Annotated in this window: 60 protein-coding genes (2 of these 60 only partly in view); 31 read left to right on the forward strand and 29 right to left on the reverse strand. The window is 35.4% G+C overall.

The features are described 5' to 3' along the window. The 16 genes from VUJ46_RS13330 to VUJ46_RS13405 form a co-directional block, all read left to right on the forward strand. A protein-coding gene (locus VUJ46_RS13330; RefSeq protein ID WP_326981240.1) for an ABC transporter permease crosses the window boundary here: on the forward strand, positions 1-708 show its 3' portion. 561 nt of this gene lie to the left of the window's left edge; only the last 708 of its 1,269 coding nucleotides appear in the window; its start codon lies beyond the left edge, outside the window; the stop codon is at positions 706-708. Then, positions 698-1,120, forward strand: coding sequence for an acyl-CoA thioesterase (locus VUJ46_RS13335; RefSeq protein WP_326981241.1), 423 nt, complete (start codon positions 698-700; stop codon positions 1,118-1,120). Before VUJ46_RS13330 ends, VUJ46_RS13335 begins: the two co-directional genes overlap by 11 nt. Further along, on the forward strand, positions 1,117-2,265 hold the full coding sequence (locus VUJ46_RS13340; protein ID WP_326981242.1) for a beta-ketoacyl synthase N-terminal-like domain-containing protein: 1,149 nt from the start codon (positions 1,117-1,119) through the stop codon (positions 2,263-2,265). The genes VUJ46_RS13335 and VUJ46_RS13340 overlap by 4 nt, the downstream gene beginning before the upstream one ends. 39 nt (positions 2,266-2,304) lie before the next feature. Next, a complete protein-coding gene (locus VUJ46_RS13345; RefSeq protein ID WP_312399576.1) occupies positions 2,305-2,547 on the forward strand; it encodes an addiction module family protein in 243 nt (80 codons plus the stop codon). Then, positions 2,537-2,824, forward strand: a complete 288-nt coding sequence (locus tag VUJ46_RS13350) for a type II toxin-antitoxin system RelE/ParE family toxin (protein WP_326981244.1) — start codon at positions 2,537-2,539, stop codon at positions 2,822-2,824. Before VUJ46_RS13345 ends, VUJ46_RS13350 begins: the two co-directional genes overlap by 11 nt. A 9-nt stretch (positions 2,825-2,833) precedes the next feature. Continuing rightward, a complete protein-coding gene (locus VUJ46_RS13355; protein ID WP_326981245.1) occupies positions 2,834-3,373 on the forward strand; it encodes a 3-oxoacyl-ACP synthase in 540 nt (179 codons plus the stop codon). Between the two features lie 98 nt (positions 3,374-3,471). Beyond that, a complete protein-coding gene (locus VUJ46_RS13360; protein ID WP_326981246.1) occupies positions 3,472-3,729 on the forward strand; it encodes a phosphopantetheine-binding protein in 258 nt (85 codons plus the stop codon). A gap of 97 nt (positions 3,730-3,826) precedes the next feature. After that, positions 3,827-5,026 carry a beta-ketoacyl-[acyl-carrier-protein] synthase family protein gene (locus tag VUJ46_RS13365; protein ID WP_326981247.1) on the forward strand — a complete coding sequence of 400 codons (1,200 nt, stop codon included), beginning with the start codon at positions 3,827-3,829 and terminating at the stop codon, positions 5,024-5,026. Then, positions 5,023-6,084, forward strand: coding sequence for a beta-ketoacyl synthase N-terminal-like domain-containing protein (locus VUJ46_RS13370; protein ID WP_326981248.1), 1,062 nt, complete (start codon positions 5,023-5,025; stop codon positions 6,082-6,084). Before VUJ46_RS13365 ends, VUJ46_RS13370 begins: the two co-directional genes overlap by 4 nt. 261 nt (positions 6,085-6,345) lie before the next feature. Further along, a complete protein-coding gene (locus VUJ46_RS13375) occupies positions 6,346-6,999 on the forward strand; it encodes a polysaccharide deacetylase family protein (protein WP_326981249.1) in 654 nt (217 codons plus the stop codon). 171 nt (positions 7,000-7,170) lie between these two features. Then, the gene (locus VUJ46_RS13380; RefSeq protein WP_326981250.1) at positions 7,171-7,797 is read left to right on the forward strand and encodes a LolA family protein; all 627 of its coding nucleotides are present in this window, start codon (positions 7,171-7,173) and stop codon (positions 7,795-7,797) included. A gap of 76 nt (positions 7,798-7,873) precedes the next feature. Further along, positions 7,874-8,398, forward strand: coding sequence for a hypothetical protein (locus VUJ46_RS13385; protein WP_326981251.1), 525 nt, complete (start codon positions 7,874-7,876; stop codon positions 8,396-8,398). 7 nt (positions 8,399-8,405) lie between these two features. Then, positions 8,406-9,008 carry an outer membrane beta-barrel protein gene (locus tag VUJ46_RS13390; RefSeq protein WP_326981252.1) on the forward strand — a complete coding sequence of 201 codons (603 nt, stop codon included), beginning with the start codon at positions 8,406-8,408 and terminating at the stop codon, positions 9,006-9,008. Between the two features lie 5 nt (positions 9,009-9,013). Continuing rightward, positions 9,014-9,394: a 3-hydroxyacyl-ACP dehydratase gene (locus tag VUJ46_RS13395; protein ID WP_326981253.1), complete on the forward strand. Its 381-nt coding sequence runs from the start codon at positions 9,014-9,016 to the stop codon at positions 9,392-9,394. Beyond that, positions 9,391-9,867, forward strand: a complete 477-nt coding sequence (locus VUJ46_RS13400) for a hypothetical protein (protein WP_326981254.1) — start codon at positions 9,391-9,393, stop codon at positions 9,865-9,867. The genes VUJ46_RS13395 and VUJ46_RS13400 overlap by 4 nt, the downstream gene beginning before the upstream one ends. Positions 9,868-9,871: 4 nt before the next feature. After that, positions 9,872-11,044, forward strand: a complete 1,173-nt coding sequence (locus tag VUJ46_RS13405) for a DUF2062 domain-containing protein (protein ID WP_326981255.1) — start codon at positions 9,872-9,874, stop codon at positions 11,042-11,044. 1 nt (position 11,045) lies between these two features. Here VUJ46_RS13405 and VUJ46_RS13410 read toward each other — a convergent pair whose 3' ends face one another. From VUJ46_RS13410 to VUJ46_RS13440, 7 genes are all read right to left on the reverse strand, one after another. Beyond that, on the reverse strand, positions 11,046-12,755 hold the full coding sequence (locus VUJ46_RS13410) for a C45 family peptidase (RefSeq protein ID WP_326985100.1): 1,710 nt from the start codon (positions 12,753-12,755) through the stop codon (positions 11,046-11,048). A gap of 28 nt (positions 12,756-12,783) precedes the next feature. Continuing rightward, complete coding sequence (locus VUJ46_RS13415) at positions 12,784-14,325, reverse strand: phytoene desaturase family protein (RefSeq protein WP_326981256.1); 1,542 nt, start codon at positions 14,323-14,325, stop codon at positions 12,784-12,786. Between the two features lie 204 nt (positions 14,326-14,529). Further along, positions 14,530-15,414 (reverse strand): LpxL/LpxP family acyltransferase, encoded by an 885-nt coding sequence (locus VUJ46_RS13420; protein ID WP_326981257.1) that lies wholly within the window; start codon positions 15,412-15,414, stop codon positions 14,530-14,532. Between the two features lie 153 nt (positions 15,415-15,567). Continuing rightward, a complete protein-coding gene (locus tag VUJ46_RS13425) occupies positions 15,568-15,822 on the reverse strand; it encodes an acyl carrier protein (RefSeq protein WP_326981258.1) in 255 nt (84 codons plus the stop codon). Between the two features lie 4 nt (positions 15,823-15,826). Further along, a complete protein-coding gene (locus VUJ46_RS13430) occupies positions 15,827-17,047 on the reverse strand; it encodes a beta-ketoacyl-[acyl-carrier-protein] synthase family protein (RefSeq protein ID WP_326981259.1) in 1,221 nt (406 codons plus the stop codon). 94 nt (positions 17,048-17,141) lie between these two features. Beyond that, on the reverse strand, positions 17,142-17,873 hold the full coding sequence (gene fabG / locus VUJ46_RS13435; protein WP_326981260.1) for a 3-oxoacyl-ACP reductase FabG: 732 nt from the start codon (positions 17,871-17,873) through the stop codon (positions 17,142-17,144). Between the two features lie 77 nt (positions 17,874-17,950). Continuing rightward, the gene (locus tag VUJ46_RS13440) at positions 17,951-19,471 is read right to left on the reverse strand and encodes an HAL/PAL/TAL family ammonia-lyase (protein ID WP_326981261.1); all 1,521 of its coding nucleotides are present in this window, start codon (positions 19,469-19,471) and stop codon (positions 17,951-17,953) included. A 97-nt stretch (positions 19,472-19,568) separates the two neighbouring features. Here VUJ46_RS13440 and VUJ46_RS13445 point away from each other — a divergent pair, with 97 nt between their 5' ends. Then, positions 19,569-20,822, forward strand: a complete 1,254-nt coding sequence (locus tag VUJ46_RS13445; protein ID WP_326981262.1) for an NAD(P)/FAD-dependent oxidoreductase — start codon at positions 19,569-19,571, stop codon at positions 20,820-20,822. Between the two features lie 36 nt (positions 20,823-20,858). Here VUJ46_RS13445 and VUJ46_RS13450 read toward each other — a convergent pair whose 3' ends face one another. The 4 genes from VUJ46_RS13450 to VUJ46_RS13465 all read right to left on the reverse strand — a co-directional run bounded on the left by VUJ46_RS13450 (position 20,859) and on the right by VUJ46_RS13465 (position 25,374). Further along, positions 20,859-21,455 (reverse strand): hypothetical protein, encoded by a 597-nt coding sequence (locus VUJ46_RS13450; protein WP_326981263.1) that lies wholly within the window; start codon positions 21,453-21,455, stop codon positions 20,859-20,861. Between the two features lie 30 nt (positions 21,456-21,485). Further along, on the reverse strand, positions 21,486-22,085 hold the full coding sequence (locus VUJ46_RS13455; RefSeq protein WP_326981264.1) for a hypothetical protein: 600 nt from the start codon (positions 22,083-22,085) through the stop codon (positions 21,486-21,488). Between the two features lie 15 nt (positions 22,086-22,100). Beyond that, positions 22,101-23,393, reverse strand: a complete 1,293-nt coding sequence (locus VUJ46_RS13460) for a phenylacetate--CoA ligase family protein (RefSeq protein WP_326981265.1) — start codon at positions 23,391-23,393, stop codon at positions 22,101-22,103. A 304-nt stretch (positions 23,394-23,697) separates the two neighbouring features. Continuing rightward, positions 23,698-25,374, reverse strand: a complete 1,677-nt coding sequence (locus tag VUJ46_RS13465; protein ID WP_326981266.1) for a M23 family metallopeptidase — start codon at positions 25,372-25,374, stop codon at positions 23,698-23,700. 432 nt (positions 25,375-25,806) lie between these two features. On the opposite strand from VUJ46_RS13465, the gene ileS reads away from it, so the two are divergent. The 7 genes from ileS (at position 25,807) to trpS (ending at position 32,645) form a co-directional block, all read left to right on the forward strand. Beyond that, on the forward strand, positions 25,807-29,262 hold the full coding sequence (gene ileS, locus VUJ46_RS13470) for an isoleucine--tRNA ligase (protein WP_326981267.1): 3,456 nt from the start codon (positions 25,807-25,809) through the stop codon (positions 29,260-29,262). Between the two features lie 59 nt (positions 29,263-29,321). Next, on the forward strand, positions 29,322-29,702 hold the full coding sequence (locus VUJ46_RS13475) for a TraR/DksA family transcriptional regulator (RefSeq protein WP_267404524.1): 381 nt from the start codon (positions 29,322-29,324) through the stop codon (positions 29,700-29,702). A gap of 81 nt (positions 29,703-29,783) precedes the next feature. After that, on the forward strand, positions 29,784-30,029 hold the full coding sequence (locus VUJ46_RS13480; RefSeq protein WP_326981268.1) for a DUF6576 domain-containing protein: 246 nt from the start codon (positions 29,784-29,786) through the stop codon (positions 30,027-30,029). 18 nt (positions 30,030-30,047) lie between these two features. Further along, positions 30,048-30,242, forward strand: coding sequence for a DUF2683 family protein (locus VUJ46_RS13485; RefSeq protein ID WP_326981269.1), 195 nt, complete (start codon positions 30,048-30,050; stop codon positions 30,240-30,242). Beyond that, positions 30,242-30,880: a lipoprotein signal peptidase gene (locus VUJ46_RS13490; protein ID WP_326981270.1), complete on the forward strand. Its 639-nt coding sequence runs from the start codon at positions 30,242-30,244 to the stop codon at positions 30,878-30,880. Before VUJ46_RS13485 ends, VUJ46_RS13490 begins: the two co-directional genes overlap by 1 nt. A 16-nt stretch (positions 30,881-30,896) precedes the next feature. Then, the gene (locus VUJ46_RS13495; protein ID WP_326981271.1) at positions 30,897-31,541 is read left to right on the forward strand and encodes a SanA/YdcF family protein; all 645 of its coding nucleotides are present in this window, start codon (positions 30,897-30,899) and stop codon (positions 31,539-31,541) included. A 135-nt stretch (positions 31,542-31,676) separates the two neighbouring features. Next, positions 31,677-32,645, forward strand: coding sequence for a tryptophan--tRNA ligase (gene trpS / locus VUJ46_RS13500; protein WP_326981272.1), 969 nt, complete (start codon positions 31,677-31,679; stop codon positions 32,643-32,645). An 81-nt stretch (positions 32,646-32,726) separates the two neighbouring features. Here the strand turns inward: trpS and porY are convergent, their stop codons facing one another. The 9 genes from porY to VUJ46_RS13545 all read right to left on the reverse strand — a co-directional run bounded on the left by porY (position 32,727) and on the right by VUJ46_RS13545 (position 40,497). Further along, entirely contained in the window at positions 32,727-34,016 is a 1,290-nt protein-coding gene (gene porY, locus VUJ46_RS13505; RefSeq protein ID WP_326981273.1) for a sensor histidine kinase, read from the reverse strand. Further along, the gene (locus VUJ46_RS13510) at positions 34,016-34,687 is read right to left on the reverse strand and encodes a response regulator transcription factor (protein ID WP_326981274.1); all 672 of its coding nucleotides are present in this window, start codon (positions 34,685-34,687) and stop codon (positions 34,016-34,018) included. Before VUJ46_RS13510 ends, porY begins: the two co-directional genes overlap by 1 nt. Positions 34,688-34,762: 75 nt before the next feature. Then, the gene (locus tag VUJ46_RS13515; protein ID WP_326981275.1) at positions 34,763-34,999 is read right to left on the reverse strand and encodes a PepSY-like domain-containing protein; all 237 of its coding nucleotides are present in this window, start codon (positions 34,997-34,999) and stop codon (positions 34,763-34,765) included. A gap of 18 nt (positions 35,000-35,017) precedes the next feature. After that, the gene (locus VUJ46_RS13520) at positions 35,018-35,467 is read right to left on the reverse strand and encodes a PepSY-like domain-containing protein (RefSeq protein WP_326981276.1); all 450 of its coding nucleotides are present in this window, start codon (positions 35,465-35,467) and stop codon (positions 35,018-35,020) included. Positions 35,468-35,764: 297 nt separating this feature from the next. After that, complete coding sequence (locus tag VUJ46_RS13525; protein WP_326981277.1) at positions 35,765-36,460, reverse strand: YjjG family noncanonical pyrimidine nucleotidase; 696 nt, start codon at positions 36,458-36,460, stop codon at positions 35,765-35,767. Positions 36,461-36,662: 202 nt separating this feature from the next. Continuing rightward, positions 36,663-37,253, reverse strand: coding sequence for an RNA polymerase sigma factor (locus VUJ46_RS13530; protein WP_326981278.1), 591 nt, complete (start codon positions 37,251-37,253; stop codon positions 36,663-36,665). Positions 37,254-37,450: 197 nt separating this feature from the next. Then, positions 37,451-37,942, reverse strand: a complete 492-nt coding sequence (locus tag VUJ46_RS13535) for a hypothetical protein (protein ID WP_326981279.1) — start codon at positions 37,940-37,942, stop codon at positions 37,451-37,453. Between the two features lie 82 nt (positions 37,943-38,024). After that, on the reverse strand, positions 38,025-39,305 hold the full coding sequence (gene metK, locus VUJ46_RS13540; protein ID WP_326981280.1) for a methionine adenosyltransferase: 1,281 nt from the start codon (positions 39,303-39,305) through the stop codon (positions 38,025-38,027). A gap of 241 nt (positions 39,306-39,546) precedes the next feature. After that, positions 39,547-40,497: a LysR substrate-binding domain-containing protein gene (locus VUJ46_RS13545; RefSeq protein ID WP_326981281.1), complete on the reverse strand. Its 951-nt coding sequence runs from the start codon at positions 40,495-40,497 to the stop codon at positions 39,547-39,549. 132 nt (positions 40,498-40,629) lie between these two features. Between VUJ46_RS13545 and VUJ46_RS13550 the strand changes: the two genes are divergently transcribed. From VUJ46_RS13550 to VUJ46_RS13570, 5 genes are all read left to right on the forward strand, one after another. Further along, positions 40,630-42,117, forward strand: coding sequence for a catalase (locus tag VUJ46_RS13550; RefSeq protein ID WP_326981282.1), 1,488 nt, complete (start codon positions 40,630-40,632; stop codon positions 42,115-42,117). A gap of 106 nt (positions 42,118-42,223) precedes the next feature. Continuing rightward, positions 42,224-42,991, forward strand: a complete 768-nt coding sequence (locus tag VUJ46_RS13555; RefSeq protein ID WP_326981283.1) for an enoyl-CoA hydratase-related protein — start codon at positions 42,224-42,226, stop codon at positions 42,989-42,991. Between the two features lie 51 nt (positions 42,992-43,042). Then, positions 43,043-43,465, forward strand: a complete 423-nt coding sequence (locus tag VUJ46_RS13560) for a deoxycytidylate deaminase (RefSeq protein ID WP_326981284.1) — start codon at positions 43,043-43,045, stop codon at positions 43,463-43,465. Positions 43,466-43,472: 7 nt separating this feature from the next. Next, a complete protein-coding gene (gene xerD, locus VUJ46_RS13565; protein WP_326981285.1) occupies positions 43,473-44,384 on the forward strand; it encodes a site-specific tyrosine recombinase XerD in 912 nt (303 codons plus the stop codon). Continuing rightward, positions 44,384-44,899, forward strand: a complete 516-nt coding sequence (locus VUJ46_RS13570; RefSeq protein ID WP_326981286.1) for an NUDIX hydrolase — start codon at positions 44,384-44,386, stop codon at positions 44,897-44,899. The genes xerD and VUJ46_RS13570 overlap by 1 nt, the downstream gene beginning before the upstream one ends. Before the next feature lie 62 nt (positions 44,900-44,961). On the opposite strand, the gene VUJ46_RS13575 is transcribed toward VUJ46_RS13570, so the two are convergent. The 9 genes from VUJ46_RS13575 to VUJ46_RS13615 all read right to left on the reverse strand — a co-directional run bounded on the left by VUJ46_RS13575 (position 44,962) and on the right by VUJ46_RS13615 (position 54,983). Beyond that, positions 44,962-45,420, reverse strand: coding sequence for a heme-binding domain-containing protein (locus tag VUJ46_RS13575; protein WP_326981287.1), 459 nt, complete (start codon positions 45,418-45,420; stop codon positions 44,962-44,964). Between the two features lie 15 nt (positions 45,421-45,435). Further along, complete coding sequence (locus tag VUJ46_RS13580; protein ID WP_326981288.1) at positions 45,436-47,217, reverse strand: Ig-like domain-containing protein; 1,782 nt, start codon at positions 47,215-47,217, stop codon at positions 45,436-45,438. Positions 47,218-47,242: 25 nt separating this feature from the next. Continuing rightward, on the reverse strand, positions 47,243-48,508 hold the full coding sequence (locus VUJ46_RS13585; RefSeq protein WP_326981289.1) for a serine hydrolase domain-containing protein: 1,266 nt from the start codon (positions 48,506-48,508) through the stop codon (positions 47,243-47,245). A gap of 135 nt (positions 48,509-48,643) precedes the next feature. Then, the gene (locus VUJ46_RS13590) at positions 48,644-49,573 is read right to left on the reverse strand and encodes a 2-hydroxyacid dehydrogenase (RefSeq protein WP_326981290.1); all 930 of its coding nucleotides are present in this window, start codon (positions 49,571-49,573) and stop codon (positions 48,644-48,646) included. Positions 49,574-49,622: 49 nt separating this feature from the next. Beyond that, positions 49,623-49,904, reverse strand: a complete 282-nt coding sequence (locus VUJ46_RS13595) for a GxxExxY protein (RefSeq protein ID WP_326981291.1) — start codon at positions 49,902-49,904, stop codon at positions 49,623-49,625. 206 nt (positions 49,905-50,110) lie between these two features. Beyond that, positions 50,111-50,635, reverse strand: a complete 525-nt coding sequence (locus VUJ46_RS13600; RefSeq protein WP_326981292.1) for an acyl-CoA thioesterase — start codon at positions 50,633-50,635, stop codon at positions 50,111-50,113. 3 nt (positions 50,636-50,638) lie between these two features. After that, complete coding sequence (locus VUJ46_RS13605) at positions 50,639-51,409, reverse strand: hypothetical protein (RefSeq protein WP_326981293.1); 771 nt, start codon at positions 51,407-51,409, stop codon at positions 50,639-50,641. A gap of 457 nt (positions 51,410-51,866) precedes the next feature. Further along, positions 51,867-53,981, reverse strand: coding sequence for a TonB-dependent receptor (locus tag VUJ46_RS13610; RefSeq protein ID WP_326981294.1), 2,115 nt, complete (start codon positions 53,979-53,981; stop codon positions 51,867-51,869). Between the two features lie 234 nt (positions 53,982-54,215). Next, positions 54,216-54,983 (reverse strand): WG repeat-containing protein, encoded by a 768-nt coding sequence (locus VUJ46_RS13615; RefSeq protein ID WP_326981295.1) that lies wholly within the window; start codon positions 54,981-54,983, stop codon positions 54,216-54,218. 156 nt (positions 54,984-55,139) lie between these two features. Here VUJ46_RS13615 and VUJ46_RS13620 point away from each other — a divergent pair, with 156 nt between their 5' ends. Beyond that, positions 55,140-55,385: a hypothetical protein gene (locus tag VUJ46_RS13620; RefSeq protein WP_326981296.1), complete on the forward strand. Its 246-nt coding sequence runs from the start codon at positions 55,140-55,142 to the stop codon at positions 55,383-55,385. Positions 55,386-55,414: 29 nt separating this feature from the next. Then, positions 55,415-57,671: the 5' portion of a bifunctional aconitate hydratase 2/2-methylisocitrate dehydratase gene (locus tag VUJ46_RS13625; RefSeq protein WP_326981297.1), read on the forward strand. 524 nt of this gene lie beyond the right edge of the window; only the first 2,257 of its 2,781 coding nucleotides appear in the window; it begins with the start codon at positions 55,415-55,417; its stop codon lies off the right edge, out of view.

The raw sequence follows: 57,671 nt of genomic DNA on the forward strand, positions 1-57,671 counted from the left end.
TTGGGAACCACGGAAAATCTTGAGGAAAGTAAAAATTTAATCAGTTTTAAAGAAATTACCCCTAAAAAAGGGAAGATTGAAGCCATTCCGAATTCCGTTCAGCACAACGTTCCTGCCTGGGCATTGTTTGCCATTTTCTTTATTGTGGTGCCTTTGTCCATCAATTTAGTCAAAGAAAAAAGCCAGGGAACCAGCGTGAGGGCAAGAATCAGTCCGACACCGTATTTTATCCATATTTTAGGAAAAACATTTACGTATTTAATCATCTGTATCATTCAGTTTTTGCTAATGGTTGCAGTGGGCATCTACCTTTTCCCTTATATGGATTTACCGCAGTTTGATGTTACAGGAAAGATGTTTCCGCTTATTGTGGTGACCCTATTTTCAGGATTAGCCGCGATTGGATTCGGTGTTTTATTGGGAACCATTGCCGATACTCAGGAACAGTCTGCACCTTTTGGAGCAACTTCCGTCGTGGTTTTGGCCGCCATTGGCGGAATCTGGGTTCCGGTATTTTTAATGCCTGAATTTATGCAGAATATTGCAAAATTCTCTCCAATGAATTGGGGATTAAACGCTTATTACGACATTATTTTAAGAAACAGCGGAATCGGCGGAATTGCTAAAGAATTGACTTTCTTATTTTTATTTTATCTTGCCATGGTCGGCATCTCATTGATTTACGAAAAAAAACAGCATGCAGTCTAAAGATTTAACTTGTACAGAAGAAGTCCGCGTAAGATTCAACGAAACAGATCCCTTGGGAATTGTTTGGCATGGACATTACATCGTGTATTTTGAGGACGGCAGAGAAGCTTTCGGCAGACAGCACGGTTTGACCTATCTTGACATTCAAAAAGCGGGTTATGTTACGCCAATTGTAAAAAGCACTTGCGAACATTTTCTTCCCTTAAAATATGGTGAAACCTTCAAAATTGTAACGACTTTTGTGAATTCCACTTCAGCGAAATTAATTTACAAATACGAGCTTTTTAACGAAGAAAATAAATTAGTCTGTTCAGGAGAAACCATTCAGGTTTTCTTGGATTCCGACAATAATTTATGTTTGTATAATCCTGAGTTTTTTCAGGCATGGAAAGATAAAATGGGATTATCATGAGGAAGGAAATTTATATCACTGATTACAACTGCGTCACGCCTTTAGGTTTTGATGTTTCTTCAAACTGGAAGGCTCTTTTGGAAGGAAAATCCGGCGTCGCTTTACATAAAATCATCGAAAATCAGGAGCCTTTTTATGCTTCGAGGATTGATTCTGAAAAACTGAATGAAGAATTTAATAAATTCTTCAACTCCGTTCAGAAAGACAATCAGGATTTCACAAGGCTTGAAAAAATGTTTTTATTAAGCTTAAAACCTTTAATTGAAAAACATCCCATTTCAGATGAAACAGCCTTTATTTTATCGACAACAAAAGGAAATATCAGCTTATTAAAAAATCAAAATGCTTTACCGGAAGGTGTTTTTCTTTCCAATTTAGCCCAGAAAATAGCTGATTTTTTCGGATTTAAAACAAAACCGATTGTTGTTTCCAATGCCTGCGTTTCGGGAGTTATGGCAATTGCTGTGGCGAAAAATATAATTCAGGCTGGAAAATATAAAGACGCATTTGTCATTGCCGGAGACGAAATTTCCGAGTTTGTGATTTCAGGTTTCAATTCTTTTCAAGCGATTGGAACAGAAATTTGCAAACCTTATGACAAAAACCGTGACGGAATCAATATTGGTGAAGCAACTGCAGCGGTTTATATAACCTCTGAATCAAATAAAAACGAAAAATTTAGTTTTAAAATTTTAGGAGACTCAGCCATCAACGATGCTAATCATATTTCCGGTCCATCAAGAACAGGTGACGGATTATTTGCCAGCATCAAAAATGCAATGATAGAAGCCAAAGTTCCTGTAGAAAAAATAGATTTTATTTCTGCACACGGAACAGCTACGATATATAATGACGAAATGGAAGCCATCGCTTTCAACAGAATGGAATTGCAAAATGTTCCTCTGAACAGTATGAAGGGCTATTATGGTCACTGCTTGGGAGCTTCGGGATTGTTGGAAAGTATTATTTCAATGGAATCTGCTCTAAATAATATATTAATTCCATCAAAAAATTTCGAAGAAACGGGAACTTCGCAATCTTTGAATATCATTAAAGAAAATCAACCTGCAGAAATAAAATATATTTTGAAAACAGCATCAGGTTTTGGAGGGTGTAATGCAGCAATTGTTTTGGAAAAATGCTGAAAATAATTTTGTAATTTTATAGAATTAAAGTTTTAGGAAATGGAATCTACTGTAGACATCAGAAAAAGAATTCACGAGTTCATTGATATTGCCGATGAAAGGATTTTGCGAATCATCAACGGAATCATCGATGTTGAGGAGCAGGAAGATAATTATCCTGCTGTTCCGGATTGGTACTACGAAAAGCTCGAACTTGAAAGAGAGAAACACTTAAAAGGCGAAACTCCCTCATATACTTGGGAAGAAGTGAAGCAAAGATTGATGAAGGATTATGACTTATAAATTAATTTTAAAGTCAAGAGCTCACATTGATTTAGCAGAAGCAATTGAATATTACCAAAGTAAAAGAAAAGGTTTAGGTAATAAATTTCTGAAATGTATTCACAAGTTTTTTGACAGAATTGCCAAAAATCCTCTCCATTATTCTTTAAAAAGCAATAATTTTCGTGAGGCATATATCCAAAAATTCCCTTACGTCATTATCTATGAAGTTATAGAGAATGAAATTGTTGTGTTTTCTGTTTTCAACACGCACCAAAATCCAACGAAAAAGCCTTAAACTTTATTAATGAAGAAAACAGACATTTGCACCATAGAAAATTCAAAAATCGTTCTCAATAATGAGGTTATTTTTGAAACTCAAACCGAAAATTTTTCAGATTTTGCGAAAGAAGCCTATAAAAGTTTAGAACTGAATTATCCAAAATTTCATAAAATGGATCATCTTAGCAAACTCGCTTTCCTCGCTTCTGAAATGATTTTAAAAGATGAAGATCACAGCAGAACCGCTTTGGTTTTTGCCAATAAATCATCCAGTTTAGATACTGATTTTAAATATCAGGAAAGCATCAATTCTCAGGAAAATTATTTCCCGAGTCCTGCCGTTTTCGTCTATACTTTGCCTAATATTTGTGTGGGTGAAATCAGCATCAGACACAAAATGCAGACAGAGAATGCTTTTTTTGTTTTAGACGAATTTGATGAAAATTTTTTAAAAAGCTACTCAGAACAGATTTTACAGTCGGGAAAGGCTGATAAAGTGGTATGTGGCTGGGTAGAACTATATCAGGAAAGTTATAATGCTTTCGTATATTTGCTGACTACGTAATATAACAATATAAAAATGTACTAGTTTACCAATTTTTAAATAACACTAATAACTATTGTTACATTGGTACATTGGTACATTATAAATGAAATTTATTTATGGAAAACTTAAAAGAAGAATTAAAACACAAAATCGTTGAAGTCCTTAATCTTGAAGACGTTGCAGTAGAAGAAATCAAAGATACAGATCCTTTATTCGGAGGTGGTCTTGGTTTGGATTCTATCGACGCTTTAGAATTGATCGTTCTTTTGGATAAAGAATACGGAATAAAATTAGCCGATCCGAAGAAAGGAAAAGAAATTTTCTCTTCTATCGACACGATGGCGAAATTCATTGAAGAAAACAGAACAAAATAAATTAATCTAACAATGTATCAATTGAACAGTGTAACAATATTGGTACATTGCTAAATTGATACATTGATACATTGGTACATTGGTACATTATTAAGAAATGGGTCAAAAAATTGCCATCACAGGAATGGGCATCATTTCCGCCATTGGAAACAATGTTGGGGAAAATTTAATTTCGTTAAAATCCAGAAAACACGGAATTTCAGACATTAGCTTGTTTGAAACCCGCCATGCCGGAAACATCAAAACGGGCGAAATAAAATTATCTAATGGAGATCTTGTTGAAAAACTTCAGTTAAGTGAAGGTAACAACGCGACAAGAACCTCTTTATTAGGGATGGTTGCCGCAAAAGAAGCTGTAGAAAGCGCCGGAATTTTCGATATTAATGAATATAAAACCGGACTAATTTCCTCAACCAGCGTTGGCGGAATGGATATTACTGAAAAATATTTCTACACTTACGAAGACTTTCCTGAAAAGCAAAAATATATTGACGCTCATGATGCCGGAAATTCATCACTGCTGATTGCAGATTATTTGGGTCTACAAGGTATGGTTTCCACGATCAGTACAGCCTGTTCGTCTGCGGCAAATGCCATTATGATGGGCGCAAAACTCATTAAAAATGGAATTTTAGACCGTGTTATTGTTGGCGGAACAGATTCCCTTTCAAAATTTACTCTGAATGGTTTCAATACGTTGATGATTTTAACAGATTCATACAACACCCCTTTCGATAATGACAGAAAAGGGCTGAATTTAGGTGAAGCAGCCGCTTTCATCGTTTTGGAATCCGATGAAATCGTAAAAAAAGAAAACAAAAAAGTTCTGGGTTACCTTTCGGGCTATGGAAATGCTAACGATGCGCATCACCAAACCGCTTCTTCGGAAAACGGACAAGGTGCTTATTTAGCGATGGAAAAAGCTTTGAAAGTTTCAGGATTAGATAAAGAAAACATCGATTACATCAACGTTCATGGAACGGCAACGCCGAATAATGATTTGTCTGAAGGCATTGCCATGATTCGAATTTTCGGAGAAAACAATGTTCCTGAATTCAGTTCTACAAAAGCTTTTACAGGTCATACTTTAGCAGCTGCTGCGGGAATTGAAGCCGTGTATTCGTTATTGGCGATTCAAAACAATCTTATTTTCCCCAATCTGAATTTTAAAACTAAAATGGAAGAATTTGAATTGATTCCTGTGACTGAACTTAAAGAGAAAAATATCAACCACGTTCTTTCGAATTCCTTTGGTTTTGGAGGAAATTGTTCCACTTTAATTTTCTCAAAATCATGAGTCCAGTTTACATCAACAGTGCAACCTGCATCTCAGTTCAGGACACTTTAAATGAAAATTTCATCCAAAATTTGAAGCCTGAACATTCAACTCAGGTTTTAAAAGCTATTGAACCCAATTACAAAGAATTCATTCCACCCGCGGCAAGCAGAAGAATGTCTAAAACTGTAAAAATGAGCTCTGTAGCTTCAAAACATGCTTTACAAGAAGCAGGAATCGAAAATCCTGATGCGATTATCGTCGGAACAGGAATGGGCTGTTCCCAGGATTCTGAAAAATTTCTTAAAAATGTACTGGATAATGATGAAGAGTTTCTGACTCCGACGTTTTTTATTCAATCCACACACAATACGGTGGCAGGGCAAATTGCTTTAGGTCTGCAATGTCACGCGTACAATTTCACGTATGTAAACACTTCTTCCTCTCTTGAATTTGCATTTTTAGATGCCAAATTGCAGATCAACGACGGTGAAGCAGAAAACGTGTTGGTAGGTTCAGCAGACGAGCAAACCGACCGAACAATGCAATTGTATAAATTAAACAAAACCATTAAAAAAGAAGAAAATCTCCCCGTTGATTATCTGAACTCAACAACAGATGGTGTTATGTGGGGCGAAGGAGCAAGCTTTTTTGTTTTAGGAAAAGATAAAGCAGAAAATCATTATGCTCAATTACATGATATTCAAATTAGTAATAAATTAGATTTAGACAAAACTCAGCAATTTATTGAAGGTTTTTTAGCTAAAAATAATTTAACAGCGAATGATATTGATGCTGTGATTTTAGGTTTCAGCGGAGATTCAAAATCGGATGTTTATTATACAAAAGCAATGAATGTATTTGAAGATTCAGCATTATTGTATTACAAACATTTGAGTGGAGAATTTAATACGGCGAGTGGTTTTTCAACATTTATAGCTTGTCATATTCTGAAAAATCAGGAGATTCCTGAGGTGATGATGATTAATGATTTGAAAAAAGAAGAAGTTAAAAATATTTTGCTTTATAATCATTTGGGAGGAAATGACCATAGTTTGGTTTTGTTGGGGAAAGCTTAATTTGCTGAATTATTTTTAACACAAAATAATTAAGTCTCTGTGTCATTCAGAACGAAACGCAGTGGAGCGTGGAATCTAAGCAACGTTAAAGTTCTCGCTGGGATTCCTACGGAATGACAAACGCACCACACGGAATATTTTAAACCAAAAATTCAAAAACAATAAAAGATGAAACATTACTCATTTATCCTGTTTTATATTTTGTGCAACGTTTTTATTTGTGCGTTTCACGGGACTTTTTGGGTATACATATTTTGTTTTTTGCTGTTTTCAGCAGTCGTAATTTGGGGTTCCTTCGATATTACTTTAGGATATTTTGTCAATAGCATTACTCACAAAAGAACGAAAATCAAGGAGGTAGCTTTGACTTTTGATGACGGTCCGACTGAATTTACTCCGAAATTTTTAGATCTATTAAAAGAAAATAAGGTGAAAGCCACCTTTTTCTGTATCGGAAAACAGATTGAAAAATATCCGGAAACTTTTCAAAGGATTATAGCAGAAGGTCATACCATTGGAAACCATACCCTTTCTCATTCGAATACAACCGGATTTTTATCGACTTCAAAAATGGTTGAGGAAATTGAAAGATGCGATGAAGTGATGTTGAAAACCGGAGGTATAAAAACCAATTTATACCGTCCGCCTTTCGGAGTTACCAATCCGAATATAGCAAAAACCATCAAAAAAACTCAAAAACAAAGCATCGGCTGGAATGTTCGTTCACTCGACACCATAACAGAAGATCAGAAAAAAATTTACCAAAAAGTCACAAAAGGATTAAAGAAAGGAAGCATCATTCTTCTTCACGACACATCAGAAAAAACGTATAATGTTTTGGCAGATTTATTAGTATTTTTGAAGGATAAAAAATACTCAACTTTTACAATTGATAATATTTTAATAAAAAGATAATTTTAACACTTTAGTTAATTAAAGTTAGAGACATACCCTATAAAAAGATCATTTCAATTTTTTCCTGAAAATCTTTGATTTTTTATCTTTTGTTCGCTTTTGATTTCTAATTTGAATTAAAAAAAAATTAATCTTTTGTGACTTTTGTCGTTAAATTGAAAACGTTCAACAATGATTAAAAATACTGCTCTTGGAGCATTTCTATTGATTTCAAGCTTCTTTTTTGCACAAAATACGGCAATGTCGGGAGCGGAAGCAAAAGCATTTGTCTCCCAAGTTTCATCGGAGGCTAAAGAAATAAAAACTTTACAGGCGGATTTTACCCAAACCAAGAAAATGGATTTTTTGGATAAAAGCATCATCACTTCAGGGCGAATGTCATTAAAAACGCCGAATACTCTGAGTTGGAAATACACAAAACCTTATCAATACGGCATTGTTTTTAAGGATAATAAAATTTTCATCAATGATCAGGGGAAAAAGTCCTCTGTGGACGCCAAAAGTAAAACGTTTGAAAAAATTAATAAACTGATTGTGGGAAGTTCAAACGGTCAGATGTTTAACGACCCTGAGTTTTCTGTTAGTTATTTTAAAAACGCAACTTCCAATATTGCAAAATTTACTCCGAAAACAGCACAATTACTGAAATATATTAAGCAAATCGAGCTTCATTTTCCTAAGAATCAAGCAACAGTTTCGCAGGTAAATATGACGGAAGCTTCAGGAGATACAACCAATATTATTTTCAAAAATACAAAGATCAATGCGCCGATTGCTGCTTCAGAATTCAGTTTATAGTTTGATTTTTTTATTGTTTGTTTCCTGCAAAACATACCAGTTAACAGACGTACAATCTCTTCCTAATTCTGAAAAGATGGTTGAAAATTTATACTTTTCTTCCAATGAAGATTATGTTTATAAATGTCAGATGGATATTTATAAAAATCATGTAAGCGGAATTTTGATTATTAAGAAAATCAACGAAACGACGCACCGTGTTGCCATGACTTCTGATTTCGGAAACAAATTAATTGATTTTGAGATTTCAGAAAATAATTTTAAGCTCAACTATGTTCTTCCTGATCTGGATAAAAAAATTGTGATTAATTTTTTAAAGAATGATTTTCAACAGCTTTTAAAAAGACAATATCCTGTCACTGAAAGTTTTGAAAATAAAAATTCAAAAATCTATCTTTCAAAAATTGATAAAAATGTCTACTACTTGTTTTTTAACAAGGAAAATGGGGTTCTAAACCAGATCATTTACACAAAAAGTAATAAGGAAAAAATCGATTTTACTTTTGATGCAAAAAAACATATCTTCGCGGATAGTTTGAATCTTCAGCATAAAGACTTTAAGATCAACATCAAGCTATTTCAGATCAACGAAATTGAATAACTAAACCATGAAAAAACTATCATTATTACTTGTATTACTAATTTCAGGCGTATCTTTTGCGCAGGTAACCTTTAATCCGGGAATCAGAGCAGGCGCCAATTTTTCACATTTTACAAATGATGAAAACTACAGCTATTATTGGGGAAATAATTACTATGACACCCATACGGTAAACATGAATTTCAAAACGAAAACCGACTTTTATATAGGTTTGTTTGGTAATATCCGTTTTGCTAAATTTTATGCGTTACAGCCGGAGATCAACTATTCAAGACAGGGAACTAAAATGGATACCAACATCAACGACTGGAACGGACAGACTCTTACAGCGACCTATGTGGGCGTACAGATTGTCAACAAGTTCTATTTCAATAAGTTCAATATTCATTTCGGTCCGACATTGGATTTTTTGGTTGAAAATAAAAATTTTGATGCTGAAAATGAAATAGATCTTGGTCTTACAGCCGGTTTAGGATTTGATATTACAAAAAACTTTGGCGTGGAAGCAAGAGTGAAAAAGGGATTTATTCCGGTATATTACTTTAATAATAATCATTCTAATGTCACTTTTCAGGCCGGAGTTTATTATACCTTTAACATGAAAAAATAATTTTAATGCAGACTATTCTTACAGACTTTTACACTTTAGAATCATATGAACAGGCAGAAAACGGAAGTTTTACTGCCAAGATCACTTTAAATAAAGATCATGATATTTTCAAAGGTCATTTTCCGGGAAACCCCGTGACACCAGGCGTATGCATGATGCAAATCGTAAAAGAACTGACAGAAGAATTTACTGGGTTAAAATTATTCTTAAAAACCGCCTCAAATGTGAAATTTATGGCGATTATCAACCCGTTTGAAACACCGGATTTAAAATTGCAACTCGATATTACACAGAGTGACGATGATGTCAAAGTAAAAAATATCACTTCTTTTGGCGAGACTATTGCATTAAAAATGTCAGTAAACTATAAAAAATTGACATCATGAAACTAATTTTTTCATTTTTAACTGCTTTTTTTCTTTTTTTTCAATCGGATCTTGAGTCTTTAAGAGACAGCTATGCCAAAGCAAATGCCTCTGATGTGAACACAGAAGCATTTATCAATATTGCTGATAAACAGCCAGGTTCTGATGCGGTGACGAAGGGTTATAAAGCCGCGGCAAAGATCATGGAAGCAAAAATTGCAAAATCCAACAGAAAAGCTTTGGTAAAGGAAGGAGCCACTCATCTTGAAGCCGTTATTAAAAGTAACCCGAATAATGCTGAATTGAGATTAATCCGAATGAGCGTACAGGAAAACATTCCTAAAATCGTAGGTTACAGAGGAAGTTTAAAAGATGATAAAGCTTATCTTTTAAGTAATTATACAAAGCAGAATCCCGCTCTAAAAAATTATATTAAAAGATTTGCCGCTCAGTCCAAAACGATGACCGATGCTGAAAAAGCAACCTTAAAATAAACCCATGACCCTGCCTGAAATACAACATGCGATTTCTGAAAAGAAAATCTGTGTTTTAATACCCACCTATAATAACGAAAAAACTCTAAGAAGAGTGATCGACGGCGTTCTCGATTACACCGAAAGTACTATGGTGGTTAATGACGGCTCTACTGATTCAACTAAGGAAATTTTAAACCAATATTCTCAAATTAGCGTAATTAATTTACCTGAGAATAAAGGAAAAGGCAATGCCCTGAAAATAGGCTTCAGAAAGGCAAAAGAACAGGGTTATCATTATGCGATAACCATTGACTCTGACGGGCAGCATTACCCCGATGATCTGCCTGTTTTCGTGGAAGCCCTTCTGAATGAAAAGGATGACGCTCTACTTATTGGAAACAGAAATATGGCTCAGGACGGGATTCCAAAAAAAAGCAGTTTTGGAAACCGTTTCTCTAATTTTTGGTTCTGGTTTGAAACAGGAATAAAACTAGAAGATACACAATCGGGTTATCGATTATATCCTCTACATAAAATTCCGAAAAAATATTTTACACCAAAATTTGAGTTTGAGATTGAAATTATTGTAAGAACAGCCTGGCGACACGTTCCCGTGAAGAATGTTCCGGTAAAAGTTCTCTATGATCCGGCAGAAAGGGTTTCCCACTTCAGGCCATTCAAAGACTTTACGAGAATCAGCATTCTGAATACCATTTTAGTGACGATTACCCTTCTTTATATTATTCCGCGAAACTTCGTGAATAATTTCAAAAAAAAAAGCTTTAAAAGATTTATTCAGGAAGATGTTTTAGAAAGTGACGGAACCAACCGCACCAAAGCTTTTTCTATTGCCTTAGGAGTATTTGTAGGACTTTCTCCTTTTTGGGGTTTTCACACCTTGCTGGTGATTTCTCTGGCTGTACTTTTCAAACTCAACAAAGTACTGGCTTTTGTGGCTTCCAATGTAAGCTTACCACCGTTTATTCCTTTTATCATTGCTGCTTCTCTGTTTTTAGGAGCACCGTTTGTATCTGGCAACAGCAATATTTTAAGTCAGGATCTTAATTTTGAACTGGTGAAGAATAATTTACTTCAATACGTGATCGGAAGCTCTATTTTGGCAAGCACACTATCTGCCATTGCCGGAATTACCACCTTTTTATTCTTGAATAAGGTCAGTCCGGAGAATAATTAATTTATTTCAGCTTTTTAAGCGTTTTATTTAAATATTTTTCAACATCCTGTTGATCAGGAACTGTTGTAATTTCCTTAGTTAAAGCCTTTTCAAATTGAACTTTTGCTATAGAATATTCTTTTTGGCTAAAATAGTATTTTCCGGAAAGGTGATAAACCAGCCAAAACTCAGGATTCAAAGACTGATAATGACTGATAAAATCTTCTGAAAGAATTTTCTTTTTATAAATTGCATCTTCAATTTGAGAAGTCATTTTTTTATACTCTTCGTAATTTTTAAACTCCTCAGAATCTGCGAAAGGATCTCTCGTGATATTTACATCTGATTTTGCCAACTCACCGCTTTTTAATCTTCTATCGGAAAAAATTTCATTTAAATCATAACATACAAATTCCCCCAACTGATACGGATTGGACGATACCCAAACCAGTTTTTTCTGAGGCGAAAAAATGACCGCGTGATGTGCCAGTAATTGGTTAATCGCCTTTTCATTCCCATACCCTATCTTTTCTCCTTTCAACCCGGATTTATCTCTTAAAATAGCCACCATTTTCTCAGGATTCAGCTTTTTATTTTCCTGTAAAAGTTCCTGAAGCTTTTCATAACGGTATTCAGAATGGCTTTCTGCAATTTGTTTTTGATTTCTTTTGTCATCTTTGTAAGCATCCGACTGAAAATGGTTGGTACAGAAAACACGGCTCGTATTCTCCACTTTGTACACTCCGAAATTATCCGGCGAAACTTCAATAATTACCGCATTTTTATCATTCGCGCTTCCCACTAAAATAGATTCTGAAACAAAAACTTTTCGCTTTTTAGCAATTTCAATCGCCTCCTCAATGTTTTTGGCATATTGTAAAATTTCCCGTGTTACCAAAGAAATCGGAGTTTTTGCCGTCAGCGGAATTTTAGATTTTCCGGCGTTGATCGTTACCGTAATTCCCTCCTTATTCATTCCCGAAACAACACCAATCATTCCCGGCCAGCTCACCGACAGATAAGGAATTCCGTCTTCAGGCTCTACAAATTCCACCATTTTATTTTTAGAGAAATCATCTCCCACATAGAAGTCGAAGTTTCTTCCGATCAGCAAATCTTCATCCTCTGTATTTTCATTCCACACCGCCAGAGAGGTGCAGCCGACCACCATCAGATCCCGCATTGCGTGACCAATATCATGAGCTCCGTGCAGATATAAACTTCTCATAAATTTCGGTGCGATAAAGTCATATTTATCTGATGAATACTGGGATAATCCATATAATTCCGCCTGAAAATCTTCACGAATATTGAGATACATTTTACGATTATACCATTTCAGAAAACCGCGCAATAAGTTTTGCTTAAACTTCGACGGAACAAAGCCTTCCACTTTAGAAAAGAAAATTTCTTCCTGTTTCTGCATCAGATTCTGCGTTAAAGCTCCATTGTTATATCCCAACTGCAAAGGATTTCCTTTAATATATAATTCCCAAAGCTGTTGCTTATTTTTCGTTAAATAATTTTCATTAAAACTAAAAGTTGAATCGTTAATTTTACTGACTTTTGGAATTTCAAGCGAATATTGCTTGACATCAGGAATGTGTTTGATAGATTTTCTGATTCCGCAAGATGAGAGAATAAAGCTAAGGTTTAGGCTTAGAAAAATTAAGGTTAAAAGACGAAACCGGAAATCTATCTTTGTACGTTTAGATTCGCCAATACGCTTCATTCCATTCCGAATGGCGGCATCAACCAAATTATTTCCTTTCACCATTATATTTATTAATCACTTGTGTTAATCTTTCATCAATCAATTCTTTTCCCAGAATTTCGGAACAGGTATTAAAAGCACCGATGATACAGCCTAAAATCCCGTGCATGTTAACAGACTGGCCCGTCAGAAAAAGATTATTGATCTTTGTGCGTGGAGAAACCATTGTTTTCAGAGGGTTTTCAGAACTTTTACTGTATCCGTACATATTGCCCTCAAAACTCCCAATATAATCGCGGTAAGACAATGGCGAAGAGGTATAGATATTTTTAACAGATGTCCTTAAATTTGGGATTTTCTTTTCCAGAGCATCTATCATTTTTTCAGCTTTTTCCTGTTTGAACTGCTCATATAACACTCCCCTTTCATGCTCATCTGCCACTGTATTGACTGTTTCTTCCCATTCTTTGACTTCATTGAAATTCATATAAGAAATGGCCGTCAGACTTTCTGCAAATTCAGGATAATTCTTAGATTGGGTTGAGGAAAGCATATAGGTTTCCGGCCATGAATTCTGTTCATATCGAAAGGCATTCCAGACCAATTCTTTGTTCGAATAATGGTAAATATTATAATTAAAATTCGGGATTGTATGAAGTTTCAAAACAATATAAACACTGAAGCACGATGGAGCAGGCTCCCAGCTCATTACTCTGTTTACAAAGGATTTTTTCAGCCGTTCTTCCCCAATCAATTTTATGGTTGAACGAATTTCTATATTTGAAATAAACTGTTTCGCAGAATACTCTTTTCCCGATTTAGTTCTGACTGAACTTACTTTTTGATTTTCATTAAATATAAATTCAGAAACCTCCGAATGTTTATGAATCTCAGCACCGTGTTCTCTCAGTTTCTTTATTAGTAATTTCGAAATCTGGCTTCCTCCTTTCACGCATTTATAAGCACTTTGAATATAAGAATTCACCGTCAAAGCATGAACATAAAACGGAACATTCTCAGAATCTCCTGCATATAGAAAATTAGAACCCAACAGAATGGACTGTAATTTTTTATCCGAAATTAACGATTCGATGAATCTTTTGGTATTAAGATGGAGAATTTCTTCATTATAATTTTCTTTTCCCACCAAATTATATCTCGGAAACTGACTGCAAACCCGCTGAATTTCTTCGCAGTAGTCCTCAAGATTTTCTCTTTCTTCAGGAAAATATTTTGACAATTGTTCAACAAAATTATCATAACCCTGCGCATGAGGATATTCAATTTCGTCATCTCCAAACGTGATTTTGTCATATCCATTTTCATCCATTTTCTGAAGTTCCAGATCCTTTATAATCTCCAGATACGAAAAATACTGATGAAGATTCTGGCCTTCTGAAAGTCCGCCCAGATAGTGAACGCCTGTATCGAAAATCAGTTTGTCCCGTGAAAACGTCTGTAGATTTCCACCGTATTGGTTATTTTTCTCCAGGACACACACCTTTAAGCCTTCCTTCGCCAAAACAAGTGCTGAAACAAGACCTCCCAATCCGCTGCCGATTACAAGTATGTCAAATTCTTTTTTCAAAGGAGAAAAGCTGTGTTTTTAATAATATTGAATTTTAAAACGCAAAGTCCAAAAAGATTTTTTTAACTACTAAATGTTTTTAAGTTCGCAAAGGCGTTAACACTTAGCAAAGACAAAAAGTGGATATATTACTTCATTTTAAATTCCTCAATTATTAATTTTTGAGTTTTAAATATTAGTTTTTCAGGAGTAAAAGTAGGAAATTTAATCAATATCATCCCAAAAATCGAAGTAATTGAACCATTGAAGAGGATATTTTTTAATCATCGATTCAAGATTTTGAGTATAGGAATTTAAAAGTCCCTGTGCATCGCGCTTTTTAACGTTCTGAGCAACTCTAGCGTATAAATGATAATGTAGTTTTTTTTCTTTCATTACATACACATACACCACAGGAACGCCCAATCTGGAAGCAATCATGAATGGTCCGGCAGGAAATTTCGCCGATTTACCAAGAAGATCTCCTTCTAGGAACTTTGAACCTTCGAAATATCGGTCACCTGTAAAGCAGATCAGCTCATTTTTTGACAAGGCTTCATTGATATCAAAAATATGCGACATATCATCTTTTACATAAATGAACTTGATATTACTTTGCTTAACAGAAACACTTTCAAGATATTCTTTAATTACGGTAACTTCCTGATCTGCTGTCACTAAATTAATCTGACAGTCAAAATCAATATCTGCAAAAAAATGTTCGGCAATTTCGAAATTACCGATGTGGGCACTTATTAAAACTCCTCCTTTTTTTTCTGCTAAAAGATTTCTGAGGTTTTCAATTCCGTCGAATTCGTAAGTATATTTTTCTCTTAATCCGGCAGAAATTGCCGTTTTATCGATTAAAACAGTTCCGAAAGTGAAATAACTTTTAAATAATGAAATTTTTGTTTTCCAATATCCGTAATTCAGTCTTTTCTGGAAATAATATCTGTAATATTTGTTGCTGTTTTTTTCGAATAAAAAGTAATACAGCGCAACAAAATAAAGAACAAAATATGAACTTCGGATTCCGATATTTCTAATACACCAGACGAAAATTCTGTAGCCCAGAATCGTGCCTTTAGACTTACCTTTCCATTTGTTCATAGTATTAATTTATCAATGTAGCAATATAGCAATGTAGAAATGTAGCAATGTAACAATATAACAATGTAGAAATGTAACAATACTTCAAACATCGGTAAACTGTTAAATTGATAAATTGTTACATTTAAATTAGAGTAGATTTTTAATCGATAATTATGCGTTTTTTTCAGTGATTTTGTTCTCGATTGTCGAATAAAAGTCATCGAATGTGACCATTTTCTTGAAGTCTGCTTCACCCAATTTCACTCCGAAATTAGATTCTATCACCACAACCATATCAATATAATCCAGACTGTCTAAGCCCAGCGTTTTTTTTAAGTTAGCCTCATTGCTGATTTCATCGCCATCTACTTCAAATTCATTCACTAGAAAGTCGTTGACAATCGCAACAATTTTTTCCCTGTCCATGTTTTTAATCAAATTTTTTAACAATTAATGCTGAATTTGTTCCCCCAAATCCAAAAGAATTCGACAAAAATACATCAATTTTTTGACTTTTTGTTTCTGCTACCAAATTTATCTTTTTAGCCTCATCATCAGGGTTTTCCAGATTAATATTCGGAGCAATAAAATTGTTCTGCATCATTAAAATAGAATAAATCACCTCACTTGCACCCGCCATCCAGCATTCGTGCCCCGTCATTGATTTTGTAGAACTTACAGGAGTTTCGCTTCCAAAAATTTCATAGATTGCTCTTGCTTCATTCGTATCACCAAGCGGTGTGGAAGTTGCGTGAGCATTGATATAATCGATATCTTTTGCCGTTAAACCAGATTGTTTCAAAGCCCGATCCATTGCCAAAGCAGGTCCGTCAACGTTTGGAGTGGAAATATGTCCGCCGTTTGAAGAAAATCCGTACCCAACGATCTCAGCGATGATATTGGCGCCTCTTTTCTGAGCAGATTCTAAGCTTTCAACAATTAAACTTGCCGCTCCACCACTTGGAATTAAGCCATCTCTTCCTGCGTCGAAAGGTCTTGATGCCTTCGTAGGTTCGTCTTCTCTCACAGAAAAAACACCCAACCCGTCAAAGCTCGCCATTGAATATTTATTCGTTTCCTGAGCTCCTCCGCAAACGATCATATCCTGAAAACCATTTTTGATCATCATATAAGCCAGTCCCAAAGAATGAGAACCGCTCGCGCAGGCTGCACTGATGGTTAGATTGATTCCTCTTAGCTTAAAAATCGTAGAGAGATTCATAGTGACCGTAGAGTTCATCGATTTGAAAATCGCTCCCGAACCCATTAAAGTCGTATCTTTTTTTTCTCTTGCAATGTCGATAGATTCCACAACTGCCTGAGAAACACTGTCGTTTCCGTATAAAATTCCGACCTCGTTATTGTCTAAAAAGTCTTGGTCGATATTTGCCTGTTTTAAAGCATCCATTGTTGCGATATACGCATATTCGCTTTCTTCGCCCATGCTTACGCGCTGTCTGCGGTTTAAAAGATTCTTCAAATCCGGTTTTGGAACAACGCCTGTTAATCCCGATCTGAAACCGAATTCTTTTCTTTCGTCTACCAAAACAATACCGGACTTCCCTTGAAAAAGTGATTCTTTCACCTCATCCAAAGAAGTTCCAATGCAGGAATAAATTCCCATTCCGGTAATGACTACTCTATTTTCCATTCTAATAATGTAACAATTTACCAATTTAACAGTGTAACAATTTAATGCCAAAAAACATTGGTATATTGTTAGACTGTTACATTGCTAGACTAATTTATGAATAAATTCCGCCGTTAATATTAATCACTTCACCTGTAATGTACGATGACTTTTTAGAAGCTAAAAACGCAACTAAATCTGCCACTTCTTCCGCTTCACCGAATCGGTTGGCAGGAATCATTGCTTTTAATTCATCTTCATTGAATTCCTGAGTCATGTCTGTTTTGATGAATCCCGGTGCGACTGCATTTACAGTGATATTTCTTTTCGCAACTTCCTGTGCCAAAGCTTTTGTAGCTCCCACCAAAGCGCCTTTTGCCGCAGAATAATTTGTTTGTCCTGCCATTCCTTTCACTCCGGAAACGGAAACCATGTTGATAATTCTGCCGTATTTGTTGCGCAACAATTTTTGAATAAAGAAATTCGTCACGTTGAAAAAACCATTTAAACTCGTGTTAATCACCGAGTTCCAATCTTCACTTGGCATCCACATGAACAATCCGTCTCTTGTGATTCCGGCATTATTGACGATAACCTCAACTATAGATTTTGGATTATTTTCCTGCCATTCCGTTAAAACTTTTTGAGTTTCTTCAGCATTTCCTACATCAAATTTCAGGATCTCACCTGTAGAACCCAATTCTTCAACTTTGGCTAAAGTTTCCTTTGCTGCAGTTTCGTTTGAAGTATAGTTGATTAAAATATGATAATTTTTCTCTTCTGCCAGTTTGATACAGATTGCTCTTCCAATTCCTCTTGAGCCGCCTGTGATGATTGCACATTTCATGTGTTACTTATGTTAGTTTTAGTTTTTTCAAGTATATTTTTCCTCCTTAGTTGTAAACAATTAATCACCGATAGTAATTACATTGCTTTTAAATATTTCTTTACTTCCTCAAGATACGGATACATCACCATATCATTTGAGAACGCAGGAATGATCTTTCTTATTTCATCATACAACTCTTTTGTTGAAGATGAAACCTGATCCTGAAAACCTAGATATTCAATCGCCTGAACAATCGTGATGGATTCAATCGTCAATACTTCGAAAGCATTTTCAATTACTTTTCTGCAGATTACCGCAGCATTGGTTCCCATACTCACAATATCCTGATTATCATTATTATTCGGAATACTGTGAACATACATCGGATTCGACAACATTTGGCTTTCCGCCGTTGTAGAAGTCGCCGTAAACTGCACGCCCTGCATCCCGAAATTAAACCCTAATTTACCTAAATTTACAAAAGGAGGCAAAATTTCGTTGATTTTAGCATTCAAAAGATAGTTTAATTGTCTTTCTGCCAACATCGTCAGTTTCGTAACAACTATTTTCAACTTGTCCATTTCCAAAGAAATATAATCTCCGTGGAAGTTTCCTCCGTGGTAAACGTGTTGATCTTCAACGTTGATGATTGGATTGTCATTTGCTGAATTAATTTCGTTTTCAAGAACTTTTTCAGTGTATTCCAAAGTATCCAAAACAGGTCCTAAAATCTGCGGAACACATCGTAATGAATAATATTCCTGAACTTTTTCTTTGAATACTTTTTCCTGCTCTTCAAAGTGGGTATATAAATGATCTGCTCTTTTTCTGATTAATTTACTGTCTGACAAATGTTCACGCATTCTTGCCGCTACTTTCTGCTGACCTTCGTGAAGTTTTGTTCCGTTCAATGCTTCAGATAAATGATCGTCATAAGCCTGAACAATTTCGTTGATTGCACAAGATAGTTTAATGGAGATATCTGTCAGTTGATTCGCTTTATGCGCATTCACAACACCAATTCCGGACATTACAGAAGTTCCGTTCATTAATGCTAACCCTTCACGAATTTCCACCTGAATAGGCTCTAAACCTTCAATTTCAAAAACTTCTTTTGTTGATTTTCTTTCTCCTTGATAAAAAACTTCACCTTCTCCGATTAAAACCAAAGCTAAATGAGCCAACTGAACCAAATCACCACTTGCACCCACTCCACCATGCTCAAAAATCAATGGTGTAATATCTCTGTTGATTAATTCCTGAAGTAAATAAATAACCGATTGATGAACTCCTGAATTGCCAAGAGATAATGTGTTCAGCCTTGCCAGCATACAAGCTTTTACCTCATCTGCAGGAAGCGGATTTCCGATTCCCGAAGAGTGACTCCTGATTAGGTTATATTGAAGCTGGTGTGTATCTTCATCGCTGATTTTAAACTGCGCCATCGGCCCGAAGCCCGTATTCACACCATATATTACTTTATTCTTTGAAAATTCCTTTAGAAACTGAAAACTTTTATCCACTCTGTCAATAAGTGTTTCATCCAGTTCTATCTTTTCATTCTCTATGATGATTTTTTTGAAGTCGTTCAGTTCTAAAAAGTTATTTATTTTCATTAATTAAAAGTAATAGTATATAATATTTTAAATATTAATTAATTGTCATTAATTTTGCGGCAAAGATAGAAGTTATTATTAAAATAAAAAATCAAAGATGAGCAAAGAATTTGTTGACGTGCTTGTAATCGGTGCAGGACCTTCAGGTTGCGTATCTTCTTCATACTTAAAGAAGAACAACGTCAGCGTAAAAGTTGTTGAAAAAACAAAATTTCCAAGATTGGTTGTAGGCGAAAGTTTAATACCAAGAGTTATGGATCATTTTTATGAAGCCGGATTGTTTCCTGCTTTAGATAAAATGGGCTTTGAGAAAAAATTGGGAGCGCGTTTCCTTCGTGGTGACGAGGTTTGTATTTTTGATTTTAGTAATAAATTCGGAGAAGGCTGGGACTGGACTTGGCAGGTTCCGAGAGCTGATTTTGACAACGTTTTGGCTCAGGAAGTCATCAATAAAGGAATTGATCTTGAATTTGAAACTGAAGTAATCGGGATTGAATTCAACGGAACAGATTCTATCACCACCGTGAAAAATAAAGATGGTGAAACAAAGGAAATCCATGCTAAATTCGTGATCGATTCCAGTGGTTACGGAAGAGTTTTACCGAGACTTTTAGATTTAGAAAAACCTTCGAAACTATCTCCGCATTCTGCGATTTTCTCTCATGTTGAAGACATCAACAGAGAAGAAGGTGTAGAAGGAACTTTGATCTCTTTTGATATTATTGAAACTGAAGTCTGGCTTTGGGTAATCCCTTTCTCAAACGGAAATACCAGTTTGGGAATTGTAGGGCCTACGGATTATATTGAAAAATTAATTGAAAACGGCGATACTGCAGCAGCTTTAAGAAAAGCAATTTCTCTATCTGATTATTATGTGAAACGTTTCGGAGATGTAGAATTTCTTTTTGAACCGAAACATTTGAAAGATTATTCTTGCTCGGTAAAACAATTGTACGGCGATGGATATGCATTAACAGGAAATGCTTCAGAATTCCTGGATCCTGTTTTTTCATCAGGAATGGCTTTCGCTACTGAAGGTGGAATGACTGCCGCAAAACTGGCTTTAAGACAATTAAACGGAGAAAAAGTTGACTGGCAAAAAGAATTTACAGAGTATATTTTATATGGTGTTGATGTTTTCACCACTTATGTAAAAGAATGGTACACGGGAAATCTTCAGGAATTATTCTTCCACCAACCCGAAAATCCGGATGTAAAAAGAAAAATTTGTGCTGTTTTAGCAGGATACGTTTGGGATAAGAAAAATACGTTTGTGAGGATACATGATACGGCGATAAAAAACCTTGCCGAGTTTATTAAACTGGAAAAAGAACAACAAAAGCAATTATAAAAAAACGGTCTGAGAATGTTCAGACCGTTTTTTGTTTTATTTAATCGCTTTTTTAATTTCCTTGCTAATTTCTTTGCCTGTCTTTTCGTAGGCTGCCGCAATTCTTCCGTATTCCATCCCGTAATCTACTTTACTTCCGACACCTTCTATTTTGTCGCCTTTTATGGTCACTAAAACATTGGTGGGATTTGCCGTTTCTACAATGGTAATTTCTGAAGATAATTTCCCTGGTTGCATTACAAAGCCACTCCAACCAGCATACATCCATTTCGGATGAATAATTAAAGTATATTTAGCTTCAACATTTTGGCTGAATTTAATTTTCTTTGATTTGTTTAAACCTTCGATAAACTTTTCTGTCCAAACCATTTCCACATTCTTTTCCCAGGTTTCAATCCAGATTTTCCAGGCTGCCTCGCCTTTTTTATCTATCGTTTCTTTTTGTCTTCTATTTAAATATTCTGTTTCAGTAAAATTATCAGCCTGAAAAAGTGGAGATCCATAATTACGTTCCACATTCACTTCTGTTTGTCCTTTTAGAAAATTCAGGTTTCCCGATTCTATCGTCAGCTTATTTTGAGCAAAAATGGTCGTGCTTATTGCCACAAATAGCCCTAGAAACAATTTTTTCATAATTTATAATTTTAATTAATTTAAAGATTTTTATTTTTTAATATAATGATCTACTTTTAAAGCAAGCATTTTCGACGTTTTTGCATAGCATTCTGCAATTCGGTCGTTATTATTTGGAATTCCAATCACATTATCGCCTGTAGCCTTAATCCCTTCAACAACCATTAAAACATTGCTTGGATTATCTGTTTCCACAAAGCTCATTTTGGTATTTAATTGTGCAGGATCATTCATTATTCCTCCGAACCAGCCTTGATAAATCCAGGTCGGCTCAACAATTAAAGTATATTTTGTTTTTTCGAAATTGGTTGATGCTTCTATTTTAGTATTCTTATTCCATGAAGCTAAAAATTTATCCTGAAAAGTTTTAGATTTTGAATACTCCCAGTCGTTTTTCCATTTTTCTGCTTCTTCTTTTCCGCTCGATTTTTCAATATCCCCCATTCTTTCGGCGATATATTGATCTTCGCTAATTTTTTTCTTGGCAAAAGTTACCCCTTCAAATTTGAAAACAACTTTAATGAATTTTTGATCTTTCAGAAAATTATAGTCTCCCGAAATCACCTTCACTCGTTGAGCCATCATCAACGCTGAAACGGCTAGAAATAATAGAAATAATGTTTTTTTCATGGTTTGTTTTTAGTTTTATCTTAAATCGGTGAATGTAATCGGTTTTCTGCTGTTAGGATTAAAAACGAATTTAGACAAAACATCAAAATCAATGATTTCAATTTTTGGGCTCACCCTTAATTTTGCTCTGAAATGATCTCTCACCTCATTCACAAAGTTTTCGGAATCACTGTCTGTGCTTATTTTAATGATAATTTCATCTAACCCGATTTCATTCGACTGAATTACGATTTGATAGCACAAAATATTATTGAAATCATTCAAAATATCGTTCATCGCCGGCGGATACAAAGTCGTTCCCTTGTATTTAATCATCTGTTGTTTTCTCCCGATCACGGGTCCTAACCTCATCGTATTTCTTCCGCATTTGCAAGGTTCGTAATGCGCTTTCACAATATCTCCCGTTTTGAATCTTAATAAAGGAAGTGCTTCAACGCCTAAAGTTGTAATCGTTAGTTCTCCACTTTCGCCTTCTTTAACGAGATTTCCTTCGTCGTCAAGAATTTCGGTGATAATTAATTCAGGATGTTGGTGACCTCCTATTTGTTCTTCGCATTCCGTGAAAGCCGTGCTCATTTCTGTGGAAGCATAGGTTGAAAACAACTTAATATTCCACTTTTCCTTAATCTTTTGAGATAAAATATTATCTGTAAAATCCTGATTTTTTATGCTTTCTCCGATGCAAACCGCACCATAAACGCTGGAATTTTTATAATCGATTCCATGTTTTTCGGCATAATCGATCATTTTTAATAAAAACGACGGAACGGTAATCAAATATTTTGGTTTATATCTAAAAATAGAATCCCATTGAAGTTCCGGAATCCCAGGCCCCATTCTGACCACGCTCGCTCCCATTTTTCTTAACCCTAAAAAATAGGCAAGCCCAGCCATAAATCTTTTATCAATGGTCGTAATCATTTGCACCACATCACCTTTCTGGACTCCTGCGCAAGCAAAAGAAATCGCTTCATTATAAGCCAATCTTTCAAGATCATTGTCTGACAGTCCAAAAGTTACCGGATCTCCCAATGTTCCTGAAGTTGTGCTGTAATCCACAATTTTATCAGGTGTGATACAGAAGAAATCGTCGTTATTCTGCTGAATATCGTTCTTTGTCGTCGTCGGGATCTTCTGTAAATCCTCCAACGTCTGAATATCCGAAATATTGATTTTATTTTCTTTGAAAAGTCTTTGATAAAAAGGGGAATAAGTTTCAAGATAAGTCAACAGTTCCTGAAGTTTTTGCTCCTGAAACTTTTTTATTTCCTGACGGTCTGATTTTTCGATTGATGGATAGAATTCCAATGGTTTTTATTTTTAAAGGACAAATTTATTTAATTAAAATTAAAACATTGCTTCCTCTGAAATTTTAAGCACAGATTGACACAAACTTTCACAGATGATTGTGCTTTATCTAGTTTTGAAATTTTATTTAAACGCAAAGATTTAATTATTCGAACTTTTGAATTTAGAAAAGTAAAGGCAAATAAATTTGCTTCGCGAAGCTTGAAAATACAGCTTCATCAAATCAACTTGTTGATTCACCTTTGCTCCTTCAAATTAATCATCAACAAAATAAAACTTTGCGTTTAAATAAAAAAACAAAATATTATCTCTGAAAAGTAAAAGTCTGCGTGTTTGAATTTCCTGCTGTATTGATCGTAGTTACTTTTAAAGTATGAGAACCTGAACCTTTCGGACATTTTTCATCAAAAACATAGACAAAATCATCTTTTATTCTGGCAAAACTAAGCCATTTTCCATCTAATTCTGCACGAAAAGATTCTATATCTCCGATTTTTGTGCTTCCTTTTAAACGCAATGAACTTGTAGTTACAACAGATCCTTCTTTCCAGCTTGGAGAAACGGATGGCAAACCATTATCCAATAATAATCTCGCGGTTCCGAGCCTGTTGAATTGTCCTTCTGCCCAATCGCCACTCCATTTTGGCTTGATGATATTTTTATCGCTTCCATAATTGAGTTCTATGACTGTTTTATTTTTTTCTTCATTGGATAACTTTCTATTGGGTTTTATTTTTAACGAATAATTATCATGAACCGGAATGTATGGACTGTTTAAAATAATGGCATTTGAAACCGCTTCTGCATCCGATTTTTCAGACATATTAAAATTAACAGCATCGTAAACTGCATTTTTGCTTAAATTGATTTCTGCATTTTCAGTTTTAATGGTTTTTGATTCGTTTGGAAAAACGGTTTTACTATTTGAAGAAACTTTTTCTGACGAATTGTTCATCTGAACTTTCGTCGTTAATCTGCTCGTATTTCCATTAACATCTTTCAAAATAATTTCAATGTTATGAATTTCGTTGTCTGAAAGATTTATCATTCCATTCGAACCGGAACTGTAATTCGGTAATTTCATTCCCGGCAAATTCGATAAATGCTGAATGCTCATTTTATCGCGAACAAATTTTATATAATCTACACAACCGTTGATATAACGCGTATCATTGTAATGAATCCTGTCAATTTTAAAACTGTAAACCAATTTACCATCCATCAATAATTCTGCATCATAAATTCCCAGATTAAAACCTTGATTGGCTTTATCCACCGCTTTTATTGCAAAACTTATCTGTGGAGAATTTACCTGAATAATATTTGAAGTATAAACACTTCCCGCTTTTTTCACCACAATTCCATTCGCACCGGGCTCATACGTGCTAAAACGACGATCATACCAATACAATCCACTGATAATCGGAGCAATTCCATCGGGAATATTGAAACCAAAAAGCAAAGGATTGATACATTCTTCCGTTTTGGTATCCCGAATCTCAAAATGTAAATGTGGCCCTGCTGAACCTCCTGTATTTCCGCTCAAAGCAATCAATTGTCCTTTCGTTACAGGAAACTGATTGGGTGAAAAGCTGATATCCTGTTCCCATTTTTCGTCTTTGTACTGTTGATTTTTTACGTATTCATCGAGTTTGTCGAAATATTTATTCAAATGAGCATAAACCGTAGTGTAACCATTTGGATGAGTGATATAAACTGCATTTCCGAAACCGTAACGTTCTACTTTTATTCGGCTTACATAACCATCTGCAGCGGCAACGACGGATAAGTTTTCCTGACTATTGGTTCGAATATCTAATCCCATGTGAAAATGGTTGGAACGGACTGCACCGAAATTCGCAGCGAGATTAATGGGAATGTTTAAAGGATTTCTGAAATAGCCTTGTGGATAATTTTGGGCAAATGCTGTCATGCTACTCATTAAACAAACAACAACGATTAGTCGGAGAAAGATTTTCATGCAAATGGTTTTAAGTGTTATTTTAAAATTACGAAAATTTCTTTTTATGTCCCACGGATTTCTCAGATTTTCACAGATGATCGCTTTAAAAATCTGAGTAATCTGCTCAAATCTGCGAGAGAATATTTTAAGTTTGGGTTAAAACCAAATTCAAACCCATTATTTTGAAAGCGGACTAAAGTCCGCTCCTATTGATCCGCCACTTGGCAAAAATATGTGGTATTTGTGAAAACATTAGTGCTATTTGTGTTTAAAATTCAATTCAAAAAACCGATTTTTCACGATACATAATTCACAAAAAAATAATCTCAACATTTATATTTCTGAAACAGAACTTTTTAATAGGAAATATCAAAATAAAACATATATTATAAACCGACAAATTTTAGTAAATTTGCCAACTTAATTAATCAACGATATTGAGATATTACAATGAGCCAATTTAAAGAATACAAAAACCTCAACCTTATTGACGTAGCAGAGAATGTAGCGGAATTTTGGAAACAAAATAAAACTTTCAATAAAAGTGTTGAGATTCGTGAGGGGCAACCTGAGTTTGTTTTTTATGAAGGTCCGCCTTCAGCAAACGGTATGCCCGGAATTCACCACGTAATGGCCAGAGCGTTGAAGGATATTTTCTGTCGTTATCAGACCCAGAACGGAAAACAGGTTTTCCGTAAAGCGGGTTGGGATACACACGGACTTCCGGTAGAGCTTGGCGTGGAAAAGGAATTAGGAATCACTAAAGAAGATATTGGCAAAAAGATTTCAATTGAAGATTACAACAAAGCTTGTCGTGAAGCGGTAATGCGTTATACAGACGTTTGGAACAACCTTACCGAGAAAATCGGGTATTGGGTTGATCTTGAAGATCCGTATATCACGTACAAATCAAAATACATGGAGACGGTTTGGTGGTTGTTGAAGCAATTGTATGATAAAGGATTATTGTACAAAGGATATACTATCCAGCCTTATTCTCCAAAAGCAGGAACTGGACTTTCTTCACATGAAGTAAACCAGCCGGGCGCTTACCGTGATGTTTCTGATACAACAGTGGTTGCTCAGTTTAAAACATTACCGGAAACATTACCTTCATTTTTACAAGGTTTTGGAGAGGTACATTTCTTGGCTTGGACGACAACTCCCTGGACGTTGCCTTCTAACACCGCTTTGACAGTAGGTCCGAAAATCGATTATGTTTTAGTTAAAACTTTCAATCAATATACTTTTGAACCAATCAATGTTGTTTTGGCTAAAGCTTTGGTTGGAAAACAGTTTGCTAAAAAATATGCTGAAGGAACAGAGGAAGATTTTGCAAATTACACACCTGAAATAAAGGTTATTCCTTACCAAATTTTAGCAGAATTCAAAGGAGCTGATGTGGTTGGAATTAAATATGAGCAGTTATTACAATACGCTCTTCCTTATCAAAATCCTGAAAATGCGTTCAGAGTAATTTCCGGAGATTTTGTGACGACGGAAGACGGAACAGGTATCGTTCACACCGCGCCGACTTTTGGTGCTGATGATGCTAAAGTAGCAAAAGAAGCTCAGCCTGAAGTTCCGCCAATGTTGGTTTTAGATGAAAATAAAAACCCAATCCCGTTAGTAGATTTACAGGGAAGATTTTTATCTATCGTAAGCGACGAAATCTACGGTTTTGCCAATGAATATGTAAAAGGAGAATACCTTAGCGAAGAAGAAAAAAATACTGAATTAAATATTCAGAAAGAAAATTTAAAGTCAATCATTGCAGATTTGAAAGCTTATCTTTCTGTAGATGAAAGAATTGCTTTAAAATTAAGAAAAGAAAATAAAGCTTTTAAAGTAGAAAAATACGTTCACAGTTATCCACACAGCTGGAGAACAGATGAGCCTTTATTATATTATCCGCTGGATTCTTGGTTTGTGAAAATGACTTCATTGAGAAGCCGTTTAGTAGAACTGAATGAAACAATTAACTGGAAGCCGAAATCAACCGGAGAAGGACGTTTCGCGAACTGGTTAGAAAACGTAAACGACTGGAACCTTTCCCGTTCAAGATATTGGGGAATTCCTTTACCGATCTGGAGAACAGAAGATTTGAAGGAAGAAAAAATCATCGGTTCTGTTGAAGAAATATACAACGAAATTGAAAAATCGATTGCAGCAGGATTCATGACAGAAAATCCATTCAAAGATTTTGAAATCGGAAATATGTCTGAGGAAAATTATGCTTTGGTTGATCTTCACAAAAATATTGTTGATCAAGTAATTTTAGTTTCAGATTCAGGAAGAGCAATGAAGCGTGAAAGCGATCTGATCGACGTTTGGTTCGATTCAGGTTCAATGCCTTATGCGCAGTTGCACTATCCTTTTGAGAATAAAGAATTAATAGACAATAATAAAGCTTTCCCGGCAGATTTCATTGCAGAAGGAGTTGATCAGACTCGTGGTTGGTTCTACACGCTTCACGCAATCGGAACGGCAGTTTTTGATTCAGTTGCTTATAAAAATGTAATGAGTAACGGACTTGTTTTAGATAAAAACGGCGTGAAAATGTCAAAATCCAAAGGAAATGGAATTGATCCTTTTGAAACATTAGCCGTTTACGGACCGGATGCTACGCGTTGGTACATGGTTTCGAATGCGAATCCGTGGGAAAACCTGAAATTCGACATTGAAGGAATTGATGAAACGAGAAGAAAATTCTTCGGAACGTTATATAATACGTATTCATTCTTTGCTTTGTATGCAAACGTTGACGGATTCAATTATTCTGAAAAAGAAGTTGAAAACAGACCAGAAATCGACCGATGGATTTTGTCTGAATTAAACTTATTAATTAAAGAAGTTAAGGCATTCTACGAAGATTACGAACCGACAAGAGTGGCAAGAGCGATCAACACTTTTGTGAACGATAATTTATCCAACTGGTACGTAAGATTGTGCAGAAGACGTTTCTGGAAAGGAGATTATTCTGAAGATAAGATCTCGGCTTACCAGACTTTATACACTTGTCTTGAAACTGTTGCCAAATTATCGGCGCCAATCGCTCCGTTCTTTATGGATCAGTTGTATCAGGATTTAAATAAAGTAACAGGAAAAGACACTGCGGAATCTATTCACTTAACAGATTTCCCGGTTGCAGATGAAAGTTTAATTGATACCGATTTGGTTGAAAAAACGCATTTAGCACAGAACATTACAAGTATGGTTTTCTCTTTGAGAAAGAAAGAAAACGTAAAAGTTCGTCAACCGTTGCAAAAGGTGTTAATTCCCGTTTTGGATAAGAAAACAGAAGAGCAGATTTCTGCGGTTTCAGAATTGATCAAACAGGAAGTAAATGTTAAAGAAATTCAGTTAATCAATGCTGAAGAAGCGGCAGATTTAATTGTAAAACAGATCAAACCGAATTTCAAAGCGCTTGGTCCTAAATTAGGAAAAGACATGAAAACGGTTGGAGGTGAAATTGCCAACTTTAAAGCAGAACAGATTTCCACCTTAGAAAAAGAAGGAAAAATTGACGTTCAGGGATACGAAATTACACTAAACGATGTGGAAATTTCAACAAAAGATATTCCGGGATGGACCGTAACTTCTGACGGGAAAACAACTGTGGCATTAGATTTGAAGCTAACAGATGAATTAAAATCTGAAGGGATTGCAAGAGAATTTATCAACAGAGTTCAAAACCTGAGAAAAGACAAAGATTTTGAATTAACTGACAGAATAAACATCACATTGGAAGAAAGCTCTCCATTCCTGAATGACATCAGGAAAAATGAGGAATATATTTCGTCCGAAGTCTTGTCAAGTAAAATAGAAATTGTATCTTCACTTTCAAATTTTAACGAAATCGAAATAGATGAGGTTAATTTTAAGATAAATGTTGAAAAAAATTAACATATAGTTATTGTTTTTCAAATTCCATTTCATAATTTTATTAAAAAACAGAAACGAACATGTCAGACGAAAGAGTAAGATATAGTGATGCTGATTTACAAGAGTTTAAAGCAGTCATCAAAGAAAAAATAGAGAAAGCAGAGAACGATTTAAAACTGATCAGAGAAAGTTTTATCAACGACCAGAATAATGGAACAGATGATACTTCTCCCACATTTAAAGCGTTTGAAGAAGGTGCTGAAACTTTAAGTAAAGAGCAGAACTCTATTTTAGCGGGAAGGCAGGAGAAATTCGTACGTGATTTGAAGAATGCTTTGATAAGAATTGAAAACAAAACGTATGGTGTTTGCAGAGTAACAGGTAAGCTGATTCCTAAAGAAAGGCTATTGGCTGTTCCACACGCTACCTTAAGCATTGAAGCGAAAAATATGCAGAAATAACCGCAAGGTTAGTTAAAATAATCTTTGGTTTATATCGTATTTCATGAAATACTTTATAAACCAAATTTTTAATATATACCCATGAGCGAATTATTAGTTTTAATCATTATCATTATTGTAATTTTGGGATTTTTCAACAGAGAACGGATCAAAAACAGATTCTTTCCCAATGAAAAAAGAAATTATACCATAGATGATCAGTTTAATTCTGATAAACGCGAAAGGGAGAAAGAAATAGACGGGCTTTTAAGCAAAATGGGCAAGAACGGAGTGAATGATTTGTCCGCAAAAGACAGGAAGAGACTCGATGAATTGTCCAAAAAGTAAAAAATTAATTATATAAAGATGGAGGCATTAATTGTACACCCAAAGAACCAAATGGAGCTGAATGCACTGAAAAGTGTGATGAAAGACATGGGAATTCGTTACGAAAAATTTCATACACGAGGAGCAAAAACCCAAAATTTCGAGCCAAGGACTCCCACTAAAAAAGAAAATACTCGGAAAAACTTCAAAGACAAACCAAAGACGAACCTGTAATGAAAAAGATATTATTTGTAACGTTTCTTATTTTATTAATCGATCAGGCTTCAAAAATATATGTAAAAACGCATTTTAATCTGGACGACAGCGTTTCTGTTTTACCCGGATTTAAACTGACTTTTGTAGAAAACCCGGGAATGGCTTACGGACTTCATTTTGGTGGAGTTATCGGTAAATATTTTCTGGTGATTGTACGGGTTGTGCTGATCGGTGGAATGATTTACTTATTCAAAAAATGGTTACAAAGAGGAGAATCCAATTATCTTCTGATTCCTATGGCCATGATTTTTGCCGGAGCCATCGGAAATTTAATTGACGGAATGTTCTACGGTTTGATTTTCGACAGCGGAACCGTGTATGATCAAAGTATAGACCGCTGGATCGGCTATGGCGGAATTTCCAAAGTCGTAGGTTTCGGAAACGGATATTCTACTTTTATGAGAGGTTGTGTGGTAGATATGCTTCACTTTCCGCTGGTAGACTGGAATGTTCCTGAGAGCTGGCCATTAATTGGAGGCAAACATATTGAATTTTTTAAATATATTTTCAATGTAGCAGATTCTGCGATTACGGTAGGTGCTGTTTTATTATTAATTTTCAGAAAAAAAGCTTTCCCGAACGGATTGGAATTTTAAAAAGACATAACACAAAATGAAAAAAATCACTAAAAACATTTTTAAATTTTTCCTGCTTCTTTTAGTTGCAGGAATTATTTTTATAGTATGGGCGAATTACAGCATCAGGAAAAACAGCGATGCTTATATCTCTTACCATATTGCCGATATCCCCGAAACAAAAACCGCGCTCCTGTTGGGAACAAGCAAAAACCTGAACAGCGGTCTTCCGAATGCCTATTTTTATAACCGAATTGAGGCCGCGGTAGATCTTTATAAGAGCCGAAAGATAAAATACATTATCGTAAGTGGAGACAATAGCACCAAAGATTATAACGAGCCCGAGGATATGCTATTAACTTTAGTGAAATACGGCATCCCCGAAGATAAAATTTTTCTGGATCATGCTGGATTCCGAACGCTGGATTCTGTAGTAAGAGCGAAGGAAATCTTCGGTCAGACAAAATTGGTGATTATTTCCCAGAAATTTCACAATGAAAGAGCGGTATTTTTAGCCAAAGAAAACGGAATCGATGCTTTCGGATATAACGCAAAAGATGTGAATAAATATGCAGGTTTTAAAACCAATTTGAGAGAATATCTGGCAAAAGCAAAGGCGTATTATGATTTACTTTTGGGCGTTGAACCTAAATTTGGAGGAGAAAAGATTTTGATTCCTTGATTTTCTCTTTCTCGCAGATTTTTCTGATTAAGCAGATTTAAAATCATATTAAAAAGATCTGCGTTATCTGCTAAATCCGCGAGAGAATTAATTAAATTTGCAATTCATTAATTTTTAAATATAAATTTTAAACAAATGTCAAGAATTCTTACCGGCATTCAAGCCACCGGAACACCACACCTTGGGAACTTGTTGGGTGCTATTATTCCTGCGATTGAACTATCAAAACAGGCAGGAAACGAATCTTTTTTATTTATCGCAAATCTGCATTCTTTAACTCAGATAAAAGACGCGAAAGAATTGAAACAAAATACCTACGAGATTGCTGCGGCTTGGCTTGCTTGTGGATTAGATACCGAAAAAACATTTTTTTACAGACAGAGTGACATCCCTGAAACCTGTGAACTATCTTGGCATTTATCATGTTTTTTTCCTTATCAGAGATTAACGCTGGCGCATTCATTTAAAGATAAAGCAGACCGTTTGCAGGATGTAAACGCAGGTTTGTTTACCTATCCGATTTTGATGGCTGCCGATATTTTATTGTATGATGCTGAAATCGTTCCTGTTGGAAAAGACCAGCTTCAGCATTTGGAAATTGCGCGTGATGTAGCTTCCAGATTCAATAATCAGATGGGCGAAGTTTTTGTTTTGCCTCAATCTGAACTTCAGGAAGACACCAAATACGTTCCAGGAGTTGACGGACATAAAATGTCTAAATCCAGAGGAAATATCATCAATATTTTCTTACCTGAAAAAGAACTAAAAAAACAGGTGATGAGTATTGAATCCGATTCAAAATCATTGGAAGAACCTAAAGATCCTGAGACAGATAAAACATTTGCCATCTATCAACTGATTGCAACACCTGAGCAGACGGAAGAATTGAGAGCAAAATATGTAGCCGGAAACTTTGGTTACGGTCATGCGAAAAAAGAACTTTTGGATTTGATCCTGGTAAGATTTGAAAGAGAAAGAGAATTATTCTCTTATTACATGAACAATCTTGATGAGTTGGAAGCAAAACTTCAGGAAGGAGCAACAAAAACGAGAGTGATTGCTACTGAAACTATTAAAAGAGTGAGAGAAAGTTTAGGAATTTAATTCTGCTTTTTTTAAGAAATACAAAGTTTCGGCGGCACCTTCGGTGCCGCCGAAACTTTTTAAAATAGAGAAGCCTTTCAATTAGAAAGGCTTTTGTTTTTTAGTAATAATAAAATAATGCATTCCACCTTCAAATTCATAGGAAATTCTCCAAATGGGGTACTGTTTAATGATAGACATGATAATGGACAACCCCAATCCGGTAGACGTATGATCTGAGCTCTGTTTATAAAAACGATTGAAAATTTTCGTTTTATCTAATGATTTTTGGGAGCCGCTATTTTGGAAAATAATCTGATCTTTATCGATGATGATATTAATATTTCCCTTTTCATGATTATATTTTACTGCATTTTTAAGCAAATTGGATAAGAGAATATTTGCAAGATCCGGATTAAAATCACTTATAAATTCTTCTTTTTTCAAAACATTCACGCCAATACGTTTAAACTCAATAAAGTCTTCATATTCTTTCAATAGATCATCGATCATTTCATTAAAATTAACGATCTCAACTTTATTAAACTGACTGTTTTCAATCTTGGAAAGCATCAGCAGTGACTTATTAATAGCCACCATTCTTCGCAGATCATTTTTAACATCAACGAAAGAATTCAGGCTTTTTTCTTCCAGATCTTCATTTTGAATCAATAAATCAATTTTATTGATCACAATGGCTAAAGGGGTCTGCAATTCGTGTGATGCATTTTCTATAAACTGTTTCTGTTGATGAAAAGCAAGCTCGTTTCGCTCAATCATTTCATCAATTTCTAAATTTAATTCTTCAAATTCAGAAATTTTATACGTTTCTACAATCGGTGAAGAAGCCACTCCAAACTGATACTTTTTAAGCTTGTCTAAAATTTTATAAAACGGACGCATCGCTTTATTCAGCAAAAATCCGTTGATGAATAGAATACTTACGACCAAAAAGAAATACAATACGACCAAAGCAATACTAAGATCATAAATCAGCTCGTCCTCTTCTACCGTTGATGTTCGGATGGTTAACTTACGATAGCCGCCAAACTGGTCTTTAAAACCCGTCTCCAATACTCTATAAGGTTCATCGTCGTCATCGTATTCCATATAATACGTTCGGTTATAAAGCTTATTCCGGTTATTATATTCAGCTTCGGAAACCGGAACGATCTTAAATTCATTAAAAGCAAAATCCGTATTTTCCAGCAATTTTTCATCCTGATAAACCGCTTTAATCAGCTGGATCTTTCGATTTTTCAGTCCGTCATCCACATTATCATACACTTCATCAAGAATAAAGGCGTAAAACAATGCTGCCCAAACCGCAATAATAAGCAGCAGGACAACAATGAGGTATTTTATTGTATAATATTTTAATGAACTCTTCATCAGATCAATTTGTAACCAATTCCGTAAACTGCCTGAAAGTCCGCTTCAGATTCTGCATTTTTCAATTTTTTCCTAAGATTTTTAATTTGAGAATAAATAAAATCTAGACTATCCGCCTGATCGATATAATCTCCCCAAATCGCTTCCGCCAACGTTGTTTTCTGCAACGTCTTCTGTGGTTGAATCATAAAATAATACAACAAATCATACTCTTTACGATTCAGAATCAATTCTTCTCCGTTGATTAAAACTTTTCTGCTTTCAGGATGAATAATGATATTTTTGTACGAAATAATATTCTCGCCGTCCTGCTTTTTTCTTCTGATCACCGATTTTATTCTAGCCAGTAATTCAGCTAAATGAAAAGGTTTTGCTAAATAATCGTCCGCACCAATTTCCAATCCTGCCACTTTATCATCAACAGAATCTTTTGCAGACAAAATAATCACGGGATCTTTTTTGTGCATCGCTTTTATTTCCTTCAGCAAATCGATACCGTTTCCATCGGGAAGCATGATGTCTAAAAGAATACAATCATATTCGTAAGAAATGATTTTTTCCAGTCCGGAACTGTAATCTTCGGCATATTCAATGATAAATTGTTCCGCTTCCAAAAAGTTTTGAACGATATTTTTCAGTTCAGGTTCATCTTCTATAATTAAAATTTTCATGCTTTTAAATATTGAAGTTCTATCAAAGGTATACAATTAAAACCTCCCGCTTTGAGAAGGTTATTGTTTATTAAGTTAGGCATTTGTTTTTACATATCGACCGTCTGCATCAAAAATCAGACTCAGGCCACTCATCAGATTGATTCTGTAGGCATTGTATTTCCTTTCAATGGAAGCCACCAGACCACCCTGATGATTTTTCGTCATGTACATTAAAATATTTTTTCTGATCGTCTTCGAAGAAAATCTTCTTCCATTTCCGTTTATTATATTCCAATTAACCATTTTGTTGAGATTTTTAGTGTTAAACATTTTGTTATTTTTTGGTGATTAATCATCGATTTTTGTGAAGTTTCCATTTCTGTCAAATTCAACTTCGATTCCATTTGAAAGTTCGGCTTCGTATGACCATCTCTCTTTTTTTACCTGGGTGATCGATGTATGAGGAAAGCTTTTCGCTACATAATTTGTGATGCTTTTAGGAATAAAACCGTAAGGAATCTTCTGATGCTTTCCGTCCACTTCCTTCCAGTTGCCTCGGCTGTCAAATTCAATTTTCATTCCATTGGCAAGGTAAACCTTGTATTCATCGACTCCGTAAATTTCCCGGTCTTCAATGGCTGAACCGATTTTGGTTCCCTTAAAGTTTGTAAAAAGAAAATTCTTAGCCGTTTTGGGCAGCTGATTAGGATTTATTGCTCTGTCTTGTCCGTAAACGCATCCTGTAATTAAAATAAGGACTACGGCTAGTATAATGGTGATTTTGCTTCTTGCTTCCATAATTTTCACTTGTTTTGTTAATTATTATGGAACAAAGGTCTATATCAAATTGGGAAAGAATTAGGAAAAATCTGGAATATGATTGGAAGAATAGAAATATGAGGAATTTTAACGCAAAGATTTATAACTAATTTTTTATAGTTTTAAAGAGCAAAGAATGACGATAAATTGCCGATGAAACTTTATAGATACTAGGTTCGCTTCATGAAATCAACCTTGTTGATTACTACTTTGCTCACTAAAGATATTCTCAAAAGAAAATAAATCTTTGCGTTAAAAAATATTTAGTCTAAAAATTTACAAGAAATCTTTAATCTGCAATAAATGTTTAATTGATTTTAATCCTTCCTGTTGAGGATTTTCATTGAAGACATCAAAGAAAATAACATCCATTCCGAAGTTTTGTGCACCGGTAACATCAGCAACCCAATCATCACCGATCAAAATACTGTTTTCTTTTATGGCATCAGAAAGGTTTAGTGAATATTCAAAAATTTCAGGTCGCGGTTTCCTTACGCCAACTGTATCGGCACTGGTAATAGTTTGAAAATATTTATCAATTCCGGATAAAATACATTTTCTTTCCGTTACTTCTTTAAATCCGTTGGAAATAATGTGCAAGACGTAATTTTTAGCTTTAAGATATTCTAAAATATATTCCGCACCTTCTACCAGTTCATTATGATTAAGAATTTTATCTAAGAAATGCTCTTCAAAATACATTGCCAATTCCGAATCATCTACGTTAAAACGCTTGAAAGTGTCATAAAAACGATGTTTTCTCAGATATTCTTTATCGATGATTCCGTCGCGAATATCTTCCCAAAGTTTCTCATTAATTTCATGATAAACAGAATGGAATTCATCAAAATTGATATTATATTTTAAAGCAATTTCTTCTTTATCGAAAAGATCTTTTATTGTTAAATAGGCATTTCTGCGGTGATCCCAAAGTGTATTGTCGAGATCAAAAAAAATGTGCTGAATTTTCATACAGCACAAAATTAATCATTTTAATTTTTGGAGACAGGATAATTCTTATCCTTGATTTTTAATACGTTCAGATTTTTTGAATAGTTCAGTAAAAAATCAATTGTTTGTTTTTTAGGTTTCAAAGTTTTCACTTTTAAGGAGTCATTTTTTTTCATACGCGAAAGATGTTTTCCTTACAACGAAACTTTTTATCATTTATTATCTATCTGGTGAGTACAATATTATTTTCATCCATGATTTTTCTCAGGTTAATCAATGCATATCTAACCCGTCCCAATGTAGTATTAATACTCATATCGGTATGATCAGCAATTTCTTTGAAACTCAGTCCGTCAAAAAACCTTAACTTAATCACTTCCTGCTGGTTAGGAGGCAGAAATTGCAGCATTCTCATGAGATCTTCCTGAATCTGGTTTGTCACCAACTGGTCTTCAATATTTTCAGAGGGCTCTCTGATCAGGTCAAAAATTGAATACTCATCGGTATCGAAGGTAGTTTCCGACACTTTAATATTCTTTGCTTTCAGTCTGAAATGGTCTATAATAAGGTTATGGGCGATTCTTTTTGCCCAAAGAATGAACTTTCCTTCTTCGTTATAGCGTCCTTCCTTCAGCATCACAATGATTTTCATAAAGGTATCCTGAAAAACATCATTCGCTAGGTCTTCATCATTAATTTTGTAAAAAATGAATGTAAACAGTTCTCTCTGATGACGATGAATAAGCGATGACAACGCCTCCTCGTCTCCTTTTTGGTAAAGGGAAATTAGTAAACTATCCGATTTTGATCTCATAACTTTCTTCTCAATATTATATTTGTAGACCAATCATTCTCCAGATATTTTATCTGGTTCAAATTGTAAATACAAAACAATTTTTTAGAGTAAAGTCAGATCAATAGGCGGGTACACTTTAATAATGTGTAAATATAATAAAATTTTAATAACTGTTAACCTATTATTAACTTTTTAAAGGAAAAATTTAAAAAAAATCACTTAAACATATCATGAATGAATACTGTCGGTATATTTAATGTAAAATTAACATTTACACCTTTCATTTCTTTACCGTTTAGCCTCGCATCTCCGATGGGGAAAGCATAACCGGCAGTTAAATCTAACATTCCGAAGAGAGAAACACCTATTTTTGGAGCTACATATTTGTTGGTTCCTTCAGCTCCGGCAAGGAAATAATACGAATGGTAAAAGTCTACATCTTTTTGAAAATTTAACAAAACATCTGCTGAAAGTTTCGGCATAATAGCAAATTTGGAATTCGCAGATCCCATCATTGCTGTACCTCCCAAGCGGTAGATCACATCATCATTTTTCAAGAAAAGCAACTTCCCTCCTACTTCTCCAAAGCTTTGGTTTTGATAGGTATATCCTACCGTAATCATTTTATGCATCGTGTATTGTGCTTTTGCAAATGTGCTCAGGAAAAATACCGAAAGGATTGTAATTGCGAATCTAACGTTCATCATCTTCTATTTATTTACATGTAAAATTAAAAAAAACTGCCTTATCGGAAAGATAAAGCAGTTATTTATTCTGTAAGTTTAAAAATTAAATACCGAAAGCGGCTTTAATTTCGTCTACTTTGTCAAGTTTTTCCCAAGTAAAGAACTCTAAACCAGTTAAAGTAATCTCGTTTTTATGTCCTTTATTGAATGTTTTATCAGCTACATAATGCTCTCTTCCCATATGTCCGTAAGAAGCGGTATCCTGATAAATAGGGTTTCTCAATTTTAAGTTTTGCTCAATAGCATAAGGTCTCAAATCGAAAATTGTAGAAACTTTCTTAGCGATTTCACCATCATTAAGACCTACTTTTGAAGTTCCGTAGGTATTGATATATAAACCGCAAGGCTCAGCAACACCAATTGCATAAGAAACCTGTACCAAAACTTCGTCTGCAACACCTGCAGCTACCAAGTTTTTAGCAATATGTCTTGTTGCATAAGCAGCACTTCTGTCTACTTTTGAAGGATCTTTTCCAGAGAAAGCGCCACCACCGTGAGCTCCTTTCCCACCGTAAGTATCTACGATGATTTTTCTTCCTGTAAGACCTGTATCTCCGTGAGGACCACCAATGACAAATTTACCTGTTGGATTGATGTGATATTTGATTTGATCATTAAATAAAGCCTTGATCTCCTCAGTTTGTAAAGCAACCACTCTTGGAATCAAAATATTTTTAATGTCTTCTCTGATTTTGTTAAGCATTTCTTCTTCAGCTCCGAAATCATCGTGCTGAGTAGAAACTACGATAGAATCAATTCTTACAGGTTTGTGATCGTCAGAATACTCGATAGTAACCTGAGATTTTGCATCCGGACGAAGATATTTAATTTCAGCATCTTCTCTTCTGATCGCAGAAAGCTCTTTAAGAATAGTATGGGCCAAATCTAAAGCCAAAGGCATATAGTTAGCCGTTTCGTTGGTTGCATATCCAAACATCATCCCTTGATCACCAGCACCCTGAGCGTTTGCTTTAGCCTCAAAAGACTCGTCTGTCACCGCTCTGTCAACCCCTTGGTTGATGTCTGGAGACTGCTCATGAATTGCAGAAATAACTCCACAAGAATCACCATTGAACATGTATTCTCCTTTCGTGTACCCAATTCCGTTGATAACATCTCTGGCGATGGTTTGTACATCAAGATAAGCATCAGACTTTACTTCTCCTGCTAAAACTACCTGCCCTGTTGTAACAAGAGTTTCGCAAGCCACTTTTGAAGTTTTGTCGTATGCCAAAAAGTGATCGATCAACGCATCGGAAATTTGATCTGCAATTTTATCCGGATGTCCTTCTGAAACAGATTCAGACGTAAATAAGTAAGACATATTATTCTTTGTTTTTTAGATTTAAAAAATGTTGACGAAGAAAAATAAGAATAAATTGCCAGAAAGCTAAAAAGAGAATACTGTTTTAGCATTTTTTTATAGAGGTTGCAATCAGGTCAAATTTTTCCTCGTTCGTAAACGTCAGCAAATTTAAGTACTATTTTTTTAATACTCAAAACTTTTGTTTACTAATTATAATTTTCTTGAAATTAATGATTTATCAAGCTTTTTCACAATGAAACTATTGTGGTTTTATGCTTACAAATTCTTTTGGACTTTCATTATAATTTAGTTTTTTCTCTAATGAAGCCTTAATAGAATGTGATAATTCATCAATAATTTTCTGCTTAAATGTTGGTTTGTAGTAAATAATACTGATTTCTCTGTACGGGAAAGGCTTCTTGAATCTGAAAACATTTTCCTTCTGCACTTCGGAAAGCTGGCTTAATGCCAATTCCGGTAAAATACTGATTCCTCCTACTTTATCAACCATATGTACCAGCGTCTGAATATTGGATGCCAGGAAATCAAGGTTTTTAGGTTTCAGTGTATTTTCCTTTAAATGGCAGATATTTTCAAACTGGTTTCTCAGGCAATTCCCCTCTTCAAGCAACCACACTTTTTCTACATTCAGCTCTTCAGGAACAACGTAAGAATTTTTTTTGTTTGCTTCGGTATCAGAACTGTAGATCATTAACTCCTCATTAAACAAGAAATCCTGATAAAATTCATCAGCCGTATCATAAGGCGTTGAGATAATGCCTGCATCCAGTTCACCTGCTTTTAATGCTTTGATGATACTGTCTGTGGTCATTTCTTTCACATTCATCTGGATTTTCGGATTTTGCTCTAAAAAGCTAAATATTTCCGTGGGTAGAATAAATGAAGAAACAGTAGGAATAATCCCCAGGTTAATGGTTCCTCCCAGAATATTATTTAAGAGATTCGCCTTATTTTTTAATTCATTGACAGATTCTATAATGACCTTTGCCTGATCGATGATCTGAAGCCCCACATCCGTGGTACGAATCGGATGTGTTGTTCTGTCAAAAACTTTTACATCCAGTTCATCCTCAAATTTCTGTATCATTGCACTAAGCGTAGGTTGCGTAATAAAGCACGCCTGAGCCGCTTTACCAAAATGTTTGTACTTATCAACAGCGATAAGGTATTCCAATTGCTGAATGTTCATCTGATTAATATTATCTATTACAAAGATATGATGTTTTTGTAATTGACAATTAAAAATTCAAGTAAATTTGATATTTACTACCTTTACATGTTACAATCTAAATAAGAAATCAATCATACAAATCATCACTCTATGGATTCTAAAAAATTAACGTTAAGTAACGGTGCTCCCTATTACGAACATCAGGACTCACAAACCGTTGGCCCCAGAGGTCCGGTTCTGCTTCAGGACTTCATCCTCCAGGAGAACCTTGCCCATTTCGTGAGAGAAAGGATTCCGGAAAGAATTGTTCATGCTAAGGGAAGTGGCGCGTATGGGAAATTCACAGTTACACACGATATATCAAAATATACAAAAGCAAAACTGTTTTCGCAGGTGGGAAATTCATGCAGAATGTTTGCTCGTTTTTCCACTGTTGGTGGTGAAAAAGGAAGTGCGGATACCGCAAGAGACCCCAGAGGTTTTGCCTTAAAATTTTATACTGAAGACGGAAACTGGGATCTGGTAGGAAATAACACCCCTGTTTTCTTTATTAAAGATGCCAAAAAATTCCCAGATTTTATCCATACCCAGAAGAGAGTTCCAAAAACAAATCTGAAAAGCGCAACCATGATGTGGGATTTCTGGAGCTTAAATCCTGAATCTCTTCATCAGGTTCTCATTTTAATGTCCGACAGAGGAACTCCTTACGGTTACAGACATATGCATGGTTTCGGATCTCACACGTTCTCTATGATTAATGCTCAAAATGAACGAGTTTGGGTAAAGTTCCATTTTAAAACAAAACAAGGCGTAAAAAATTTCAGCAATGAAGATGCGGTAAAAATGGCGGGAGAAAATCCCGATTTTGCACAGGAAGATCTTTGCAAAGCTATTGAAGAGGGTGATTTCCCAAAATGGACGCTTTTCATTCAGGTGATGACAGAAGAACAGGCCCGCGATTTCAGATGGAATCCTTTTGATATCACAAAAGTATGGTTCCATGATGATTTCCCTTTGATCGAAGTCGGAGAAATGGAGCTTAATGAAGTTCCTGTGAATTATTTTGCCCATGTAGAGCAATCCACTTTTTCACCGAGCAACTTAATTAACGGAATTAGTTTTTCTCCTGACAAAATGCTTCAGGGACGATTGTTTTCTTATCCCGATGCGCACAGATACAGAGTGGGTGTCAATGCACATCACCTGGAAGTAAACCGCTGTCCGTTTGAGGTTAATAATTACCAAAGAGACGGCTATATGGCAGATTCAAGCCAATATCAGGACAAACCTAATTATTATCCCAACAGTTTTGATGATATCAAGGCTGATTCGTCATACAGAAACTTTGAATATGAATTGGACAGCGCGCATGTTGCCAGCTACAATCGCAATGAAAATGATGACGATCATTATACTCAGCCTGGATTATTATATTCAAAAGCTATGAATGCGGCAGAAAGGGAAAATTTGATCAAAAATATCATCGGCAGCATGAAAGGAATTGACGGGCCGAAGAAAGATGAAATCATAAATCGTCAATTATGTCACTTTTTTAGAGCGAATATAGAGCTTGGCATGAAAGTAGCTTCCCAGTTAAACGTAAATATTGATGCCAATATGATGAATCATTCAAAATAATTATATTTGATAAAATTTATGATATAAAGGAAAAAAAAATAATATTTTTCCTTTTTTTTTGTAAAAAATTTATAATTTGCGAAGGATAATATTTTAAAGTGGAAAAATGAGTTACGAAAATATATTATTACATAAAGAGGATAAAATATCTATTATTACCATCAACAGACCTGAAAGCCTGAATGCACTTAACGCACAGACTATTAAGGAATTGAGCACAGCCATTGAAGAATTGAATGATGACAGTTCGTGCAGAGTGGTGATCATCACAGGAAGCGGCGAAAAATCTTTCGTTGCAGGTGCTGATATAAAAGAATTTACAGATCTCGGGCAGAAAGAGGCCGAAGAACTAGCCCAAAAGGGGCATCACCTGCTTTTTAATAAAATTGAAAATATGAATAAGCCTGTCATTGCTGCCATTAATGGGTTTGCTTTGGGAGGCGGACTAGAGCTTGCTATGGCATGCCACATCAGATACGCATCGGAAAATGCTAAGTTGGGATTACCGGAAGTTACTTTGGGATTGATTCCCGGGTACGGAGGAACGCAGAGATTACCGAAGCTTGTGGGAAAAGGCATTGCCAATGAAATGATCTTCTCAGCCAAGATGATTACCGCGCAAAGAGCGAAAGAAATCAGCCTGGTGAATGAAGTATACCCTATTGAAGAACTTTTAGCCAAAACCAAAGAGCTGGCCTCTGTGATCACGAGAAATTCGCCAATGGCAATTGCCAAAGCAATACACGCTGTTAATTTATCGGATACAGAAAAAGGCTTCGATGCCGAGATCAAGGCTTTTGGGGAAGTTTTTGAACTTGACGATAAAAAAGAAGGAGTGACTGCTTTCATTGAAAAAAGAAAGCCTAACTTCTAAACATTTCCACCCTTAATACAAATTATTTCGAAACAAAACAATGCCGAGGTTATGAATAAGTTTGATAAAGCTTATCTAAAAATGGCTCAGGAATGGGCAAAATTATCCTACTGTAAAAGAAAACAGGTAGGAGCTCTTATCGTGAAAGATAGGATGATTATTTCAGATGGTTACAACGGAACTCCAATGGGATTTGAGAACTGCTGTGAAAATGAAGAAGGCAAAACACACTGGTATGTACTTCATGCAGAAGCCAATGCGATATTAAAACTTGCGACTTCCACACAATCTGCTAAAGGTTCTACCTTATATTTAACATTATCTCCCTGCAAGGAATGCAGTAAGCTGATTCTTCAGGCGGGAATTTCCAGGTTAGTGTATATTAATGAATATTCGGACGATGACGGCATATCGTTCCTGAGAAACCATCATATTGAAATAGAACAAATATCGGACTATGAACTAAAAAAATAACACAACAATGACTTGGGATGAAAAGATTAAGGATTTTGAAATTTTTCTCCGATTCGAAAGAAATTTTTCAGAAAACACACTCGACGCTTACGTTCGGGACATCAAAAAATTAAAAGAATACGCTGTCGAAGACCTTGAAAACATAGGTCCGGACTCCATTGATTATGAAAATCTGCAGGAGTATATTTTTAACCTTTCCAAACAGAAATTCAGCGAAAGGTCACAGGCAAGATGGATCTCTTCCATAAAAGCTTTCTTTAAGTTCCTTCTTGAGGACGAGTACCGCGAAGATAATCCGGCTGCTTTGCTTGAAGGCCCTAAATTGGGACTATACCTGCCTGATACGCTGAGCCTGCCTGATATCAATAAAATCATCGGGGCCATCGAGGTAGATTCTGATTTGGGCAAGAGAAACCAATGTATCGTGGAGGTACTTTACGGTTGCGGGCTTCGCGTTTCGGAGCTCATTGATCTAAAGATTTCAAACATTAATTTCCATGAAAATTATATCAAGGTAAACGGAAAAGGAAATAAAACCAGATTCGTTCCTTTGGCAGATTATACTGCGGAATTACTGAAGAACTATATCGAAGATGTACGCTCCGGAAACAAGATCAATAAAAAACATGAAGACACCTTGTTTCTGAACAGCAGAGGAACTTCCATGTCAAGAGTTATCGTCTTCTTAATTATAAAAGAGCTGACCGATAAAGCAGGGGTAAGTAAAAAGATATCTCCACACACGTTCAGACATTCATTTGCCACACATCTTTTGCAAAACGGTGCAGACCTGCGATATATCCAGGAAATGCTTGGCCACTCCAGCATTACTACAACAGAAATCTACACCCATCTGAAAACGGAAGAACTTCGTGATGTAATATTAAGTTACCACCCGAGAAACATTAATATTGCTTAATGAAAATATTGAAATATTGCCCAAGCTGCGGCGAGCAAAACCTACATTGGGACGGCGAAAAGAAATGGAGCTGTACAAATTGTAGCTTCACTTTATACAACAATGTTGCAGGCGCTGTAGCTGTTGTGATACGATATGGTGACGAAATTTATCTTACCAGAAGAAATCGTGATCCTAAAAAGGGAAAACTAGATCTTGCTGGAGGTTTTGTAGATCCTATAGAGAGCGCTGAAGAAACGTGTAAACGTGAGCTTTTTGAAGAACTGCAATTGGATATTGACATTTCAAACTTAAAGTATTTAACGAGCCTTCCAAACGTTTACCAATACAAAGAAATCGATTACAATACGATTGATTTATTTTACGAATACAATGTTTCGGAGAAATTTGAGGTTAATCTTGAGCTTTCGGAAATTTCTGAAGCCGTCTGGATTCCTTTAAAAGAGCTAGATCTTGAAGATATTGCTTTTGATTCTCAGAAGAAGTTTTTCGAAAGCTATTTAAAAACTGTTTAGACTTAACCAAATAAAAAACTCTCGCAGAATCTGCGAGAGTTTTTTATTTAAATATGATTGAATTAATACGTCTTCGTTTTCAGCATCTGCTCAAAATATTGACTTAGCAATGTTCTTTCTGCCTCGGATAAGTTGGCTTCTTTATGATAGACAATATACCCCGGCATCGGCATCGTTTTATGATGAAGTGCTTCCATGGCATTATCCAGCATATTTTCCTTTAATTCTTTATTATAAGTACCCCAAATAGAAAAATTCAGACGGGATCTCCCATCATTCACATGACTTTTTACAGACCATGAAATAGGCGCAATATAGGCGTACTTTGGATAAACCGTTTCATTGGAATGACAATCGTAACAGGCAGATTTTAATAATCCCGCAATTTTGGGCGGTGTTTTTTTAATGTCAACAAAATTCACTTTGTGATCAATTGGCTGATTCGTTCTGTCTATAGGAACAAACTGAATCAGGGCAAATACCACTAATATCCAAAATAAGATCTTCTTTGCCGTTTTCATCTCTAATTATTTTAACTATTTCACAGGCGTAACCAGTGCAGTATTGGATTTAAGAGGAGTTGCATTTGAATCCTTCAGAACAGGCTTCGTTTCTTCGGAAGCCGCTTCGTCACTTTTTGTTTCTGCAGGCGGTGCAGGAACAGGAGTCACGTTTCCTTTGGGATTATCCAACGTCCTCGTATCTTTTAAATCCCAGGTTTCTACGGAATCCCAAAGTTGTTTTACAATCGCCGTTTTATAGTAAACAAAGGAATCTTCTGCAAAAATATCATGTTCGAAATCTGCTTCGTCCCAATATTTATTTTCGTTGTTATCCACCAAAATTCTTACAACATATTCGGCTGGCTTCAGAATTGGGAATTTCACTTCATCCGCATTGACATATTTCTGATACAACACTTTTTCCGAAGAATCCAATAACTGAATCCAGAAACTTGCATTGGGCCTGTTCTGAAGTTTAAAGGTCAAGCTTCCGTAGTTTTCCACTTTATCCGCTTCAAAATCGAAACGTTTGGATTCTGCATTTTTATCATAAAAGGAAGAAACTGTCGTTCTTGGTACTGTAAGCTGATATTTTTTACCCACTTCAAAGTCCGCATTTACAAGAATCTGATACGGATTGGTATCTGAAATCCTTGCTGTAAAAGGATGAGTTGTTAAACTATCACTCTTCAGCGTCCATTTTTCAGGCTCTATTTTATTGATGATATAATTTGAAGTAATTTTAAAATCTGTTTTTGGAGGAAGAAGGTTTCCGTCGTTATTAGACAGATCCATTTTGTTCTTGGTATTATACTTGTAAAAAACAGAAACCGTATCCTGCTTTTTATCGACATCATAACTGAATTTCAGATTTTCAGTAGTCTCCTGCCCCACTTTATTTTTCACAGCATCAAACCATATCTTTATAGAATCTGATTTGGGGGTATGGGTTACTTTATAATCCTGAATCTTGTCATTGAGTGAAAGAACTTTCACATCATTCGGGTGTCCTTCAAAAGTCATCAGAATACCTCCGGGAACCTCCTTCATTTCACCATATTTTAATGGCTTTTTTGAAGGATATACTTTTAAGTTTAATCCCGAAATCGACTTATCCGTGATCTCAATAAGATCTTTCTGAAAACCTACTTTTTCTTTTCCCGGATCATATACCGAATTGCTGTTTTCATCTTCAAATGCGATGATCCTGTATTTTCCCGGAGACAGATAGTTTAATTCATAATACCCATCCGTATCCACTTTCGTAATATAATAAGGTTTTTGCTTATAATTAATGGTATCTTTTACCTGATATAAGCCTACAACCAACTTATTTTCAGTGGTGCTCGTTTGTTTTTTTGTATTTAAAGCATCCTTGATTTCTCCACTAATATACAGATCATCCAGCTTATCTCCCGTAGAAAATGCAAAATTGAAATAAGGCAATACATTCGCCTCATTATTATCCGAAATTGAATTTCCAAAATTGAAGTTATACGTTGTATTTGCCTTTAATGTATCTTCCCACTGGATCAGAACATATTTATTGGCAATCCCTGAAGGCAAAATACGTTTGATCTTCTGAATCGGAGGTGAAATAATTAAGTTTTTATTGATGTCTTTCAACGTTACATATTCGTCAAAATCCAGACGAAGCTCACGAATATTTCGTGAAACATTAATTCTGGTTGTGTCGATATTTGAACTTAAAAATTTCGGAGCGATAGAATCTTTAGGCCCACCGACAGGCGAACCCACTCTTGCACAAGACTGTACAAGAAAAGCCAATATGATAAATAAAAGAAATCTCTTCATGAAGATGTTTACGCAAAAATAAACATTATTCTCCATAAACTTCATGTTGGCTGCTCAAAGTATCTTTATTATCGTTCATTACGCTGTGGAGCTTATCTTTTTGAACAGGAAAATCTTCAAACAATCCCGATAAAGCAAGCGCTGTATACACTCTGTTGGAATATTTATTTCCGATGGCTACAATCGTAACTTTAGACTTTAACAGGTGAGCAAAAACAGAATTTGTCCCGTGCCACCAACCATTGTGATAGGTCAGTTTTTCACCGTTATCAAAAATTTTCATTCTAAAACCTAAACCATAATTGTTCATTCCAGCTTTTTCGTTGCTGTAAGGTTCAAAAACCATTTGCATTAATTCAGGTTTTAAGAAATCTTTGGAGAACATGGCCTTTGAAAAATTAAACAAATCTCTCGGGGTAGTATAGACATTTTTATCTCCGTAGATCAGATCAAGCCTGTCCAAAGGATATAATTTCCCTTTTCCTCCATAATAAAAAGACTGTGAAGCGGTCGGAATATCTTTCTCCTGAAAAATATAAGAATGATCCATTTTCAACGGTTCGAAAACCATCTCTTTCATTGCCTGAGGGAAAGGCATTTTTGTTACTTTTTCAACCAATAAAGCCAATAAAGCAAAATTGGTATTGCAATACATAAATCCTGTATTGGTTTCTCTCGCCAACTGAGGTTTATATTTAATGATCATGTTTAAAACATCCTCATTCGTAATAAATTGCTTTGAAAGCTCTGCCGGAGCAGGTTTTATATTGGTAATAAAATATTCATATTTCGGGAGTCCGCTTCTTTGTGACAATAAACTCTGAACTGTTACATCGGGATAAGGAAACCCCTGAAAGAACTGTGTCAGATGATCGGTCAGTTTTATTTTTCCGGCCTCGATCAGTTTCATCATCGCCATTGCGGTCATTGTTTTTGAAACTGAAGCGACATGTAAAGGCGTATTTTTATCAATCGGCATCTGGTTTCCTTCTCTTCCGAAACCTCTGTAGTTTTCGTACAGCACATCGTCACCTTTTGCCACCAGAATTCCGCCACTCAAATCACTTCCCTCCCATACTTTTTTGTAATACTGATCGATATATCGTACCAATGAAGCCTTATCTGAAAGTATATCATCCTCTTTTGTAAAAACCTTGTCCAGATCCACATTTCCGTAGTTAGGAGGTGAAGTCTTATTTTCGGTAATATTTTCTTTCGTTTCTGATTTATTTTTACAGGAAAAAATGATAAAAAAAGCTGATAAAGCAAGTACAAAGTTACGCATCCTCATGAGTTTCAAAAATGAGCAGCAATTTAATAAAACTCAAAATAAATATTTACTATTGAATGTATATTATGAATTATTTAACATAAAAAAAAATGAAGGATAAGCTAAAAAATCAACTTATTCTTTTGCTTGTCTTTGTTAACAATATGCCCCTATGATCTTATCCACAATTACCTGTGCCAGCTTTTCTTTGCTCTGAACCGTCCAGCCTGCAATATGAGGGGTAACAATGGCTTTGTCGGATGCTAAAAGATAATTCAGATCTTCGTTTTCTGTTTCCAGATTTTCAAAAGAAGATTTTTCATATTCCAAAACATCAAGACAGGCACCTTTTACTTTTCCAGACTTTAATGCTTCCACTAAACTTTTGGTTTCTACATTTTTCCCTCTTGCCGTATTTACAAAATAGAAATCGTTTTTCATTTCTGAAATAAATGTTGAATCTACCAAATAGCGAGTTTCTTCCGTCATCGGAATGTGTAAACTTAGAACCTCAGCCTGTTCTTTCAATTCATCCAAAGAAACCTGAGTTGCAAATTCATCCGAAAGATTAGGCAAAATGTCATGAAAAATCACTTTACAGCCAAAGCCCGAAAGCCTTTTAGCCGTAGCCTGACCCATGTTTCCATACCCGATAAGTCCAACAGTTTTTCCTAGTAATTCATCACCGCGGTTTTCTTCACGAAGCCAGATGCCGTTTTTTACTTCCTGAGATGCGATGAATAATCGATTCATTAAAATCAGCAACATTCCGACAACATGTTCCGCTACAGAATCTCTGTTCCCTTCCGGAGAATTAATCAGTTGAATTCCCAATTTTTCAGCCACAGGAATATCAATATTTTCCATTCCTGCTCCTACTCTGGCAATAAATTTCAGATTTTTAGCTTGTTCTAAAAAGTTCTTATCCAAAGGAATTCTGCTTCGGATGATAATTCCGTCATAGTTTTCAATTTTAGCACAAACCTCATCGTAGGAAGATGCAAAATCTTCTTCCAAAATAAAGTTTTTCGCTAAAAGCTGCTCGGTAATTAAAGGGTGATTTTTATCTAAAAGAAGGATTTTCATATTTATTTAAACACTAATGACACAAATATTTTTTGCACAAATGGCACTATTATCGCTTTCCGTTGATCACTCTTTTTACACCATCTTTAAATTGATGGGTATTAAAGTTGATCAGCATTCCTAGTTTAGAATTACTCAATCTAAGATAGGTAAGGATTTGAGCTAAATGAATATCGCTCAGTACTTCGACTGCTTTTATTTCTAAGACAAACTTATTCTCAATAAATAAATCTAATCGATATCCTACATCTAATTTTATCTCTTCATAAATAAGAGGCATAGCCTTTTGTTTTTCAACCTGAAGCCCGCATTTCTGAAGTTCATAACACATACATTCTTCATAAGCACTTTCTAAAAGTCCGGGACCAAAACTTTATGAACCAGATATCCCGATTCATAAACAATCTTTGATATTTCATTTTCAGAAATATCGGTTTTCATATTTTTTTCATCTTTGTATTTATTAAGCACAAATCACACTCAATATTACTCATAATATTTGTAAAAATTCGTGCAAATCATTTGTGTTATTTGTATTTATTTACCGGGTTCTTGGAACAGCTTTTTCAGTTCCACAGATTCCAAAGGCTTCATTCTTCCTGAAAGAATTAATGAAAGTTCTTTTCTTCTCAATGCTGCGGCAAATCTTTCCTGCTCTTCCACCGTCTCAGGCTCCATTGCTGGAATAGGAATGGGTCTGTTGAATTCATCAACTGCCACGAAAGTATAAATTCCAGAATTCGTATGTGTTTTTTTCTGATTGATCGGGTCATCCAACCAAACATCTACATACACTTCCATTGAAGTTGAAAATGCTCTGGAAACTTTAGATTCCATCACCACAATCCCCCCTTCAGGAATAGGATGATCAAATGAAACGTGATTCACAGACGCTGTTACCACTCTTCTTTCACAATGTCTTGTTGCCGAAATAGAAGCACATCTGTCCATTCTCGCTAATAATTCTCCCCCAAAAAGGTTTCTCAACTGGTTGGTATCGTTGGGAAGTACAATATTTGTCATGACCGTTAAGGATTCTGACGCTTTCTTTATTTTTGCCATGTCTTAGTGTTGTTGTTTAGGAGTTATCGGAGTCTTGGCCATCGGGACCGTGTTTACAGGTTGTGCAACCGGTTTTATAACAGAATCCTTTTTCAGGGAATCTGAAACTTTGATCCACGCGGAGTCCGTTGGCATTTTCACGGTATCTTTTACGATAACTTTAGGCTTATTCTGTAGTGCCTGTATAGAATCTTTTTCCTGCTTAAAAGACTGATCTCCGAAAAGCAGCTCCTGATTGGTCAGCCCAAGATAAGCAATAACTGCCACAGGAATGGCAATAAGAAAAATCCAAAGCAGTGACTTTCCTACTTTGTATTTTTTCCCTTTGCGCTCCACTGATTTTGGCTGCTGGTTATTTTTAATGTCTGAAAGCTTGATTTCTTCCAAACCATAAAAATCGGGATGTGCAGATTCTACTCTTTTTCCTTTAAAATGAATTTTAGAATCTTCCTCAATGGTTATCGTTCCCAAACCGGAAATTTCTAAAATATTTTCTGACTGCAGTTTTTTCTTCCAGAAATCGGTCTGGATCTTCAAATCACTCTTGGAAGCTTCCAGCGTCATCTGCTTCTGTTCACTGATAAAAGCCGCCAGATCATCCGACTGCACTTCATAATCAGAGGTAAAAGCAATCTGACTTGCCGGAGGCAAAATGCTCCCGTTCTCAGAGTTGATCACCGCCTTGGAATTTTCCAGAGAAAACACACCAAAACCGGGAACTGCTGCAGTCCCAAACTGTTTCAGATATTCTAAAATGTAAGCTGAAATATTCATTTGGTGGCAAATTTATAACTTTTTCATGACTTTTTTGAACATTTGTTTTCATAAAAAACAGCTAAAATCATTGAGTTTCAAATTATATTTTTCAAGAATTAATACCTTGATTCTAATTTTTGCTTTAGTTATTTAATTTTCAGCACTAAAAAACATTTCAACGACAACAAAACATTACATTCCGTGAATTCTATTCTTTTTATATTTTTCGTAATTTTTATCACCATTTTTAAACAATAATTTAATTTAAAAATAAAAAAGACCACCGAAGCAGTCTTATAAAAATTTAGTCTAACATTTACTTATATAAGTTCAAAGTTGAATGTTCAATGTTTGAAGTTATCGGTTTTTGACAGTTCAATACAGGATACAACATTTTTCATCATCCTCATCAATTTCCATATCCATCTTCCCGCTTCCAACCTCTAAAAACCATCTGGCTCTTTCCCTTTCCATCTTATTGAATTTTCCAGCTGATCCCAAACATAAAGTTGGTTCCTGCCTGAGAAAAATAGTAGGGACCTCCGTCATACACCGCTCCATTATTCACATATTTTTTATTGAAAAGGTTGTTAACCAACAATTTCAATGCGACATCATTATTTTTAATCTTAAACTGATACTGAGCATTAAAATCTGTAAGGAAATAATCTTTTAACTGCAAATTTTTATCTTCTGTATTATCCAGATATTGTCTTCCGACATATTGATTGGATAAACCAAACTGGAAATTTTTATTAGGATTGAATCGTATTCCCAAATTTGCGATCACGTCCGGAGAAAAAGAAATCTGGGTATTTCCAAGATCTTTGGTCACTTTTACATTTTCAATCTTGAAATCTAAATTTCTATTCTGGCTGAATGTCACGTTTCCCGTAAGTTCCCATTGTTTGGAAAGCTTAGCCAAAGCGCCAATTTCCACTCCTCTCCTGTAACTTTTCCCTGAATTTGTTCTGATAAAAGCTCCTACGTTATTCATTTGTCCGTTTAAAACCAACTGGTTTACATAGTACATATAATATAAGTTGGCGGTAAAAGATACAATACCGAACTGTTTTTCAATTCCCGCCTCAAAATCGTGAAGCTTTTCTGCTTTCACATTATTGTCTGCCATCAGATCATCACGATTCGGTTCACGTTGAGCGTGCGCATATGAAAGGAATACTTTTCCGCTGCCAATTCTGTAATTAATTCCTGCTTTTGGATTAAAAAACAACCAGTTTTTCTTCAGATTTCCGCCTTCATCATCACCAGCCTGAAGAATTTTTGTGTCGTAATCGATATGTCTCAACTGAAGATCTCCGAAGAATTCAAAATCATCAACTTTAACCAATGCTTTTGCGAACCCGGCAACTTCATTTTTTACCGAGCGGTTTCTGTAGTATTCATGCTCATCAATTTGCGGAAGAAAAACGCCTGTTACGTTTCCAAAATGCCGACCATAATATTGGTTGGCAACAGCCCCAAAATTCAGGTCAATATTCTCAAATTTCCCGTATAGTGTGGAAACAATTCCGTAAAAATCATTATCAAGCCATTTTTTTCTGATGAAATCTGTTTTAGCTAAAGTTTGTGAACCATCAACAAAATCGGGAAGATTATATTTTGAAAATTTACCGTCCTGCTTATAGTTTTCATAATATCCTTTACCTTTCGTGTAATGCAAAGTGGTTTCTAAATTCCATTTTTCATTAAACTTCTGTTCCCATAACAACTGATAATGGTTTTGTCTGTAATTATCTGTTTCATTATCATAAAAGCTGGAAATATTACCGTCTGCATCGTAGATCGCTCCTGAATAATTGAATTTAGGATTGGTTTCCCATGTCTTTCTGTCGATTCCGTTCCAAGCCTGATAGGTTTTTTCTTTACCACCAAAAGCCATCAAACGGATTTTCGTGTTCTTCTCCTCAAATAATGCCGTGAAATTATAAGAATGTAGTTTTGAAGACGCTCTATCGATATATCCGTCAGAATTGATGTGTGTGTATCTTCCCATTACGGAAAGTCGGTTTCCCCAGAATTTTCCGGAACCCACCTCACCAGAGTATTTGTAGGTATTAAATGAACCATAGCTGTCATCGGTTTTAAAATAAAACTTGTCGTCTGGTTCTTTTGAAATCACATTGATGCTTGCACCAAATGCAGAAACCCCGTTATTGGAAGTTCCCACACCTCTTTGGATGACAATTTGTGAAGCTGAGCTCGTAAGATCCGGGACATTCACAAAAAATGTTCCCTGGCTTTCAGAATCGTTGTAAGGAACACCATTCATCATCACGTTAATTCCTCTTCCCGCCACCCCACGAATTCTAAAACCTGTGTATCCAACGCCATTTCCGGCATCAGAAGTCGCGATAATAGACGTTTGATTTTTAAGTAAAATAGGAAGATCCTGCCCCAGATTTTTATTATCTAAATCTTTCTGAACATTGATGATCTCTTTAGCGACAGGAAGTCTTTTGGTAAAGTTAACAGCTTCAATTTCCTTTATTTTCAAGGAATCGGTATTTTGTGCTTGTAAAAAAGCAAAAGAGCCAACGGTAAGCCCTAAAAAAAATAAACCTTTCATTCTATAAATCTTTAAAATTTAATGAATAAAAGGGGCGGATTAAATAATGTAGCAATTTATTAGTTTAACAATCTAGCAATGAGAATTGGTATATTGTTATAATGTTTCATTGGTACATTTTCAAAATTCCCTAAACGGCATTACCCGTTCCAGGTTCATTGGGTATAATCTCAGCTTGTTACAGCACCCCTTAATTCAGCCGCGAAATTACAAAAAATATGTCATCATTACAATTTAATACGCTTTATTGTGAGAATCAATATAATAATATGTTTTTCCATCTCTGGACACTTCAAACATTTTACCCATAATCCAGCTATAGTTCCTTTTAATATCATCATATTCGAAAGGTATCACAATATTATTTCTGACATCAATAACGCCAAACCTATCATTTTTTGAAGCAATGATCATAGGATTAGAAACGTCGTCACCTTCCATAATATGCAGGTATTCATACTGAGGGTAAATCTGGTAGTCACGATAATCCTCCGCATTCACAAATTTCGATTTTTCAATAATCCCATAGAATCCATTTTTGATATAGGCCTGATATTGCTGGGACTTAAAATTTTTAGGACATTTTCCCAGATCTGCATCTTTATACTGATATACCCTCTTACCCGCCTGATCGATTCGGTAGGAGATCATATTTTTTTCTACCGTTGCATACTCTTTAGTACCGAATTTTTTAATCTTTTCATTCGGTGAATTCAGAAGATTACAGTCTTCATAAAAGAACAGCGCAATATGATAGTCTGCAGGAATTACAAATTTTCCTTTTTGATTGACGTATCCGAACTTTCCTTCTTTCTTTTTGGGAATCAAAACGGGGATATCCTGATTCAGTGTCACCAGGTCAGGATTGGGTAAGCTCCCTTCATCCACTTTAGAAAGACTGCTTTCAAGAATTTTTTTAATCGGAATTTTTTTAATCGTTTTCTTTTGTCCATTAAAGGATAACGAAATAAAAAGGGTTAAAATAAAAACAATATTTTTCATAATCATCATTTGTCTGCAAAAATAAGACTAAAAATAGAAATTATAAAACTCATATTTATAAAGAATCTAAATAATATCGCTCGCATAAAATACTAAAAATTCGTAATTTTGGAAACATTTTTAATTGTTTGATAATTTAAAAACGTTTTCAGCGATATGAGTTTTGATACGGATATGATCAAAAAAATATACAAACGTTACCTGGAGAGGGTTTTTGCGGCGTTACAAATGACAGGTGAGCCTCTTACTTTTACAAAAAAGTTCTATCCATTTACCGTTGGGGCAGAAAATTATCTTACATATTTAAAACAAGGTGCAACCTATACTGACTTCGCTTTCCACCGTTTTGTAAGTCAACATGCAAAGCCGGAAAATGGCAGTATTCACCATTATTTTATTTAACGATCTAAAAAATTTGAAAGACTTCTATTATGAACATTTATAAGGATTACATCAACGAAATTGAAGAAAGAAAAAGCCAGGGACTGCATCCAAAACCGATTGACGGTGCGGAATTATTAAGCGAAATTATCGCTCAGATCAAAGACGTAAACAATGCAGACCGAAAGGACTCTCTTCAGTTTTTCATTTACAACACGTTGCCGGGAACTACAAGCGCGGCGGGTGTGAAAGCAGAATTTTTAAAAGAGATCATTTTAGGTGAATCCGTAGTAGAAGAAATAACTCCAACATACGCTTTCGAACTATTATCTCACATGAAGGGAGGTCCTTCTATCAAGGTATTGTTAGATCTGGCTTTAGGTGAAAATGCTGAAACGGCTAAGCAGGCTGGTGAAGTTCTTAAAACTCAGGTTTTCTTGTACGATGCTGATACTGCCCGTTTGAAAGAAGCGTACGAATTAGGCAGCGAAATCGCTAAAGATATTTTGGAAAGCTATGCAAAAGCAGAATTTTTCACTAAACTTCCTGAAGTTGCAGAAGAAATAAAAATCATTACTTACATTGCTGCTGAAGGTGATATTTCAACCGATTTATTATCTCCGGGAAATCAGGCGCACTCTCGTTCTGACCGTGAACTGCACGGACAATGTATGATGTCTCCTGCTCAACAGGAAGAAATCAAAGCGCTTCAGGCTCAGCATCCTGATGCAAGTGTTATGTTGATTGCTGAAAAAGGAACAATGGGTGTTGGTTCTTCCCGTATGTCGGGAGTAAACAACGTTGCTCTTTGGACAGGTAAACAAGCCAGTCCCTACGTACCTTTCGTCAACATTGCTCCAATTGTAGCAGGAACAAACGGTATTTCTCCGATTTTCTTGACTACAGTAGACGTAACCGGAGGTATCGGAATCGACCTTCAGAACTGGGTAAAGAAAACTGACGAAAACGGAAACCCTGTTCGTAATGAAAATGGCGACATTGTATTAGAAGAAAAATATTCTGTAGCTACAGGAACTGTTCTTACGATCAATACCAAAGAAAAGAAATTATATAACGGAGCTACTGAATTGAAAGATATTTCAAAATCATTTACTCCTCAAAAATTAGAATTCATCAAAGCGGGTGGTTCTTATGCGATCGTTTTTGGTAAAAAAATCCAGACTTTTGCTGCTAAAACGTTAGGAATTACAGCGCCTTTAGTTTTCGCTCCTTCTAAAGAAATTTCTATCGAAGGACAAGGACTTACTGCTGTTGAAAAAATCTTCAACAGAAATGCAGTCGGCGTAACTGAAGGTAAATTATTACACGCAGGTTCAGACGTTCGTGTAGAAGTAAACATTGTTGGTTCTCAGGATACGACAGGTTTGATGACTTCTCAGGAATTGGAATCTATGGCGGCAACGGTAATTTCTCCAATTGTAGACGGAGCTTACCAGTCGGGTTGTCACACCGCTTCAGTTTGGGATAAAAAAGCGCAGGCTAATATCCCTAAATTAATGAAATTCATGAACGATTTCGGAGTAATCACGGCGCGTGACCCGAAAGGTGAATACCACGCTATGACAGACGTTATTCACAAAGTTCTTAACGACATTACTGTTGACGAATGGGCCATCATCATCGGAGGTGACTCTCACACAAGAATGTCTAAAGGGGTGGCTTTCGGAGCTGACTCCGGAACGGTAGCTTTGGCTTTGGCAACAGGTGAAGCTTCAATGCCGATTCCTGAATCTGTAAAAGTAACTTTCAAAGGCGAAATGAAAGAGCATATGGATTTCCGTGATGTAGTTCACGCCACTCAGGCTCAGATGTTAAAGCAATTCGATGGAGAGAATGTTTTCCAAGGTAGAATTATCGAGGTTCACATCGGAACACTTCCGGCTGACCAGGCGTTTACATTTACAGACTGGACTGCAGAAATGAAAGCTAAAGCTTCTATCTGTATCTCTGAAGACGATACGTTGATCGAATCATTGGAAATTGCGAAAAGCAGAATCCAGATTATGATCGATAAAGGAATGGATAATCACAATCACGTTCTTCAAGGTTTAATTAATAAAGCAAACAAGAGAATCGAGGAAATTAAGTGTGGTGACAAACCTGCTTTAACTCCGGATGCTAATGCTAAATATTACGCTGAAGTTGTTGTAGATCTTGATGTAATCGTTGAACCAATGATTGCTGACCCGGATGTAAACAACGACGATGTTTCTAAAAGATATACGCACGATACGATCAGAGATCTTACTTTCTACGGAGGTGAGAAAAAAGTTGATCTTGGTTTCG

Source organism: Chryseobacterium sp. MYb264, from assembly GCF_035974275.1.
GTDB lineage: Bacteria > Bacteroidota > Bacteroidia > Flavobacteriales > Weeksellaceae > Chryseobacterium.

Coding starts and splice junctions, on each gene's coding strand:
- VUJ46_RS13545 (WP_326981281.1), bottom strand. CDS start 40,497: ATGAACATTCAGCAATTGGAATACCTTATCGCTGTTGATAAGTACAAA.
- VUJ46_RS13575 (WP_326981287.1), bottom strand. CDS start 45,420: ATGAAAACGGCAAAGAAGATCTTATTTTGGATATTAGTGGTATTTGCC.
- VUJ46_RS13395 (WP_326981253.1), top strand. CDS start 9,014: ATGCAGACTATTCTTACAGACTTTTACACTTTAGAATCATATGAACAG.
- porY (WP_326981273.1), bottom strand. CDS start 34,016: ATGAAGAGTTCATTAAAATATTATACAATAAAATACCTCATTGTTGTC.
- trpS (WP_326981272.1), top strand. CDS start 31,677: ATGTCAAGAATTCTTACCGGCATTCAAGCCACCGGAACACCACACCTT.
- VUJ46_RS13455 (WP_326981264.1), bottom strand. CDS start 22,085: ATGAAAAAAACATTATTTCTATTATTTCTAGCCGTTTCAGCGTTGATG.
- VUJ46_RS13475 (WP_267404524.1), top strand. CDS start 29,322: ATGTCAGACGAAAGAGTAAGATATAGTGATGCTGATTTACAAGAGTTT.
- VUJ46_RS13400 (WP_326981254.1), top strand. CDS start 9,391: ATGAAACTAATTTTTTCATTTTTAACTGCTTTTTTTCTTTTTTTTCAA.
- VUJ46_RS13465 (WP_326981266.1), bottom strand. CDS start 25,374: ATGAAAATCTTTCTCCGACTAATCGTTGTTGTTTGTTTAATGAGTAGC.
- VUJ46_RS13365 (WP_326981247.1), top strand. CDS start 3,827: ATGGGTCAAAAAATTGCCATCACAGGAATGGGCATCATTTCCGCCATT.
- VUJ46_RS13345 (WP_312399576.1), top strand. CDS start 2,305: ATGGAATCTACTGTAGACATCAGAAAAAGAATTCACGAGTTCATTGAT.
- VUJ46_RS13530 (WP_326981278.1), bottom strand. CDS start 37,253: ATGAGATCAAAATCGGATAGTTTACTAATTTCCCTTTACCAAAAAGGA.
- VUJ46_RS13495 (WP_326981271.1), top strand. CDS start 30,897: ATGAAAAAAATCACTAAAAACATTTTTAAATTTTTCCTGCTTCTTTTA.
- VUJ46_RS13550 (WP_326981282.1), top strand. CDS start 40,630: ATGGATTCTAAAAAATTAACGTTAAGTAACGGTGCTCCCTATTACGAA.
- VUJ46_RS13535 (WP_326981279.1), bottom strand. CDS start 37,942: ATGATGAACGTTAGATTCGCAATTACAATCCTTTCGGTATTTTTCCTG.
- VUJ46_RS13605 (WP_326981293.1), bottom strand. CDS start 51,409: ATGAATATTTCAGCTTACATTTTAGAATATCTGAAACAGTTTGGGACT.
- VUJ46_RS13450 (WP_326981263.1), bottom strand. CDS start 21,455: ATGAAAAAATTGTTTCTAGGGCTATTTGTGGCAATAAGCACGACCATT.
- VUJ46_RS13370 (WP_326981248.1), top strand. CDS start 5,023: ATGAGTCCAGTTTACATCAACAGTGCAACCTGCATCTCAGTTCAGGAC.
- fabG (WP_326981260.1), bottom strand. CDS start 17,873: ATGAAATGTGCAATCATCACAGGCGGCTCAAGAGGAATTGGAAGAGCA.
- metK (WP_326981280.1), bottom strand. CDS start 39,305: ATGTCTTACTTATTTACGTCTGAATCTGTTTCAGAAGGACATCCGGAT.
- xerD (WP_326981285.1), top strand. CDS start 43,473: ATGACTTGGGATGAAAAGATTAAGGATTTTGAAATTTTTCTCCGATTC.
- VUJ46_RS13560 (WP_326981284.1), top strand. CDS start 43,043: ATGAATAAGTTTGATAAAGCTTATCTAAAAATGGCTCAGGAATGGGCA.
- VUJ46_RS13525 (WP_326981277.1), bottom strand. CDS start 36,460: ATGAAAATTCAGCACATTTTTTTTGATCTCGACAATACACTTTGGGAT.
- VUJ46_RS13485 (WP_326981269.1), top strand. CDS start 30,048: ATGGAGGCATTAATTGTACACCCAAAGAACCAAATGGAGCTGAATGCA.
- VUJ46_RS13420 (WP_326981257.1), bottom strand. CDS start 15,414: ATGAACAAATGGAAAGGTAAGTCTAAAGGCACGATTCTGGGCTACAGA.
- VUJ46_RS13600 (WP_326981292.1), bottom strand. CDS start 50,635: ATGGCAAAAATAAAGAAAGCGTCAGAATCCTTAACGGTCATGACAAAT.
- VUJ46_RS13385 (WP_326981251.1), top strand. CDS start 7,874: ATGGTTGAAAATTTATACTTTTCTTCCAATGAAGATTATGTTTATAAA.
- VUJ46_RS13510 (WP_326981274.1), bottom strand. CDS start 34,687: ATGAAAATTTTAATTATAGAAGATGAACCTGAACTGAAAAATATCGTT.
- VUJ46_RS13425 (WP_326981258.1), bottom strand. CDS start 15,822: ATGGACAGGGAAAAAATTGTTGCGATTGTCAACGACTTTCTAGTGAAT.
- VUJ46_RS13595 (WP_326981291.1), bottom strand. CDS start 49,904: ATGTGTTATGAACTTCAGAAATGCGGGCTTCAGGTTGAAAAACAAAAG.
- ileS (WP_326981267.1), top strand. CDS start 25,807: ATGAGCCAATTTAAAGAATACAAAAACCTCAACCTTATTGACGTAGCA.
- VUJ46_RS13350 (WP_326981244.1), top strand. CDS start 2,537: ATGACTTATAAATTAATTTTAAAGTCAAGAGCTCACATTGATTTAGCA.
- VUJ46_RS13515 (WP_326981275.1), bottom strand. CDS start 34,999: ATGTTTAACACTAAAAATCTCAACAAAATGGTTAATTGGAATATAATA.
- VUJ46_RS13405 (WP_326981255.1), top strand. CDS start 9,872: ATGACCCTGCCTGAAATACAACATGCGATTTCTGAAAAGAAAATCTGT.
- VUJ46_RS13445 (WP_326981262.1), top strand. CDS start 19,569: ATGAGCAAAGAATTTGTTGACGTGCTTGTAATCGGTGCAGGACCTTCA.
- VUJ46_RS13355 (WP_326981245.1), top strand. CDS start 2,834: ATGAAGAAAACAGACATTTGCACCATAGAAAATTCAAAAATCGTTCTC.
- VUJ46_RS13580 (WP_326981288.1), bottom strand. CDS start 47,217: ATGAAGAGATTTCTTTTATTTATCATATTGGCTTTTCTTGTACAGTCT.
- VUJ46_RS13410 (WP_326985100.1), bottom strand. CDS start 12,755: ATGAAGCGTATTGGCGAATCTAAACGTACAAAGATAGATTTCCGGTTT.
- VUJ46_RS13610 (WP_326981294.1), bottom strand. CDS start 53,981: ATGAAAGGTTTATTTTTTTTAGGGCTTACCGTTGGCTCTTTTGCTTTT.
- VUJ46_RS13380 (WP_326981250.1), top strand. CDS start 7,171: ATGATTAAAAATACTGCTCTTGGAGCATTTCTATTGATTTCAAGCTTC.
- VUJ46_RS13520 (WP_326981276.1), bottom strand. CDS start 35,467: ATGGAAGCAAGAAGCAAAATCACCATTATACTAGCCGTAGTCCTTATT.
- VUJ46_RS13555 (WP_326981283.1), top strand. CDS start 42,224: ATGAGTTACGAAAATATATTATTACATAAAGAGGATAAAATATCTATT.
- VUJ46_RS13440 (WP_326981261.1), bottom strand. CDS start 19,471: ATGAAAATAAATAACTTTTTAGAACTGAACGACTTCAAAAAAATCATC.
- VUJ46_RS13585 (WP_326981289.1), bottom strand. CDS start 48,508: ATGAGGATGCGTAACTTTGTACTTGCTTTATCAGCTTTTTTTATCATT.
- VUJ46_RS13615 (WP_326981295.1), bottom strand. CDS start 54,983: ATGAAAAATATTGTTTTTATTTTAACCCTTTTTATTTCGTTATCCTTT.
- VUJ46_RS13570 (WP_326981286.1), top strand. CDS start 44,384: ATGAAAATATTGAAATATTGCCCAAGCTGCGGCGAGCAAAACCTACAT.
- VUJ46_RS13340 (WP_326981242.1), top strand. CDS start 1,117: ATGAGGAAGGAAATTTATATCACTGATTACAACTGCGTCACGCCTTTA.
- VUJ46_RS13335 (WP_326981241.1), top strand. CDS start 698: ATGCAGTCTAAAGATTTAACTTGTACAGAAGAAGTCCGCGTAAGATTC.
- VUJ46_RS13590 (WP_326981290.1), bottom strand. CDS start 49,573: ATGAAAATCCTTCTTTTAGATAAAAATCACCCTTTAATTACCGAGCAG.
- VUJ46_RS13620 (WP_326981296.1), top strand. CDS start 55,140: ATGAGTTTTGATACGGATATGATCAAAAAAATATACAAACGTTACCTG.
- VUJ46_RS13430 (WP_326981259.1), bottom strand. CDS start 17,047: ATGGAAAATAGAGTAGTCATTACCGGAATGGGAATTTATTCCTGCATT.
- VUJ46_RS13480 (WP_326981268.1), top strand. CDS start 29,784: ATGAGCGAATTATTAGTTTTAATCATTATCATTATTGTAATTTTGGGA.
- VUJ46_RS13390 (WP_326981252.1), top strand. CDS start 8,406: ATGAAAAAACTATCATTATTACTTGTATTACTAATTTCAGGCGTATCT.
- VUJ46_RS13490 (WP_326981270.1), top strand. CDS start 30,242: ATGAAAAAGATATTATTTGTAACGTTTCTTATTTTATTAATCGATCAG.
- VUJ46_RS13360 (WP_326981246.1), top strand. CDS start 3,472: ATGGAAAACTTAAAAGAAGAATTAAAACACAAAATCGTTGAAGTCCTT.